The following is a 56,617-nucleotide window of genomic DNA, read 5'->3' as shown; positions in this document are numbered from 1 at the left end:
GCGCACCGCCACCCCTGTGGAGGTCGACGAGCTCTACGCGAGCATCGACGAGCTCTCCCGCGCGCTCGGTCCCGACGGCGCGAACCGCGAGGGCGCGCTGACCGACTTCGTCGAAGTCGGTGCGGAGAACCTCGCCGGCAACGGTGAGGCCCTCGGGCAGAGCATCGAGAACCTGTCGGCCGCCGCGCGCACGCTCGACCAGTCGCGCGACGACCTCTACGGCACGATCGAGAACCTGCAGGTGTTCGTCAGTGCTCTCGCGGCCAACGACGAGCAGGTGCGCCAGTTCAATGCGCAGCTCTCGGACCTGTCGGGATTCCTGGCGGGGGAGCGGCAGAACCTCGGTGAGGCGCTGAACACGCTGTCGGTCACGCTCGGCGACGTCGCGACGTTCGTGCGCGACAACCAGGCAGCCGTGAAGGACAACGTCGACGCACTCGTGCCGATCACGGAGACCCTGGCTAACCGCCGGCAGGAACTCGTGAATTCGCTGACGCTGCTCCCGCTCGCGGTGAGCAACCTCGTCAACTCGTACGACGCCGAAGCAGGTGTGCTCGCATCGCGGCTCGTGCTGCCCGACCTGCAGGACCCTGCGGGAGCGGTGTGCAAGCTCATCGATCTCGGCAATCTCGTGCCCGGCGACGAGCGTTTCGAGCAGCTCGGCCGGCAGATGCAGCCGCTGATCGACCGGTGCCGCGACGTCGCCACGCAGATCACCGAGGACCAGCGGTCCCCGGATCTGATCCTGCCGTTCGGTGTCCTGAGCGGTGAGAACATCCAGCGGCAGGTCACCCCGGGCACGGTGCCCGGCGTGGTCTCGCCTCGGCTCGACCTCCGGGGAGGAGATCGGTGAGCGGCGCGAAGAGGATGGGCCGCACAGGTGTCTTCGGAGCGGCCGCGTGCGTGGTCGCGGTGACGGTCACGGGGTGCGGCGGTCTGTCCGACGTCCCGTTGCCCGGCGGCGCCGACGTGGGGAGCGATCCGATCCGTCTGTCCGTCCAGTTCGACGACGTGCTCGACCTGGTTCCGCAGTCGAGCGTGAAGGTCGACGGTGTACCGGTCGGGCGCGTCGAATCGATCTCGGTCGCATCCGATTTCGGGTGGACCGCCGACGTCGGCATCGTGCTCGACTCGAGTGTCGACCTGCCGGCGAACGCGCTCGCGAGCGTCGAACAGTCGAGTCTGCTCGGTGAGAAGTTCGTGCAACTCACGCCTCCGGAGGACGAGCCCCCGACGGGCCGGCTCGCGGACGGCGACGTGATCCCGCTCGACCGCACCCGGCACGCCACCGAACTCGAACCGGTGCTCGGCGCGCTGTCGCTGCTGCTCAACGGTGGCGGTGTCGGTCAGCTCGCGCCGATCGTCAACGAATTGTCGACGGCCTTCGACGGCCGCGAGGGAACCACGCGCAGCCTGATCGAGCAGGCCGAGACCCTGATCACCGGTCTCGAACAGCAACGCGACGACATCACCCGGGCGCTCGACGGACTCGACGAGCTCACGGTGCGGGTCGCGGAGCAGAACGACAAGATCGCCGCCGTGCTCGACGAACTGCCGGTCGCGACCGAGGTGCTCGAACAGCAGCGGCCGCAGCTGACCCAGCTGCTCGGCCAGCTCGACCGGCTCGGCACCGCAGGTGTCGACGTCCTCGATCAGTCCAAGGAGGATCTGATCGCCGACCTTTTGGCGCTGCGCCCTACCCTCCAGGCACTCGCGGCATCGGGCGACGACCTCGTCGAGGCGCTCGCCTTCGTGCCCACGGTGCCGTTCCCGGACGGTGTCGAGAAGGTCGCGCTGGGCAACTCGGTGAACCTCTTCCTCGTCGTCGACCTGCAGATCGGCAACGCGCTGGCCGCGCTCGGTGTGGGCCAGGGCGACCCGGTCTACCGCGAGCCGAAGTTCGGCAATCCGAAGCCGCTCGTCGACCCGTCCAACCCGTACTACGACGGGAACGGGCCCGCCCCGGGCTGGCCCACCGTGTCGCTGCTGCCGGTGCTTCCCACTCCGCGTCTGCCCGGTGTGACGCTGCCCGAAGGGGTGTCGCTGCCCGACGGCATCGAGATCCCGGGGGTCACCGAGGCCGGCGCGGACACCGACACCGGTGCCGACGGTGACGAGGCCCCACAGCCGGGGCCGCTGCAAGGTTTGCTGAATCAGCTCGGACTCGGGGGTGGGCAGTGAGATCGCGCCTGGTGAAAGTGCAGCTCGCGCTGTTCGTGGTCATCGCGCTGCTCGGCATCGTGTTCGTCGGTGCCCGGTACGTGCGGCTCGACAACCTCATGGGCTTCGGCCAGTACACCGTCGACGCGCGGTTCCCGACCGGCGGCGGCATCTTCCCGAACGCCGAGGTCACCTACCGCGGGGTGCCCGTGGGCCGTGTCGGGGCGCTCAGCCTCACGGACGACGGCATCAACGTCGAGCTGCGTCTCGACAACGGCGGACCGCAGATCCCGGCGTCGGCGCGACCGGTCGTGGCGAACCGGTCGGCGATCGGTGAGCAGTACGTCGATCTGCAGCCGCCGAACGACGAGGGCCCCTATCTCGAACAGGGCTCCGTCATCGAGGGCACCGAGGAGGATCTGCCCACGCCGGTCGAGGACCTGCTGCTGAGCACGAACGACCTCGTGTACTCGGTTCCGCTCGAGCCGCTGCGCACCGTCGTCACCGAGCTCGGCGCGGCCTTCGACGGCCGCGGCGACGACCTGCAGGTGCTCGTCGACGCGCTCGCCGGTCTCAGCGAGAAGGGCGCCGAGTACCTGCCGCAGACCGTCACGCTGATCCGCGACAGCCTTACGGTGCTCGACACGCAGTCCGACCAGTCGTCGGCGATCCAGCAGTTCAGCTCGGATCTGGACCTGGTGACCGCACAGCTCCGCGACAGCGATCCCGATCTGCGGCGCCTGATCGACACCGGCACCGACGCGAGCGACCAGCTCTCGCAGCTGATCGAGGGCTCCGGCCCGGGCCTGACCACCGACCTCGCGAACCTCGCGGCGGTGGCGGAAGTGGCCGCGCCGCAGTCGATCGCCCTGCAGCCGCTGCTGGCCTTCCTTCCCGCCGTCGCGGGCAGTGCGAGTACGGTCGCTCCGGGCGACGGTGCGGTGCGTCTGGGCATCGTGCTCGAGACCAACAATCCGCCTTCGTGCACCATCGGGTACGAGGGGACGCAGGAGATCCTCGCGCAGATGCGCGCGCAGGATCCGAACTTCGACGAGACCCAGCAGGACTTCCCCTTCAACACGAACGCCTCGTGCGAGGTGCCGCAGGGCAGTGTCACCGGCGTGCGCAGCGCGAACCGCATCGTCTTCGCCGATCCGAACACGATCCAGCCCTGGGATTTCAAGCCGAAGAAGGACCCCGACAAGCTCAACCTGAATCCGATCGCGACGCAGCTCGCGCCGTTGCTCGGAGTCACCCCGAAGTGAGCAGTTAGTAGGTTTGTGGAGTGAGTGCACCAATTTCCTCCGACGCTCCGCCCACCCCGCCCCCATCCGCCGACGGCAACTCGCCCGCGGACGGCCGGGGACCGGGCGGGGCACGCAGGGCGGCCCTCGCCGTCGTCTCGGTGCTCGCCGTCGTCGCCCTCGCGGCGGCGGTGTGGTTCGGCTACGGCTGGGGGCGTGCGCTCCTGGTGGACCGTTCGGCCGCCGAGGCGCGCGACGCCGCACTCTCGGGAGCCATGCAGGCGGCCGTCAACCTGAACAGTGTCGACGCGAACGACGTCGACCTGTCGATCGAGAACATGCGGTCGTCGATCACCGGCGACGCCCTGCGCAACGATCTCGCGGCGACCGAGGAGGACATCCGGGCTCGGGTCGCGGAGACCGGCACCAGCATGTCGGCCGAAGTGCTGTTCGGAACGCTCACCGAACTCAACACCGACGACGATCTGGGTAAGGCGCTCGTCGTGCTCGCCGTGCGCACCCAGACCCCCGAGTACTTCGTGACCAACAAGGTCCCGGTGCTCGTGTCGCTGCGCAAGGACGGCGACGTGTGGAAGGCCGAGACCATCGAGCCGCTCGCCTCCGTCGAGATGGAGTCGGGCCCGGTCTCCGGTGCTCCGGCTCCCGATCCCGGCGCGCAGCCCGCGCCCGACGATTCCGGGGCGCCCGCGCCGGGAGATACCGGGGCGCCCGCGCCGGGAGATACCGGGCCGCCCGCGCCCGAGGGCGAGGCGGGCCCGTGATGTTCGGCAAGTCGACGAAGGAGAACGTGTAGTGCCCCCGCAGCGACGGAAGACCGGCCCCAGCGGGCCCCCGCGCCGTCGGCCGAAGGTCGCCGGCACGTCCCGACCGCCCCGGATGACCCCTGCAGAGGACGAACGCCCGACCCCGGCAGAGGACGAACGCCCGTCCCGGACGGAGCGGACGATCACGCCGCCCGAACAGGGGAGTACCGGACCGGCGGAGACCCGTACAGGGGAAAACCCTGCCGAGCAGTCGCGACCTTCCGAGGTGACGCTCGACAAGCAGGAGAACGAGCATGAGAAGCCCGCGCCGACGGCCGCCGACACGGCCGGGTCCCCGGCAGCGAGCCCGGCGGAGACTGCGACCGAGCCCGGGGATCCACCGGAGCCTCCCGCCGGTGAGGCCGGCGGGTCGCGTGCCTCCGGTGGGTGGCGCCCGGTGATTCTCGTCGGTGCGGTGGCGGTGGTGCTCGCGGTGATCGCCGCGGTCGCGGCCTTCCGTCCCGGTGCCGACGTCTCGAACGTCGCGTGGGTCGACACCGCGGAGACCCGGGAGGTCACCGAGGCCGCGAAGGTCGCGATCGAGACCATGCACGGCTACGACTACCGCACCATCGACGAGGACTTCGGGCGGATCCGGGAGTTGCTGACCCCGGAGCGGCTCGAGGAGTTCGACTCGACCGCGGACGTCACCAAGAAGGCCGCGATCGACACCCGCACGGTCACCGAGGTGATGGTCGAGCACATCGGCGCGACGATGCTCGACGACACCCGCGCCGAGGTCGCCGCCTACATCAACGTCAGCGCCACCGGCGACGGGATCGCCCAGGGCAGCGCGGCCGCACCGCTGCTGGTGAGGATGGAGAAGTCGGACGGACGATGGCTGGTCTCGGAGATCCGCGACCGGTGACGACGGCTGCGGATCGCCCCCTCACCGGGGGTGTCCGCGGCCGCGACGCGCGGATCGTTCCGGACGCGCAGTCTTGACGCAGGCGACGCGAGCGGTCACTCTATCGGTACGCCTGTTCGACTGAAGGCTTCCTCGTGAGCCGCTCGAGGTCGTTTGCCAGGTTTCTTTGAGGCACCCCTGTGGACATTTCGCCTACTTAGGTGTAGGTTAGTTCTTTGCGCTGGCTGCCTCCTGTTCACCTTCTGATCGTCGAGTCGGAATCCGCCCTTTCGGGCGAGACCGTTTCGGTGTGTCGGTGGGGTTCTCGTTCGGGTTGCGACCAGCGAAAACGCCCCACATGAAGAAGCAGGTACAGCGGCGGTCGCACCGGTTGGAGCGGCCCGCGTGAGGTGCTGGAAGGACGCATCTTGGCAGTCTCTAGCCAGACCAAGGCAGTAGCCGGAATCCCCGGAGCCCCGACGAGGGTGTCGTTCGCGAAGATTCGCGAACCCCTCGAAGTTCCCGGGCTCCTCGATCTACAGACCGATTCCTTCGAATGGTTGATCGGCTCGGAGCGCTGGCGCGCGAAGGCTGCCGAGCGCGGCGACGGTCACGTCGTCGGTGGCCTGGAGGAGATCCTCGACGAGCTCTCGCCGATCGAGGACTTCTCGGGTTCGATGTCCCTGTCCTTCTCCGATCCTCGTTTCGACGAGGTCAAGGCCTCCGTCGAGGAGTGCAAGGACAAGGACATGACGTACGCGGCTCCGCTGTTCGTCACTGCCGAGTTCATCAACAACAACACCGGCGAGATCAAGAGCCAGACGGTCTTCATGGGTGACTTCCCGATGATGACCGACAAGGGCACCTTCATCATCAACGGCACCGAGCGTGTCGTGGTGTCCCAGCTCGTCCGTTCGCCGGGCGTGTACTTCGACAAGACCGTCGACAAGAGCACCGAGAAGGACCTGCACAGCGTCAAGGTCATCCCGGGCCGCGGTGCCTGGCTCGAGTTCGACGTCGACAAGCGCGACACCGTCGGTGTGCGTATCGACCGCAAGCGCCGTCAGCCGGTCACCGTGCTGCTCAAGGCGCTGGGCTGGTCCACCGAGCAGATCGTCGAGCGTTTCGGATTCTCCGAGATCATGATGTCGACGCTCGAGAAGGACAACACGGCGGGCACCGACGAGGCGCTCCTCGACATCTACCGCAAGCTCCGTCCGGGCGAGCCGCCGACCAAGGAGAGCGCGCAGACCCTGCTGGAGAACCTCTTCTTCAAGGACAAGCGCTACGACCTGGCGCGCGTGGGCCGTTACAAGATCAACAAGAAGCTCGGCCTGAACACGGGTCAGCCGATCGAGGCGTCCACCCTCACCGAGGAAGACATCGTCGCCACGATCGAGTACCTCGTGCGTCTGCACGCGGGCGAGAACAAGATGACCGTCCCCGGCGGCGTCGAGGTTCCCGTCGAGGTCGACGACATCGACCACTTCGGCAACCGTCGTCTGCGCACGGTCGGTGAGCTCATCCAGAACCAGATCCGCGTGGGCCTGTCCCGCATGGAGCGCGTGGTCCGTGAGCGCATGACCACCCAGGACGTCGAGGCGATCACGCCGCAGACCCTGATCAACATCCGTCCGGTCGTGGCTGCGATCAAGGAGTTCTTCGGAACCTCCCAGCTGTCGCAGTTCATGGACCAGAACAACCCGCTGTCGGGCCTGACGCACAAGCGTCGTCTGTCGGCGCTGGGCCCCGGCGGTCTGTCGCGTGAGCGCGCCGGCCTCGAGGTCCGCGACGTCCACCCGTCGCACTACGGCCGCATGTGCCCGATCGAGACCCCGGAAGGCCCGAACATCGGCCTGATCGGCTCGCTGTCGGTGTACGCGCGGGTCAACCCGTTCGGCTTCATCGAGACGCCCTACCGCAAGGTCGTCGACGGTGTCGTCACCGACGAGGTCGAGTACCTCACGGCCGACGAGGAGGACCGCTACCTCATCGCGCAGGCCAACTCGCCGATCGGCTCCGACAACCGCTTCTCGGACGAGCGTGTCCTCGTCCGTAAGAAGGGCGCGGAGATCGAGTACGTCGCCGCCGACCAGGTCGAGTACATGGACGTCTCGCCGCGCCAGATGGTGTCGGTCGCGACCGCGATGATCCCGTTCCTCGAGCACGACGACGCCAACCGTGCCCTCATGGGCGCGAACATGCAGCGTCAGGCCGTGCCGCTGGTGCGCAGCGAGTCGCCGATCGTCGGTACCGGCATGGAGCTGCGTGCCGCCGTCGACGCCGGCGACGTCATCGTCACCGAGAAGAGCGGCGTGATCGAAGAGGTCTCCGCCGACTTCATCACCGTCATGGCCGACGACGGAACCCGCAAGACCTACCGTCTGCGCAAGTTCGACCGTTCGAACCAGGGCACCTGCTCGAACCAGCGTCCGATCGTGGACGAGGGACAGCGCGTCGAGTCCGGCCAGGTCCTCGCCGACGGCCCCTGCACCGAGAACGGTGAGATGGCGCTCGGCAAGAACCTGCTCGTGGCGATCATGCCGTGGGAGGGCCACAACTACGAGGACGCGATCATCCTGTCGCAGCGCCTCGTGGAGGAGGACGTGCTCACCTCGATCCACATCGAGGAGCACGAGATCGACGCCCGCGACACCAAGCTCGGTGCCGAGGAGATCACCCGCGACATCCCGAACGTCTCCGACGAGGTCCTTGCCGACCTCGACGAGCGTGGCATCGTCCGCATCGGTGCCGAGGTCCGCGACGGCGACATCCTCGTCGGCAAGGTCACGCCGAAGGGCGAGACCGAGCTGACCCCCGAGGAGCGCCTGCTCCGCGCGATCTTCGGTGAGAAGGCGCGCGAGGTCCGCGACACCTCGCTGAAGGTGCCCCACGGTGAGAACGGCAAGGTCATCGGTGTTCGCGTGTTCTCGCGCGAGGACGACGACGATCTGCCTCCGGGTGTCAACGAGCTCGTCCGCGTATACGTGGCGCAGAAGCGCAAGATCCAGGACGGCGACAAGCTCGCCGGCCGCCACGGCAACAAGGGCGTCATCGGCAAGATCCTCCCGCAGGAGGACATGCCGTTCCTGCCCGACGGCACCCCGGTCGACATCATCCTGAACACCCACGGTGTTCCGCGTCGTATGAACATCGGCCAGGTCCTCGAGACGCACCTGGGCTGGATCGGCAAGGCCGGCTGGCAGATCCAGGTGGCCGACGACGGCAGCCGTCCCGAGTGGGCACAGAACCTCTCCGAGGAGATGCTCGCCGCCGAGCCCGACACCAACATCGCCACGCCGGTGTTCGACGGTGCCCGCGAGGAGGAGCTGACGGGTCTGCTGTCCTCGACGCTGCCGAACCGCGACGGCGAGGTCATGGTCGGCCCCGACGGCAAGGCGACGCTGTTCGACGGTCGCTCCGGCGAGCCGTTCCCGTACCCGGTGTCGGTCGGCTACATGTACATCATCAAGCTGCACCACCTGGTCGACGACAAGATCCACGCGCGTTCGACCGGTCCGTACTCGATGATCACGCAGCAGCCGCTCGGTGGTAAGGCGCAGTTCGGTGGTCAGCGCTTCGGTGAGATGGAGTGCTGGGCGATGCAGGCCTACGGCGCCGCCTACACCCTCCAGGAGCTGCTCACGATCAAGTCCGACGACGTCGTCGGTCGCGTCAAGGTCTACGAGGCGATCGTCAAGGGCGAGAACATCCCCGAGCCGGGTATCCCCGAGTCGTTCAAGGTGCTCCTCAAGGAACTCCAGTCGCTGTGCCTGAACGTGGAGGTCCTCTCCAGCGACGGCGCGGCCATCGCGATGGCCGACGGCGACGACGAGGACCTCGAGCGGGCGGCCGCCAACCTGGGCATCAACCTTTCCCGCAACGAGTCGGCCACGGTCGACGACCTCGCGAACTAGGAGCCGAGCCGATGCGGTACGCACCCCGACACCACCGGGCGCGTACCGCATCGGGCCCCGGCAGCGATAGCGACAACTAGCAGCAATACAACCCGCACAGGGGAAAGGAAGTTACGTGCTCGACGTCAACTTCTTCGATGAACTCCGGATCGGCCTGGCCACCGCCGAGGACATCCGTAACTGGTCGTACGGCGAGGTCAAGAAGCCCGAGACCATCAACTACCGCACGCTCAAGCCCGAGAAGGACGGCTTGTTCTGCGAGAAGATCTTCGGTCCCACCCGGGACTGGGAGTGCTACTGCGGCAAGTACAAGCGTGTCCGCTTCAAGGGCATCATCTGCGAGCGCTGCGGCGTCGAGGTGACCCGCGCCAAGGTCCGCCGTGAGCGCATGGGCCACATCGAGCTCGCCGCTCCGGTGACGCACATCTGGTACTTCAAGGGTGTGCCGAGCCGCCTCGGCTACCTGCTCGACCTCGCGCCGAAGGATCTCGAGAAGATCATCTACTTCGCCGCGTACGTCATCACGTCGGTCGACGACGAGCTGCGCCACAACGAGCTCTCCACTCTCGAAGCCGAGATGGAGGTCGAGAAGAAGTCGGTCGCCGACCAGCGCGACGCCGACCTCGAGGCCCGCGCGCAGAAGCTCGAAGCCGACCTCGCCGAACTCGAGGCCGAGGGCGCCAAGTCCGACGTCCGCCGCAAGGTCAAGGACGGCGGCGAGCGCGAGATGCGTCAGCTCCGCGACCGTGCGCAGCGCGAGCTCGACCGCCTCGACGAGATCTGGACGACCTTCACGAAGCTGAAGCCGAAGGATCTGATCGTCGACGAGATGATCTACCGCGAGCTCCAGGACCGCTACGGCGAGTACTTCACCGGTGCCATGGGTGCCGAGGCGATCCAGAAGCTCATCGAGAACTTCGACATCGACGCCGAGGCCGAGTCGCTGCGCGAGACCATCCGCAGCGGCAAGGGACAGAAGAAGCTCCGTGCTCTCAAGCGCCTGAAGGTCGTCGCGGCGTTCCAGCAGTCCGGCAACTCGCCCATGGGCATGGTGCTCGACGCCGTGCCGGTGATCCCGCCGGAACTGCGTCCGATGGTGCAGCTCGACGGTGGCCGCTTCGCGACCTCCGACCTCAACGACCTGTACCGCCGCGTCATCAACCGCAACAACCGCCTCAAGCGACTGATCGACCTCGGTGCCCCCGAGATCATCGTCAACAACGAGAAGCGGATGCTGCAGGAGTCGGTCGACGCCCTGTTCGACAACGGCCGTCGTGGCCGGCCGGTCACCGGTCCCGGTAACCGTCCGCTCAAGTCGCTGTCCGATCTGCTCAAGGGCAAGCAGGGCCGCTTCCGTCAGAACCTGCTCGGTAAGCGCGTCGACTACTCGGGCCGTTCGGTCATCGTCGTCGGTCCGCAGCTCAAGCTGCACCAGTGCGGTCTGCCGAAGCTCATGGCGCTCGAGCTGTTCAAGCCGTTCGTCATGAAGCGTCTCGTCGACCTCAACCACGCGCAGAACATCAAGTCCGCCAAGCGCATGGTCGAGCGTCAGCGCCCGCAGGTGTGGGACGTCCTCGAAGAGGTCATCAACGAGCACCCGGTTCTGCTGAACCGTGCTCCCACGCTGCACCGCCTCGGTATCCAGGCGTTCGAGCCGCAGCTCGTCGAGGGCAAGGCCATCCAGCTGCACCCCCTCGTGTGTGAGGCCTTCAACGCCGACTTCGACGGCGACCAGATGGCCGTGCACCTCCCGCTGTCCGCGGAGGCGCAGGCCGAGGCCCGCATCCTGATGCTGTCGTCGAACAACATCCTGTCGCCGGCATCGGGCCGCCCGCTCGCCATGCCGCGTCTGGACATGGTCACGGGTCTGTTCCACCTGACCCGTCTGGTCGAGGACGCCCCCGGCGCCTACAAGGCCGCGACCGCCGACGAGCCCGAGCAGGGCGTCTACTCGTCGCCGGCCGAGGCCCAGATGGCCGTCGACCGCGGCGTGCTGTCGGTCCAGGCTCCGATCAAGGTGCGCCTGACCCAGCTGCGTCCGCCGCGCGACGTCGAGAACGAGCTGTTCCCGGAGGGCTGGAAGTACGGTCAGGCGTGGACCACGCACACGACCCTCGGTCGCGTGCTGTTCAACGAGCTGCTGCCGACGAACTACGCGTTCGTCAACGACATCATGCCGAAGAAGCGCCAGGCCGCGATCATCAACGATCTGGCCGAGCGGTACCCGATGATCGTCGTCGCGCAGACCGTCGACAAGCTCAAGGACGCCGGCTTCTACTGGGCCACGCGTTCGGGTGTCACCATCTCGATGGCGGACGTGCTCGTTCCGCCGGAGAAGAAGGACATCCTCGAGCGGTACGAGACGCAGGCCGACGCCATCCAGCGGCAGTACGACCGAGGCAAGCTCTCGGAGGACGAGCGTCGCGATTCGCTCGTCAAGCTGTGGCAGGAAGCGACCGAAGAGGTCGGTCAGGTCATGGAGGCGCACTACCCGGACGACAACCCGATCCCCACGATCGTCAAGTCCGGTGCTGCGGGCAACATGACCCAGATCCGCTCGCTGGCGGGCATGAAGGGTCTGGTGACGAACCCGAAGGGCGAGTTCATCCCGCGCCCGATCAAGTCCTCCTTCCGTGAGGGCCTGACCGTCGCCGAGTACTTCATCAACACGCACGGCGCGCGTAAGGGTCTGGCCGACACCGCTCTCCGTACCGCCGACTCGGGTTACCTGACCCGTCGTCTGGTCGACGTCTCGCAGGACGTCATCGTCCGCGAGGTCGACTGCGGCACGCCGCGCGGCATCGAGATGACCATCGCCGAGCTCGCACGCGACGCGACCGGTCAGCCGACCGGTGAGCTCGTGCGCGACGCTCACATCGAGACCAGCACCTACGCCCGTACGCTGGCGACGGACGCGGTCGACGCGAACGGCAACGTCGTCGTCGAGCGTGGTTCCGACCTCGGCGACCCGGCGATCGAGGCGCTGCTCGAGGCCGGCATCCAGAAGGTCAAGGTCCGCTCGGTCCTGACCTGCGACACCGGCACCGGCGTCTGCGCGACCTGCTACGGCCGTTCGATGGCGACGGGCAAGCTCGTCGACATCGGCGAGGCCGTCGGTATCGTCGCCGCCCAGTCGATCGGTGAGCCCGGTACGCAGCTGACGATGCGTACCTTCCACCAGGGTGGCGTCGGTGAGGACATCACCGGTGGTCTGCCCCGCGTCCAGGAGCTGTTCGAGGCCCGCGTCCCCAAGGGCAAGGCCCCGATCGCCGATGTCTCCGGCCGCATCCGCCTCGAGGACGACGATCGTTTCTACAAGATCACGATCATCCCCGACGACGGTGGCGAGGAGGTCGTGTACGACAAGCTGTCCAAGCGTCAGCGTCTGCACGTCATCCGCAAGGCCGACGGCACCGAGGGCGTGCTCGCGGACGGCGACCACGTGGAGGTCGGTCAGCAGCTCCTCGAGGGCTCTGCCGATCCGCACGAGGTGCTGCGCGTGATGGGCCCGCGTCAGGTTCAGGTCCACCTGGTCCACGAGGTCCAGGAGGTCTACCGGAGCCAGGGCGTGTCGATCCACGACAAGCACATCGAGGTCATCGTGCGCCAGATGCTGCGTCGCGTGACGATCATCGACTCGGGCTCGACGGAGTTCCTGCCCGGTTCGCTCGTCGAGCGCAGCGAGTTCGAGGCTGCGAACCGTCGTGTGGTCCAGGAGGGTGGCGAGCCGGCTGCCGGCCGTCCGGTCCTCATGGGCATCACGAAGGCGTCGCTGGCCACCGATTCGTGGCTGTCGGCGGCGTCCTTCCAGGAGACCACTCGCGTGCTCACCGACGCGGCGATCAACTGCCGCTCGGACAAGCTGATCGGTCTCAAGGAGAACGTGATCATCGGCAAGCTGATCCCCGCCGGTACCGGTATCAACAAGTACCGGAACATCGAGGTCCAGCCGACCGAGGAGGCCCGCGCGGCCGCGTACGCCATCCCGGCGTACGACGACCAGTACTACTCGCCGGACGGCTTCGGCCAGAACACCGGCGCTGCAGTGCCGCTGGACGACTACGGTTACTCCAACGACTACCGGTAGTTCGCTGCCGTAGTAGACGACGAAGGTCCCGCCCTCTTCTCTTCGGGGGCGGGGCCTTCGTCATGTGTTCTCGACGGTGATCGTCGTCGTTGCTTCGCCGCGAGCATCTCGCAGCGGTTCCGCGCGGGGTAGGTCAGCGCGGGGTGTGGGTCAGCGCGGGATGTGGAAGTCCACGAGTTCGGCCGTGCCCCGCGACAGCTCGGACCACGATCCGCTCACCGTGAGGACTGCGATCGCGGAGGTGGGGAACTTCTCGGCCACCTGATGGGCAGCGTCGGTGCTGTGGTCCGTGATGAGTCCGAGGACGGTCGCGGAGAGGGTGGGCTCGTGCCCGATGACCAGCAAGGTCTGCACGTCGTCGGCGGTTCCCCGGATCTCGGCGACCAGGGATTCCGGATCGGCGTGGTACAGGCTGTCGCGGTACTCGACGGGAGCCTCCACGGCCGCTTCGGCGAGTGTCTTGCGTGTCCGGGTCGCGGTGGAGCACAGAACGGCGTCCACCTCGGGCAGGTTCGCCCGGATCCAGCGACCGGCGAGACCGGCCTCGCGGCGTCCGCGGGGGGAGAGGGGACGCTCGTGATCGTCCACGTCGTCCGGGTACGCGGACTTGCCGTGGCGCAGCAAGATCAGGGTACGGGTCATGGGGTCCACCGTAGAGCGTCCGGATTCCGGCCGATCCACGCGACCGCGCGAGTGTGATCCTCGACCGTGAACCAGACCGTCAGTCCGTCCTCCCGCAGGGTCGTCCGCAACGTGAGGGTCTCGCCGGCGGCGACGGGGCGCAGGTGCTCGATCACCGCTCGGTACGGCGCGTCCGGGACGTCCGGCCGGAGGGACAGAAGCTCTTCGACACCGTGCCAGTAGACGGCGTTGTTGACGTGCCCGAAGGGGTCGAGGTCGGTGGCGCGCAGGGGGAAGACGCGTTCGTCGTCGACCCCGTCGGGTGCGCGACCGGGCAGCCACGCCGTCCACTTCAGGCGTGTGTCGTGCGCGTAGCGGGCCATGTGCTCGAACAGGCCGTCGCTGATGCGGGTGGGAGCGCCGGTGGTGGGGCCGATGTCGATCCAGAACGCCGCGGTCTCGATCAGCGGACCGTCCGGGGCGTCGTCGGGGTCGTCGAGGCGGACCCGCACGTTCGCCCACCGTGTCGACAGGGCGTCGCACCAGCGCCGCAACCGGAGCGTGCGGCCGTACTCGGCGGGGCGGTGCACGTCGACGATCGTGCGCCGGACGATCCAGAGCGGGTCGGTCTCGGACGCGCCGACGGCGGCGAGGTTGTCGGTGCCGATGTCCTGGAGATAGCGGGCGATGCCGTCGAGTCGCAGTCGCTTACCGGTGTCGACGTCGCCGGTACGGACGGTGCGCTCGGTGGAGAAGGGATCCGCCTCCTCGGGCAGTTCCGTCAGCGGTCGCGTCCGAGGCAGGTCGGTGCTCGGCGTCGACGTGGCCATGTGTCCCCCCGGGTCGGATGTCCGATCGTGCGATTCTCGCAGCTTCGGGGGGTGGTCGCAGGTTCTCTTGCGAACCCGCGGTGACAGCCGCTACAGTCGAATTAACTGTTACGGATCGTTACATGAAAATCGCGGACGCTCCGCCCGGCTGCCGAGGACCCTTCCCATGGCCTATGTGATCACCCAGACCTGCTGCAACGACGCGAGCTGCGTCGCGGTCTGCCCCGTGAACTGCATCCACCCCTCGCCGGACGAGCCCGAGTTCGCCACCGCCGAGATGCTGCACATCGATCCGAAGACCTGCATCGACTGCGGCGCCTGCGCCGACGCGTGCCCGGTCGAGGCGATCCTGCCCGACGACAAGCTCGATCCCTCCCAGAAGCGGTTCGCCGAGATCAACGCGGCCTGGTACGAGGACCACCCGGCGCCGGAGGGGTGGCAACCCCTCGTGCCCGCCCCGGCGCCTCCGCGCGATCGCGGAACGCTGCGGGTCGCGATCGTCGGCGCCGGCCCCGCGGCCTGCTACGCCGCCCAGGAACTGCTCGAACGGTCCGACGTCGAGGTCGAGATGTTCGACCGGCTCCCGACTCCCTTCGGTCTCGTGCGCGCCGGTGTCGCCCCCGATCATCCGGGGACCAAGGCGGTCACCGAATCGTTCGAATGGTCGTTCCGACGCGAGGAGTTCGCCCTGCACCTCGCCACCGAGATCGGTCGCGACATCAGTCACGCCGAACTGCTCGAGCATCACCACGCCGTGATCTACGCGACCGGTGCGTCGTCCGACCGCCGACTCGGGATCACGGGCGAGGACCTGCCCGGCAGCCACGCCGCCACCGAGTTCGTCGCCTGGTACAACGGCCACCCCGACTACGCCGACCGCACCTTCGACCTGTCCGGCGAACGCGCCGTCATCGTCGGCAACGGCAACGTCGCCCTCGACGTCGCGCGGATCCTCACCATGGACGTCGACGAACTGGCGCGCACCGACATCGCCGACCACGCCCTGAAGGCGCTGCGGGAGAGCAACATCCGCGAGGTCGTCCTGCTCGGCCGGCGCGGCCCCGCCCAGGCCGCCTACAGCAATCCGGAGTTCCTCGCCCTCGGCGACCTCACCGGGGTGGACGTCGTCGTCGACGACGCCGACCTCGAACTCGATCCGGTGAGCTCTCGGGCCGTGGAGGACGACGCGGCGACCGCGCTGCGGGTCCGTCTCGCCCGTGAGTACGCCGGACGGCCCGTCCGTCCCGGTCACCGTCGCATCGTCTTCCGGTATCTCGCTGCCCCGAGCGAACTGCTCGGCGACGACCACGTGACCGGCGTGCGGGTCGAACGCACCGAACTCGTCGACGACGGTGGCCGCCTCACCGCCCGACCCACCGGCCGGTTCGAGGACCTGCCCGCCACGCTCGTGCTCCGGTCGATCGGTTATCGCGGCGTTCCCGTGCCGGGTGTGCCCTTCGACGACGTCCGTGGCGTCGTTCCCAACACCGGCGGTCGCGTCGACACCGGCGTCTACGTGACCGGCTGGGCCAAGCGCGGGCCGAGCGGTGTCATCGGCACCAACAAGGGGTGCGCGAAGGAGACCGTCGCGGCGCTGCTGGCCGATTTCGACTCCGGTGCGCTCGCCGATCCCCGCGGCGACCGTCGCGCGCTGAACCGGTTGCTCGGACAGCGCAGGCCCGATCGGGTGGACCTGGACGGCTGGAAGACCATCGACGCCGCCGAGCGGCAGGCCGGACGGGCCCAGGGCCGGCCCCGCGTCAAGATCACCGATCGCGGGACCCTCGTCGAACTCGGTCGTCGCCGACGCCGTCTTCCGCTGCTCGCTTCGCTGCGTCGCTGACGCAGTCGCGGGTGACGCAGGTCGCGGCCCACCCGGGCGTTCGTCGATAGGCTCGGGAGAACCGAATCCCTACCCGAACGGACATGTGCATGAGCAGCGACAACCTCGACCGCACGGCGCTCACGCGCCGCACCCTCATCGGCGGCGCCGGTGTGGTGGCGGCCGGCGCGGCCCTCACGGCCTGCGGATCGTCCGGCGACACCGGCGAGGCACGATCGGCGGTGCCCGCACCGACCACGACCGCGCCTCCCGGACCCGACGCGGAGGTCGTAGCCACCGTCGCGGACGTGCCGGTCGGCGGGGGCGTCATGCTCGAATCGAAGAGGCTCGTCGTCACCCAGCCCGCGGAGGGCGACTTCCGCGCGTTCATCGCGATCTGTACCCATCAGGGCTGCAATCTCAGCGGGGTCGAGGGCGACCGCATCATCTGCCCGTGCCACGGCAGCCGGTACGACCTCGACGGCGCCCCGGTCGAAGGACCGGCGAAGCGGCCGCTGAAGACCCGTCCGGTGGCGGCGCGCGGGTCCGATCTCGTCGTGGGCTGATCGGTCCGGGGATAGAGTCCGCTCCGTGGAGACCAGCGGAGGCTGGCGCCCGAAGGCGCTGCGTGACGGTACGGACCCGGACCCTCGTTTCACGCTGGCCAACGAGCGCACCTTCCTCGCCTGGGTGCGGACCGCGCTCGGCGTCATCGCCGCGGCGGTCGCGCTGGAGACCTTCGCGGGCGGCATCGTGTCGGAGGGGCTCCGCACGGTGCTGGCGTGTGCGCTGCTCGGATTCGCCGCCGTGCTCACCGTGTTCGCGCTGATCCGCTGGCACCGCGTCGAGCACGCGATGCGCACCGGACGTGCACTCCCGGTGCCGTGGGTGGCCTACCTGCTCGCCGTCGCCCTCGGGGTCTCCGGGGTCGTGCTCGCCGTCGCGATCGCCTGGTGAGACGAGCGGCATCGTGAGCCCGGACGATCTGCGGCACGGCGACGCCGGTCTGCAGCCCGAACGGACCAGTCTGGCGTGGCTGCGCACCGCGTCGGTGCTCGGGGCGGTGGTGCTCGGATTCATGCGGTTCGTGCCCGGCCCGGGTGCGGTGGTCGCGACGATCGGCCTGGTCTGCCTCGTGCCCGTGCTCGCGGTGCTGCTCGCCTCCCGGATCGGTCACCGCGCGCGTGTGCGCGGATTGGTGGCGGGGCGCGCGCCCTATTTCTGGTGGCGGAACGTCGCGGTCACCGCCACGGTCGTGGTGCTCGCGATCTCGTCGGCCGTACTGATCGTCACGGCCCACTGATTGTCACGGACCACTGATCGTCACCGCTCGCTGATCCTCACTGCCCGCTGATCGACGACACACCGATCAGCGCTATCGCGGCGACCCAAACAGTCGCCGCTGCCGCGAGTGCGATCGGGCGCCATCCGACCCCGCGAAGCACCTCCCGGCGCACCCCCGCGCCCAGGGCGAACATCGCGACCGTCAGCAGTGCCCTCTGCACCGTGCCCGCAGCCTCCACCACGATCGGATCGAGCAGTCCGGTCGAGCGCAGCGCGACACACGCGAGGAAGCCCAGCAGGAAGACCGGCACGATCGGGGGAGTGCGCTCGTCGCGGCGGCCCTCACCGCGCCGCCGGGCGACGACCCCGACGATCGCCACGACCGGAGCCAGCAGTGCCACCCGCGCGAGCTTGACCGTCACGGCCGCGGCGAGCACCCCACCGGCGGTGGCCTCGAGAGCGGTGCCGGTCGCGACGACCTGGGCGACCTCGTGGATCGCCGCACCCGCCCACAGACCGGCGGTCCCGGGGGTCAGCCCGAGCATCCCGGCGGCGAGCGGAACGAGCGGGATCATCGCGGTGCCGAAGACGACCACCAATGCGACGGTGGTGACGAGTTCGCGTTTGCGCGAATCGATCACACCGTCGACCGCCGCCGCGGCCGCGGCTCCACAGATCGAGAAGCCGCACGCGATGAGCAGGCGCTGGGTCCAGCCCACCCCGAGCCACCGGCCGAAGGCGAGTGAGCCGCCGATGCCCGCGACGACGACGGTCGCCGCGACGAGCGCTGTGCCCCACCCGAGGTCGACGAGATCGGAGACCGCGAGCTGCACGCCGAGCAGCGCGACGCCCACTCGGAGCAACCGCTTCGATGCCGTACCCAGACCCGGCTCCAGAACCTCGACCACCGGTGCGGGCAGACCGACGTTCGCCACGACCACACCCAGGACGATCGCGACGAGCAACGGGCTCGCCCCGGGGATCAGGTGCGCGGCTCCCAGTGCGACGACCGCGCCCGCCGCGGCCACCAGGAGACCCGGGACGACGGTGGGCCGGGACACGGGCGCGTGGACGGTGAGCATGCCTCGACTCTTCCGTTGCAGCGGTGTCCGCACCAGCCGTCGATCGGACATGAGCTCATATCGAATGGATATGAGCAGAGGGTCCGGCATATCGTTCGTGCATGACCAGCTGGCCGGATCTCGTTGCTCTGGAACTGCTCGTCGGGGTCGACGACCGGGGCGGGCTCGGCGCCGCGGCCCGCGCGGCCGGTCTCGCCCAGCCCAACGCGACCCGCATGCTGCGCCGGCTCGAACGGCAACTCGGCGCGGTCCTCGTGCGGCGGGGCCGGACGGGTTCGGTGCTCACCCCGGAGGGCACAGTGGTCGCGCACTGGGCTCGGGAGGTCCTGGCCGACGCGGAACGCCTCCTCGACGCCGCCGCCGCACTGCGCGTCGAGCAGCAACCCGAACTGGTGGTCGCGGCGTCGATGACGGTCGCCGAACACCTCATCCCGCGGTGGCTCGGCGCCTTCCGCACCCTCCGCGACGACGTCCAGATCCAGTTGCAGGTCCACAACTCGATGCGGGTGTGCGACGTCGTCGCCGAGGGCGGATGCGACGTCGGGTTCGTCGAAGGACCGACGGTGCCGGAGGGACTGCACAGTGTCGCGGTGGCACGCGATCGCCTCGTCGTGGTCGTCCCGCCGCAGCATCCCTGGGCGCGGCGGCGTCGGCCGCTCACCGTGGCCGAACTCGCGGCGACACCACTGGTCGTCCGCGAGGAGGGCTCCGGCACCCGCCGCACCCTCGACCTCGCGTTGCAGGAGTACGACCGGGCCGCACCGCTGCTCGAACTCGGGAGCGGAGCAGCGGTCCGCACGAGCGTGCTCGGGGGTACGGGCCCGGCGGTGCTGAGCACCCTCGCGGTGGAGGAGTATCTGGACTCCGGTCGCCTGGTCGCGGTCGCGGTCGACGGACTCGACCTGCAGCGCGTGCTCCGTGCGGTCTGGAGGCCGCCGCGGGTGTTGTCCGGCCCGGCGGGGGAGTTGGTCCGACTGATCACCCGTACCCGCTGACCGGGCCTGCACCCGGTACCGGGTCACGCGCGCGAGTGCTGCAACGCGCCGGCCCCCGCGATCACGACGAGTGCGATGCCTACGAGAGCGAGAGGTTCGACGACCTGCCCCAGCACCAGAGCGCCGGCGAGCGCTGCGGCGGCGGGCTCGAGCGCGATGAGGATCGCGAACACCCTCTTCGGCAGGTCGCGCAGGGCACGGATCTCGAGGGTGTACGGGATCGCCGACGACAGCAGCGCCACGGCGAGTCCTGCGAGCGCGAGGTCGGGCCGGAGGAGCTCGGTGCCGGCCGTCGCCGCGCCGAACGGCAGGACGACGACGGCCGCGATCGTCGTCGCTCCCGCCAGTCCGGCCGATCCGGGCAGGGTCGTCGCCACACGTGAGCCGGCGATGATGTACCAGGCCCATCCCGATGCGGCGACCAGCGCGAAGGCGACCCCGAGCGGATCGAGACCGGTGGACAGCCCGGCACCGTCACCCACGCCGAGCAGGACCACTCCGGCCAACGCGAGCACCACCCACAGGGCGTCGCGGAGGCGTCGGGACAGGATCGCGGCCAGTCCGAGTGGGCCGAGGAACTCGATGGTGACGGTTGCGGCGAGGGGCAGCCGCGTCAGCGCCCCGTAGAAGGCCGTGTTCATCAGCGCGAGACTTGCGCCCAGTGTCACCACCGCCCGCCACTGTTCCGGTGTCCACGTCCGCGGCCGGGGCCGGGTGAACGCGCAGAGGATCACGGCCGCGAACAGCAGGCGCAGGGTCACCGTGCCGAGGGCGCCCGCCCGGTCGAACAGGGTCGCGGCGAAGGCCGCCCCGAACTGCATCGACAACACCGCGGTGAGGACCGCGACGACAGGCCCGACGGTGTGCGTGCGGGAGTCGTCGGCCATCCCGTCAGTCTGTCCGACAGGCCCGGACGACGTCTGCCGCAAAAAACAATCACGCGTGCTTGATTTTAGAGCTGTGACGTGTGACGCTTGCCGCATGTCCGATCTGCACACCGTGCTCGACGATCTCCGCGCGGAGGGCGACGATCTCGACGCTCTCGTCGCGAACCTGCCCGACGAGAGCTGGGCGCTGCCCACTCCGGCGGAGGGTTGGACCATCGCCCACCAGATCGGCCACCTGTTGTGGACCGACCGGGCGGCGCTCACCGCCGTCCGCGACCCGGACGCCTTCGTGAAGATGGTCGAAGCGGCGTTCGGCGACCCGCTGGGATTCGTCGACGTCGGTGCCGCGGAACAGGCGGGCCGGCCGCCCGCGGAGTTGCTCGCCGACTGGCGCGACACCCGCCGCGAACTCGCCGACGCGCTCGCCGAGGTCCCGCGCGGTACGAAGATCCTGTGGTTCGGACCGCCGATGTCGCCGGCCTCGATGGCGACCGCGCGGCTGATGGAGACCTGGGCGCACCGGGGAGACGTCGCCGACGCCCTCGGCGTCACCCGCACACCCACCGCGCGCCTGAAGAACATCGCGCACCTGGGGGTGCGGACGCGCGACTTCGCGTACGTCATCCGCGACCGGAAGCCACCGGCCGAACCGTTCCGCGTGGTGCTCACCGCCCCCGACGGTGACAGCTGGGAATGGGGTCCGGAGGACGCGGCGCAGTCGGTCACCGGCCCGGCTCTCGACTTCTGCCTGCTCGTCACCCAGCGCATCCACCGCGACGACACCGCCCTCGTCACCGACGGCCCGGACGTGGAGGAATGGCTCGGCCTCGCCCAGGCTTTCGCCGGTGCCCCCGGCGCCGGACGTGAAGCCGGCTCGTCCGCCTCCTGAAGACACCCGCACCCCAGTCGAGACACCCCCGGTCGACAGCTTCGACCGGAACATCCTCGGCCGAAACACCATCGGAGACATCGTGAGCATGTGGACCACCCCCGAGCGTCTCGCCCTCCGCGAGACCGTCACCGGTTTCGTGAAGCGCGAGATCCTGCCCCACCTCGACGACTGGGAGCGCGCCGGCGAACTGCCCCGCGAACTGCACGTCGAGGCCGCGAAGGTCGGCCTGCTCGGCGCGGGATTCCCCGAGGAGGTCGGCGGTTCCGGTGGCGACGGTGCCGACACGCTCACCGTGTGCGAAGCGTTCCATGAGGCAGGTGCCTCGGGCGGCGCGTTCGCATCACTGTTCACGTGCGGCATCGCACTGCCGCACCTCATCGCGGCCGGCGATCCCGATCAGATCGACAAGTGGGTACGGCCCACTCTCGCAGGCGAACTCGTCGGATCCCTCGCGATCACCGAACCGGGCGGCGGATCGGACGTCGGCCATCTGACCACCACCGCGGTGCGCGACGGCGACCACTACGTCGTCAACGGCGCGAAGACCTACATCACCTCGGGATGCCGCGCCGACTTCGTGGTCACCGCCGTCCGCACCGGAGGTCCCGGCGCCGGAGGAGTCTCGCTGCTCGTGATCGAGAAGGGCACACCGGGTTTCACCGTCTCCCGCAAACTCGACAAGATGGGCTGGCGCGCGTCGGACACCGCCGAGTTGTCCTTCGCCGACGTCCGCGTGCCGGTCACCAACCTCGTCGGCGCGGAGAACACCGGATTCTGGCAGATCGCACAGGGTTTCGTCTCCGAGCGGATCGCCCTCGCCGCCCAGGCCTATTCGGGTGCGCAGCGGTGCCTGGACCTGACCGTCGCGTGGTGCCGCGATCGCGAGACCTTCGGCCGGCCACTGATCACCCGCCAGGCCGTGCAGCGCACGCTGTCCGAGATGGCGCGTCGCATCGACGTCGCGCGCGTCTACACCCGGCACGTCACCGAACGCGCCGTGGCGGGGGAGACCGACCTGATCGCCGAGGTGTGTTTCGCGAAGAACACCGCGGTCGAGGCCGGCGAGTGGGTCGCCAACCAGGCGGTCCAATTGTTCGGCGGACTCGGGTACATGGCCGAATCCGAGGTCGAACGGCAGTACCGCGACATGCGCATCCTCGGTATCGGCGGTGGCACCACCGAGATCCTCACCGAACTCGCCGCCAAGCGGCTGGGTTACGGCGCCTGACACACCTGATCCTTCACGCGACCGTCCACGGCCGCGCGTCCTCTCACCCGAACCCGGAAGGCATCCCCGTGAGCATCATCGAGACCGAAGAACAGAAGGAACTGCGCGCTGCGGTCGCGGCTCTGGCCGAGCGCTACAACTACGTCGACTACGTGCTTCCCAAGTCACGCGCGCACGAGCCGCTCACCGAATTGTGGGCGGAGGCGGCCAAGCTCGGCTTCCTCGGCGTGAACCTCCCGGAGCAATACGGCGGCGGCGGCGCCGGCATCTACGAACTCGCGCTGGTGCAGGAGGAGCTCTCCGCCAAGGGCGCAGGGTTGCTGCTCGTCGTGGTCTCGCCGGCCATCTGCGGCACGATCATCTCCAAGTACGGCACCGACGCGCAGAAGCAGGAATGGCTGCCCGGGCTCGCCGACGGCTCCCGCATCATGGCCTTCGGCATCACCGAGGCCGACGCCGGATCCAACTCGCACAACATCACCACCATCGCCCGCCGCGACGGTGACGACTGGATCCTCTCCGGCAGCAAGGTGTACATCTCCGGTGTCGACCAGGCCGACGCCGTGCTCGTCGTCTCCCGCACCGAGGACGCGAAGACCGGCAAGCTCCGTCCGGCCCTGTTCATCGTGCCGACCGACGCTCCGGGCTTTACGAAGACGCCCATGGAGATGGACATCCTCGAGCCGGACTACCAGTTCTCCCTGTTCTTCGACGACGTCCGGCTTCCCGCCGACGCACTGGTCGGTGAACCGGAGGCCGCGCTGATGCAGCTGTTCGCCGGACTGAACCCCGAACGGATCATGGGCGCGGCGATGGCAGTGGGGATGGGCCGGTACGCCCTCGACGCCGCGGTGCGCTACGCCAACGAGCGCACCGTCTGGAAGCAGCCCATCGGCGCGCATCAGGGCATTGCGCACCCGCTGGCGCAGCGCAAGATCGAGCTCGAACTCGCCAAGCTCATGATGCAGAAGGCCGCCGTCCTCTACGACAGCGGCGACGACTTCGGGGCCGCCGAGGCCGCGAACATGGCCAAGTACGCCGCGGGTGAGGCCGCGATCGCCTCGCTGGACCAGGCGATCCAGACCCACGGCGGGGCCGGCCTCACCCGGGAGTACGGCCTCGCGGCGATGCTCGGCGCCGCGCGCATCGCACGCGTGGCGCCGGTCAGCCGGGAGATGATCCTCAACTTCGTGGCCCAGCACTCGCTGGGCCTGCCGAAGTCGTACTAGGCCGACGCTTCGGTGTTCGACGCTTCGGTGTTCGATGCTTCCGGGTTCGAGGTGTCGGGATTCGACACCTCGGACCCGGAGGTACCGAGGTTCGGCGGGAAGGAATCCGGCGGGAAGATACTGGCCGCCTCCTCCGCCGGGAGCAGCGTCCCCAGCAGATAGGCGAGGGACCACCGCAACGAGTTCACGTCCTGCAGCGGCACGGTCTGCTGGTAGCCCACGAGCGTGTACAGGGCCAGCCTTGCGAACCGCTCGGCCTGTTCCCTCGAACCGAGATACTGGGCCACCGCTTCGGCCACCACCGCGTAACGCAGGTCGTCGACCTTGCTCTGCACCTCGTGGACCCCGGAGTCGCTGTGCGACCAACCACGGATGGCGGATTCGGCGGAGTGGGGGAGACTGCACGCGAATTCGACGAGCAACCGGAGCCGTCGGGTCATCGAACCCTCGAGGCGCGCCGCGGCGGCGAGCTGCAGCGTCTGGCTCTCGAGCCAGTGCTGGAGGAATTCGGTCTTGAACTGCGCCCAGCTCTCGAAATAGTTGTAGAACGAGCCGGTCGTCACCTCGAGGTGACTGCACAACCGTGCCTGCTTGAGCCCGGCATGGTCGTTGGTGGCCAGGATGGCCAGCGCGGCGTCGAAGTAGTCCTCGCGCCTGACGATGGTCGCCACGTGGTGCTCCCCTTTCGCCCCGACCTGTTATACGAGTGTACGGATGATGAGCTTTGCGTACGGTCTCGGGGTCGCACGAATACCCGTTCGGCGGAAGATCAGTCGTGACGGAACGGTCGTGACCGGGTGGTCGTGACGAAACAGCAGGAGCAGGAGGCCCGATGGCGCGAGAACCGAAGCAGGACCGCAGCCGCGCCACGCGGCGGCGACTGCTCGAGGCGACGATCGACTGCCTCGCCGAATCCGGTTGGGCCGCAACCACGGTGAGCGTGGTCGCCGAGCGGGCAGGAGTGTCGCGCGGGGCCACCCAGCATCACTTCCCGACCCGGGAGGATCTCATCACCGCATCGCTCGAGTTCATGTTCGACAGTCGCATCGAACGGGTCCGCACCGAGCCGTTCGACGTGCCCGAGGGCGTCGGCCGCACGGAGGCGGTGGTCGAGCGGATCGTCGACCAGTGCACCGGCAACATGTTCAAGGCCGCCCTGCAGGTGTGGACGGCCGCGGCGGCCGATCCGGCCCTGCGCGAGATGCTCCTGCCGCTCGAGGAGAAGTTCGGGCGTGTCTCGCACGCGGTCGCCGTCGAGCAGCTCGGCGCCGACGACACCGATCCGGTCGTGCACCGGACGGTGCAGGCGACTCTGGATCTCGCGCGCGGCCTCGGCCTGGCCGACGTGCTGACCGACGACTCGGCCCGCCGGCGGGAGATCGTCCGCCACTGGGCCGCGCAGCTCGACGAGGTGCTCCGGGAGTCCTCGAGTCGTCGCACACAGGCGGGCCCGGCTCGGTAGTCTTCCCGCCATGCCTCTCCCGCGCATCGGAAGGACGGCGGCTGCCGTGGCCACGGTCGGCCTCATGGGTCTCGGTGCGGCGGCGTGCGGGAACTCCGACGACGCCGGACAGGCAGAGACCTCGCCCACCGCGTCCGTCACCGACCCCGGCCCGTTGTTCGACGAGTGCGGCGCGATGTCCGACGACGAGGTGGCGGCGGCCTTCGGTCTCGGAAGTTTCACGACGGTGACGCGCAACTCGGTGGGCTGCGAGTGGGAGATCTACGTCGGCGGCCCCAGCGTGAGCTTCTCCTGGTACCGGGGAAGTCCCATCGGCCGCGAACGCGCCGGCTCCGATCTCATCGGCCGGCCCGCCGCCGACGTCGAGATCGGGGGACGGTCCGGCTTCATGGGGTCCTACCAGAACGAGCTGGGGCAGACGACGCTGTGCGAGATCGGCGTGGAGTTCGGCGGCGACTTCGTCCACTGGTCGGTCTCGTACTCGAACCTCACGCCCGTCGCCGACGCCTGCGTCGTCGCTCGCGGCCTGGCCACCACGAGTGTGGAAAGAGTGCAGAAGTGAACGCCCGCCGCTGGGGCGCCGCACTCGCGACCGTCCTCACGACGGGTGCTCTGCTCACCGGATGTACCCGCACCATCGAGGGGCGGGCCGTCCCGGAGGGGATCGGCGGCGGCACGGGCGCCGAGTTCACCCGGCTGCTCACCGAGTGCGATGCGGTCGCCGACGAGAAGATCGCCGAGGCCGTGGGCGCGGACTACGTCTACCGCGGGTTCTTCGGTGCGATCTGCCGCTGGGACGGTGAGGGACCCACGGGAGTAGTGAAGGTCACCTTCAACTGGTTCGAGACCGGTTCCCTCGACCACGAACGCGCCGCCGCCGAGGGACTCGGTTACGAGATCGAGAACACGACCATCGAGGGCCGGCGGGCACTGCAGATGCGCCGACCCGGCGATCTGCTGTCGTGCGGGGTCAGTTCCGGGGCGTCGACGACCGGCATCTTCGGCTGGTGGGTGCAGTACACCTCCGGGGGAGCGGACCCGTGTGAAGCTGCTGCTACGTTGGCCCGGCTCACACTGAACCTCAGCAGTTGACGGTGTGTGCGGATCCTCGGGAGGGTGCGCGCTCCTCACTTTGACCTCATGCGCGCACGCCGGGTATCGTTGTGGGTCGTGTCCGGCATGCCCGGGCCGGTCTGTGTGCCTATGCGAGGTAGTGCCGTGCGCGCGGTCTGTGGATATCTGCAGGAGCGAGCCCCCGGCTGCCTGTGTGGGGGTACGCGACACACCCGACCTCGTGTGCACACGAGGGGCGAGTGCGGGGCAGCAGCTTTCTTGCCCCAACCGATGGATCCCTAATTTCAGAACAGCCGAGGTTGCTCGAAGTGAGCAGCTTCAGACAACGAAGAAAGCCGGTTAATGCCAACCATCAATCAGCTGGTCCGCAAGGGCCGCCGCGACAAGGCCGCCAAGGTCAAGAGCGCGGCGCTCAAGGGCAGCCCCCAGCGTCGCGGTGTGTGCACTCGCGTGTACACCACCACCCCGAAGAAGCCGAACTCGGCTCTCCGTAAGGTCGCCCGTGTGCGCCTGACCTCCCAGGTCGAGGTCACCGCCTACATCCCCGGTGAGGGCCACAACCTCCAGGAGCACTCGATGGTGCTCGTGCGTGGCGGTCGTGTGAAGGACCTCCCGGGTGTGCGCTACAAGATCATCCGCGGCTCGCTCGACACCCAGGGTGTCAAGAACCGCAAGCAGGCCCGCAGCCGCTACGGAGCGAAGAAGGAGAAGGGCTGATGCCACGTAAGGGTCCCGCTCCCAAGCGCCCGCTGATCGCCGATCCGGTCTACGGTTCGCCGCTGGTCACCCAGCTGGTCAACAAGATCCTGCTGGACGGCAAGAAGTCCACCGCCGAGCGCATCGTCTACCAGGCGCTCGAGCAGGCTCGCGAGAAGACCGGTACCGATCCGGTCGTCACCCTCAAGCGCGCGCTCGACAACGTCAAGCCCGCCCTCGAGGTCCGCAGCCGTCGCGTCGGTGGTGCCACCTACCAGGTGCCGGTCGAGGTTCGCCCCGGTCGTTCCACCACGCTCGCGCTGCGCTGGCTGGTGACGTTCTCGCGTCAGCGTCGCGAGAAGACCATGGTCGAGCGGCTCGCCAACGAGCTCCTCGACGCGAGCAACGGCCTCGGCGCCTCCGTGAAGCGCCGCGAGGACACGCACAAGATGGCTGAAGCCAACAAGGCGTTCGCGCACTACCGCTGGTGAGTCGTCGCCGACCGGGAGATGCCGTCATCACGGACCTCCCGGTCGGCTGCTCGCACAACTGTGTCGGTCCCGTAAAGGCCGGCTGACAACACAAGAACATGTGGTCCGCACCCAAGGACCGACACGAGCTACGAGCGGGGTTACCTGTGGCACAGGAAGTGCTGACCGACCTGAACAAGGTCCGCAACATCGGCATCATGGCGCACATCGATGCCGGCAAGACCACCACCACCGAGCGCATCCTCTTCTACACCGGTGTCAACTACAAGATCGGTGAGACGCACGACGGTGCCTCGACCACCGACTGGATGGAGCAGGAGAAGGAGCGTGGTATCACCATCACCTCCGCTGCTGTGACCTGTTTCTGGAACAAGAACCAGATCAACATCATCGACACCCCCGGCCACGTCGACTTCACGGTCGAGGTCGAGCGGTCGCTGCGCGTCCTCGACGGCGCAGTCGCCGTGTTCGACGGCAAGGAGGGCGTCGAGCCCCAGTCCGAGCAGGTCTGGCGCCAGGCTGCCAAGTACGACGTTCCGCGCATCTGCTTCGTCAACAAGATGGACAAGATGGGCGCGGACTTCTACTTCACCGTGCAGACGATCATCGATCGCCTGGGCGCGAAGCCGCTGGTCCTCCAGCTCCCCATCGGTGCCGAGGATGCCTTCGACGGCGTCGTCGACCTCGTCGAGATGAAGGCGCTCACCTGGCGTGGCACCACCGACATCGGCACCGAGGCCACGGTCGAGGAGATCCCGGCCGACCTCGCCGACAAGGCTGCCGAGTACCGCGAGAAGCTGCTCGAGACGGTCGCCGAGTCCGACGAAGAGCTCATGGAGAAGTACTTCGGCGGCGAGGAACTCACCGTCGCCGAGATCAAGGCGGCCATCCGCAAGATGACCGTCAACTCCGAGCTCTACCCGGTGCTGTGCGGCTCCGCCTTCAAGAACAAGGGCATCCAGCCCATGCTCGACGCGGTCATCGACTACCTGCCGAACCCGCTCGACATCGGCGACGTCATCGGCCACCAGGTCGGTAACGAAGAAGAGGAACTGCGTCGTAAGCCTTCGAAGGAGGAGCCCTTCTCGGCTCTCGCCTTCAAGATCGCTGCGCACCCCTTCTTCGGCAAGCTGACCTTCGTCCGCGTGTACTCCGGCCGGATCGACTCGGGCACCCAGGTGCTCAACTCGACCAAGGGCAAGAAGGAGCGCGTCGGCAAGCTGTTCCAGATGCACGCCAACAAGGAGAACCCGGTCGACGAGGCAGTCGCGGGCCACATCTACGCGATGATCGGCCTGAAGGACACCACGACCGGCGACACCCTGTGCGCGCAGGACGCCCCGATCGTCCTCGAGTCGATGACCTTCCCGGACCCGGTCATCCAGGTTTCCATCGAGCCGAAGTCGAAGGCCGACCAGGAGAAGCTGTCGACGGCCATCCAGAAGCTCGCCGAAGAGGACCCGACCTTCTCGGTCGAGCTCGACGACGAGACCGGCCAGACCGTCATCGGCGGTATGGGCGAGCTCCACCTCGACATCCTCGTCGACCGCATGAAGCGCGAGTTCAAGGTCGAGGCCAACGTCGGCAAGCCGCAGGTCGCGTACCGCGAGACGATCACCAAGCCGGTCGAGAAGCTCGAGTTCACGCACAAGAAGCAGACCGGTGGCTCGGGCCAGTTCGCAAAGGTCATCATCGGCCTCTCGCCGTTCGTCGGCGAGGACGGCGCGACCTACGAGTTCGAGAACAAGGTCACCGGCGGTCGCATCCCGCGCGAGTACATCCCGTCGGTCGACGCGGGTGCTCAGGACGCCATGCAGTACGGCGTGCTCGCCGGCTACCCGCTGGTGAACCTGAAGGTCACCCTCATCGACGGTGCGTACCACGACGTCGACTCGTCCGAAATGGCGTTCAAGATCGCCGGCTCGCAGGCACTGAAGGAAGCGGCCCGCAAGGCCGCCCCGGTGATCCTCGAGCCCCTCATGGCGGTCGAGGTCACCACGCCCGAGGACTACATGGGTGAAGTGATCGGCGACCTGAACTCCCGCCGTGGCCAGATCCAGGCCATGGAGGAACGCAGTGGTGCCCGTGTCGTGAAGGCGCTGGTTCCGCTCTCGGAGATGTTCGGTTACATCGGCGATCTGCGGTCGAAGACCCAGGGTCGTGCGAACTTCTCCATGGTGTTCGATTCCTACGCAGAGGTTCCCTCGAACGTCGCGAAGGAAATCATCGCCAAGGCGACCGGCGAGTAGCCTCCGGGTTATCCCTCGGTCACCTGCACGACCAAGTAATACAAACCGCACTGCTGCATACAGCAAGCAACAACAGTCCAGGAGGACATCCAGTGGCGAAGGCGAAGTTCGAGCGGACCAAGCCGCACGTGAACATCGGCACCATCGGTCACGTCGACCACGGCAAGACCACCACCACGGCTGCGATCACCAAGGTGCTTGCCGACAAGTTCCCCGACCTGAACGAGAGCTTCGCTTTCGATCAGATCGACAAGGCACCTGAGGAGAAGGCTCGTGGTATCACGATCAACATCTCCCACGTCGAGTACCAGACCGACAAGCGCCACTACGCGCACGTCGACGCCCCGGGTCACGCGGACTACATCAAGAACATGATCACCGGTGCCGCCCAGATGGACGGCGCGATCCTGGTCGTGGCCGCCACCGACGGCCCGATGCCCCAGACGCGTGAGCACGTGCTGCTCGCCCGCCAGGTCGGCGTTCCCTACATCCTCGTCGCCCTGAACAAGGCCGACATGGTCGACGACGAGGAAATCCTCGAGCTCGTCGAGATGGAGGTGCGCGAGCTCCTCGCTTCGCAGGAGTTCGACGAGAACGCTCCGGTCGTCCCGATCTCCGCTCTCAAGGCTCTCGAGGGTGACGAGAAGTGGGTCCAGTCGATCGTCGACCTCATGCAGGCCGTCGACGACTCCATCCCGGACCCGGTCCGTGAGACCGACAAGCCGTTCCTCATGCCCGTCGAGGACGTCTTCACCATCACGGGTCGTGGCACCGTCGTCACCGGCCGTATCGAGCGTGGCGTGATCAACGTCAACGAAGAGGTCGAGATCGTCGGCATCCGCCCCGAGTCGACCAAGACCACGGTCACCGGCATCGAGATGTTCCGCAAGCTGCTCGACCAGGGCCAGGCCGGCGACAACGTCGGTCTCCTCGTCCGCGGCATCAAGCGCGAGGACGTCGAGCGTGGCCAGGTCGTCGTCAAGCCGGGCACCACGACTCCCCACACGGAGTTCGAGGGCCAGGCCTACATCCTCAACAAGGAGGAGGGCGGCCGCCACACGCCGTTCTTCAACAACTACCGCCCGCAGTTCTACTTCCGTACCACGGACGTGACGGGCGTTGTGACCCTCCCCGAGGGCACCGAGATGGTCATGCCCGGTGACAACACCGAGATGTCCGTCAAGCTGATCCAGCCGGTCGCCATGGACGAGGGCCTCCGCTTCGCGATCCGCGAGGGTGGCCGCACCGTCGGCGCCGGTCGCGTCACGAAGATCATCAAGTAGGCACCGCCTACGGGATCATCAAGTGAGCTAGTCCTCACTGACGCTCGAACGGCGTCCACCCTCCGGGGTGGGCGCCGTTCGGCGTTTCGGGATCACCGGCGATCAGCCGACGATCTCCTTCAGCTGGTTCGCCACGGGGGTCACCGGTTCCTCCCCGTCGGCCGTCGGGATGTCGCTGTTCACGGCGGCGACGACCACGGCCCGGCGTTCGGGCAGATATCCCACGTAGGTGTTGAAACCGGGGAGCTCGCCCGTGTGGCCGAGCCAGCCGTTCTCGATGCCGAGCCCGAGGCCGTAGGCGCGGGTGTCGGTCGCACCGGGGACGTCGAACAGGAACGAATCGAGACGGAGCTGCTGCATCTCGGGGGAGAGGATGCCCTTGCCCGTCCCGAGGGCCGTGCCCCACAGCTCGAGATCGTCGACGGTGGAGATCACCGCGCCGGCCGACCATCCCCACGACGGGTTCCATCCGGTCGCATCGGCCGTCTGCCCGTCCGGCTGTCCCTGTTCGGTGATCCCGTACAGGTGCGGTGACGCGATGGCCGCGTCGGTGGGCATGACGGTGTCGGCCATGCCCAGGGGTTCGAAGACGTTCGCCCGGAAGTACTCGTGCAGGCTCTGCCCGGAGACCTGCTCGACGACCAGCCCGAGCGCGATCGTGTTGGTGTTGGAGTACTCGAACCGCTCCCCGGGAGCGAAGTTCGGTGCGTCACCGCGCACGTAGTCGAGGAGTTCGTCCGGGGTCCACGGTGCCTCCGGATCGTCGAAGAGTTGCTGCTGGAATTCCTCGTCGAAGGTGTAGCTGGAGATACCGCTCACCATCGAGGCCAGCTGACCCAGGGTGGCGACGTCGCCGTTCGGCAGGCCCGGCACATAGCGGCCGATCGGATCCTCCAGCGACAGGCGGTCGTCCTCCGCCAGTTGCAGTAGAGCGGTGATCGTCATCGTCTTCGTGATGCTGCCGATGCGGGTGTGGTCGTCCGGGCCGGGTTCCTCCGATCGATCCGCACCGATCGTTCCGGACGAACCGGTCCACTCGTATTCCGGGGTGACCACGCGCGCAACGACTCCCGGGAATCCGACGTCCTCGCGGACGCGGTCGAGCACGTCCTGGAATTCGTCGGCGGGCGCCGCGCCGGTAGCGGTCGCATCGGTCGCTGTTGCTTCGGACGTTGCGGCGGGCGGTGATTCGCCCGAGGTGTCGTTGCCGCAGGCGGCCACGACGGTGAGGATCACGGCGGACAACACGATCGGTAGTCGACGCACGGCACTCTCCCCGGTCGAGACGACGGTGTGAGAACGACAGTGATCAGTATGTGCCGTTCGGCAGGACGTCGGGTCTGTTTTCGGCCCGAAGCGAATCCAGCGTCGTGTATCAGGCGCTCTCGATCGCGGCGAGGAGCATCCGCGCCGTCACCGCGATCATCCGGGTCCGATCGGATCTCCGGGGCCGCAGGAGGGCGATCCGCGAGCACAGGCTCGCCGTCGCTCCCATCACGATGAACACGAGATCGTCGAGCGCTGCGTCGTCGAGATCGGGTCGCAGCCGCGCCGGGATGATGCGTCCGAGCGGCCGCAGCGGACCTTCGACCTCGGCCCACGCGAGCCCGAACTCGATCTCCTCGGAGGTGTACGACACCCGGAGCACCGCGGCGTGTTTCTCGAAGGCGGCGGTGAGGCTCTCCACCACCGTCACCATGGCCTCCTCCGGCTCCTGGTCCATCGCCCGCCCGATGGCGGTGGACAGCGAGGTGGTGATCGCGTGGACGGCGGTCATGCGGAGTTCGTCGAGCACGGCGTCGACGTCGGGGAAGTACCGGTAGACCGTCCCGATGCTCACGTGGGCGTGCTCGGCGAGTGCCGTGGTGCTGATCCGCGCGGTGGGGCTACGCTCGAGCAACTCGTACGCAGAGGTGAGAAGCAACTTGCGAGTGTCGTGACTCCGCTGCTGCACAGGACGTTTCCGAGGGGTTCTGCCTGCGGTTCTGTTGCCGCGCGGGGAGCTCATGAAAAGTGAATAGTAAGTGAGGATTCCTCGTGTTTCCATGGATGTATGGAGCGACGTATCCCACGTGATCTCGTCAACGCCGACCTTGTGGTGCGCCGATACGCAGATCTCGGCGAGCGCTGGCTCGACGGCATGTGGCAGGCCGACCCGCCGGCCGACGCCGTGGTGAACGACGACTTCGGTCCGAACTCCGCGACCGACGCCGTGCGCGTCGCACTCGCCGACGGTGTCGACGCGGTCCCCGGGGCACCCGACTCCCTGCGAGAGCTGTTCGCCTTCCTCGACGACGAACCCGCCTGGGTCGACCACGACCGCATCGACAACGCCGCCGACGCGCTCGTGCGGCACACGCCGATCCTCGGCATGGTGCTCGGTGCCGCCTCGCTGCTGCGCGGTGCCGGAAACTTCATCGCCGGAAAGCCTCTCGCGCTGACGGGCCGCTACGTGAGTCAGCCGGCCGTGCGGTCGGTCGAGGTCGGGGAGTGGTTACGGCACGTCCTCACGCGCGGCGGAATGCGCCGCGACGGAGGCGGATTCGCGTTCACGGTGCGGGTGCGCCTGATCCACGCCCACGTGCGCAAGGGCATCCTCGCGAGCGGGGTGTGGGACGAGGACGCCTGGGGAGTGCCGATCCCGCAGTCGTACATGGCGCTGACGATGGCCGAGTTCGGGCACATCGCGGTCGAGGCGATGCAGATCCTCGGGGTGCGCTTCACCGATCGCGAACTCGACGACATCTACCACCTGTGGCGATATGTCGGGCACGTGATCGGGATGGGCGAGGAACTGGGCCTGCGCACCGAACGCGACCACATCGCGGTCGAGGACCTGTACCGGCTCACCTCGCCCGGCCCGAGCGACGAGGACCGGGAGTTCGTCACCGCGCTGACCGAGCAGTATCTCGTCCCGGAGCTGGCGAACCTGCTGCCGGGCACCGCACCGATCCGGACGACGGTCGCCCGCACGGTGATGCACTCGCTGCAGCGGGTGTTCATCGGTGACGCCGACGCCGACGCCCTGCACATCCCCGACAGCCCGCTCAAGCACGTCCTCGGACGCGTCGGGCCGCTGCTCGCGCTCGTCAACCGCGTCCAGGAACTCCGCTATCCGGACCTCGAACGCACCACACAGCGGGCGTACAAGGTGCGCGACGTCGCGATGGACCGGATGCGCGTGGACTACCGCGTCGAGCACGACCTCGTGGACGCGGCCCGAAGCTGAGCCGCCCCTGGGCGGGGTGGGCTCAGTGGACGTCCACGGCGGGGTCGAGATGCACCAGGACCTGCGTCGCCACGTGCGCCCCACCGAGCGCCCGCGCGACCCGCTGGGCGGCATCCTCCGCGGCTTCCGTCAGCTCGGTGACGTCGATGGTCGGGTCGGCGTGCACCACCACCGAGAGCGTCGGCAGGTGGCGTTCGACGACCGCGCGTCCGCGCACGACCCGCACGCCCGGCAGGGCGGCGAGTTCGGCTGCCACACCGTCGGCGACGGGACCGAGTTCGACACCGAGGGTGGCGTCGGTGACCTGGTCGTAGAGCTGCACGGTCGACGTGCGCCGGCGCGACAGGTTGACGGCGAGCAACGCGATGCCGAGCACGAGTCCGCCCGCGAAGACCGACCACAGGGCCGGTGTCCACCACGACTGGTCCGGGACGTCGGTCACGCGGGGACGGTCGAGACGCGAGAGTTGCTCTCGGGCTAGGGGAACCTGCCACACCCACGCCAGGGCGAACGCGCCGGCACCGGCGAGGGCGAGGCCCGCCAGGAAGGTGACGAGCCGATTCGCCAGCACGGTACGGAGTTTCACCGCGCCACCTCCACCACGAGTTCGACGGGGTCGGCGAGCGCCGCGAGGTTCGGGGCGACCGCGCCGCGCACGGACGCGGTGATCTCGTCGACCGGTGTCTCGTCCTCGATCGAGATGCGCACCACGGCACGGCGACGGTCGACGACCGTGCGGGCCGTGCGCACGCCGGTGAGCGCGGACGCGTGGGCGCTGCACATGCGTGCGACGTCCGTGCGCCGCATCCACACCGTGGGCACCGGCCCCGCGACCTGCAGCGGCACATGCGTCCGGCGGCGGGGTTTGAGGGCGACGACGATCAGGACGATCCCGAGGACGAGACAGACGCCCGCGACGGGGGCGAGCCAGGTGTGCCAGTGCAGGCGGCCGAACCACTCGAAGGAGTTGCGCAGCCACGGGGCACCGCCGTACGTCCCGTTGACGATGAGCAGTTCCCGCGCGGCGACGAACGACAGGGCGAGCGCCGCGATCGCCACGATCGCGGCGGCGGGTGCGGCCGCGGGCGGCGCCAGCGGCGGCAGGGGAGCGACGGTGGGGATGTCGGGATGCGGAGTGGTCCGCGCCGCGACGATGTCGGATTCCAGGTACTCGACGGGTGGCTGCGCCTCGTCGGTCTCGCCGTCCTCGACGAGCGCGGTCGCGACGATGAGCACGTTGAGTTCGCTGATGCGCATGCCCGTCAGGTCGTGCAGCTGGCGTTCGACCGCGTCGTGGACCCGGCGGGTGAGCATCGCCGCGTCGTACGGCCATTCGGCGGCGATGTAGAGATTCACCGCGACGGCCTTCGCGCCGGTGGTGACGTCGGCCCGGGGCAGGTCGCGGCCGGTGAGACGCAGGATGCCACCTCCGCTGTGCCGCACCACACCGGGAACGCCGAGCGCGGCGGCCGCGGCGATGCGTTCGATCGCACGGTCCTTGACGACGAGGTTGCCGCGTTCGCCCGGGGGAACGACCCCGGTCCCGGTGTCGTCGGATGTCCCGACGTCGGACGCGGTGGGATCAGCCACGGCCCCGACTCCTCAGCAGGGCGCCGAGGTCGAGGTGGCCGTCGCGGTGGGCGCCGATCGCGGCACCGAGCGCGCCGAGCAGCACGGCGAACAGCAGACCGCTGAACCCGCCGATGATGCCGGCGAGGGCCAGGAGCAGCCCCGCGAGGAGTCCGACGACGGTGTTGCTGACGGGTGTGTGGTTCACGATGGGGCTCCTTCTCGTTCACCGGCGTGGACGTCTTCGATGGTCACCTGGACGGGCACGTCCACCAGCGGGGACACCCGGACGCGGACGGCGTCGGCGACGGCCGGGAGATCGGCGGGGATCCGCACGACGATGTGCACCGCGCACAGCTGATCGGTCAGCCGCACACCTTCGACCCGTCGGCCGGGCAGATAGGTGGCGACCTCCCCGAATGCGCCGCGGTGCAGACCCACGACGCCGGGAACGGACAGCGCGGCGTCCGCGACCAGGTCGGCCGCGTTCGCCTGCGCTGCGGATCCGGGGTTCACTGCACGCGGGGTTTGGCGTCGTCGGTGAGGGCCGCGGCCTCTTCGTGGAGCATGACGTCGAAGACCGTGATGTTGACCTCGGTGACCTCGAGTCCCGTCATGCGCTCGACCGCAGCGATGACGTTGTGCCGGATGGCGACGGCGAGTTCGTGCAGCGCGACGCCGTATTCGGCGACGATGCCGATGTCGATCGCGGCCTGACGTTCACCGACCTCGACGGCGACACCCTGTCCGTGGTTGATGCGCGCACCGGGGATGCGGTCGCGCAGTGCGCCCACGACGCGGGCGGTGCCGGCGCCCACCTCGATGACGCCGCTGATCTCGCGGGTCGCGAGCCCCGCGATCTTGGCCACCACCGCGTCCGCGATGATCGTGCGGCCCTGCGGATCGGCGGGTCCGGAGGAGGTTCCGGCGCCGAACTGTATGCGGCTGATACCTGCGCCGCTGTCGCTGGTCATGAGGGGCTCCCAGGTAGGTGTACCGGTCGTGTTCCGTGCTCGATCCTGTGCTGGATCCCATTGTCCTCACGGTGCCTCGAACTCTAACGGCCGACGTAGGTCTGTCGCCCGTCGTCGCCGTTTGGTAAGAACGTGGGACGCAGGGTGGGATGCATCACTACCGCGCGGCACGCGCATGCGTGTCACAGACGAAGCGAAGGATGGGCCGAGGGTGTCGAACGAGCGGGAGACCGAGAGTACGCCGGAGCGCGTCGTCGTCGTGGGCGCCGGCCTGGCGGCGGTGCGTACCGCCGAAGAGCTGCGCCGGGCCGGATACGAGGGCGAACTCGTGCTCGTCGGCGACGAGACGCACCTGCCCTACGACCGCCCGCCGCTGTCGAAGGAGGTCCTGCGCGGCGACCGCGACGACACGACCCTCCGTCCCAGCGAGTTCTTCGGCGAGAACCGCATCGAGCTGATGCTCGGTGCCGCGGCTCGCTCGGTCGACACCGCGTCACGCACCCTCACCCTCACCGACGGCACCGAACTCGGCTACGACGAACTCGTGGTCGCCACAGGGCTGCGGCCCCGCCGCATCCCCGGTCTGCCCGATCTGGCGGGGGTCCACGTCCTGCGGTCGCTCGAGGACAGCCGCGCCCTGCGCGAGGCGATCGTTCCGGGTGCCCGCGCGCTGGTCGTCGGTGCCGGGTTCATCGGGTGCGAGGTCGCGGCGAGCCTGCGGGCGCGTGAGGTGGAGGTCGTGCTGGTCGAACCGCAGCCCACCCCGCTCGCGTCGGTGCTCGGTGCCGAGGTCGGTGCTCTCGTCACGCGGCTGCACACCGCCGAGGGCGTCGACGTGCGTGCCGGAGTCGGTCTGTCGGAGATCCGCGGCGACGGGCGTGTCACCTCCGCCGTCCTCGGCGACGGCAGCGAGATCGACGTCGACCTCGTGGTGCTGGGCATCGGTTCGATCCCGGCCACCGAGTGGCTCGAGGGATCGGGTGTCGAGGTCGAGAACGGTGTCGTGTGCGACGGCACGGGCCGCACCTCCACCCCGCACGTGTGGGCGGTCGGCGACGTCGCGTCCTGGCAGGTACCGGCCGGTGGGCGCAGGCGCATCGAGCACTGGACGAACGCCGGCGAGCAGGCATCCGTCCTGGCGAAGACCATCATGGGCGTCGAGGCCGGGGCCGCCGCGCAGGTGCCCTACTTCTGGAGCGACCAGTACGACATCAAGATCCAGGGCCTCGGTGCGGTCACCGCCGACGACACGGTGCACGTCGTGCGCGACGACGGCCGCAAGTTCCTCGCGTACTACGAGCGCGACGGCAGGCTCGTCGGCGCTGTGGGCGGCGGCCTGCCCGCGCTGGTCATGAAGTCGCGCGCGAAGATCGCCGCGGGCGCCCCGATCGACGAGCTGCTCGCAGCGGCGGTCTAGGGGAGTGGGCTGCGCGCCGGAACGACCGCAATCGGGCCGGCCGCGCGCGACCCGCTAGATTCGTAGGGTGATCGTTGCGCTCATCGACTCGGGTCTCGGGCTGTTGCCGACGTCCGCGTGGCTGCGACGGTTGCGTCCCGATCTCGACCTCATGTTGTCGACGGATCCCGACGGCGCCCCGTGGGGCCCGAAGTCTCCGGACTGGGTGATCGACCGGGTCGTCACCACCGCCCGTCGCGCCGTCGATCGCGGCGCCGAGGTGGTCGTGCTCCCGTGCAACACCGCATCGGTGACCGCCCTCGAACACGTCCGGGCCGATCTCGGTCCGTCGGTGCCCGTGGTGGGCACGGTCCCCGCGGTCAAGCCCGCGGCCGCCGCGTGCGATTCGGTGGCGATCTGGGCCACCGCGGCGACCACCGCGAGCAGGTACCAGGCGAATCTGATCGAACAGTTCGCGAACGGGTCCGAGGTCGTCGGCGTGGCGTGTCACGGACTTGCCGACGCCATCGATGCGGGTGATCGGGTGGCCGTCGCCGCAGCGGTCGCCTCCGCGGCCGAGCGCACCCCTCGGGACGTCCAGGGTGTGGTTCTCGGCTGCACCCACTACCCGCTGGTCGCCGACACCATCACCGAACACCTGCCGGCCGGGGTGCGCCTGTTCGACAGCGCGGAGGCCGTCGCACGGCAGACGCTGCGCCGGATCGATGCGCTCGGGCGACCCGCCTCGGGTTCGGGCCGTGTCGAGGTCTTCCGCAGCGGTGTGCCCGGAGAGTTGCCGCCGGCAGCGACGGTCTTCGCCGCCGGTCGCGCCCTGCTCGCGGCGCCCGGCGACATGCGGGACGAGGACGTCGAGGACGCCACCTCCCTCTGAGTGTCCGAGCCGCCCCGGTGGGCGGCCGGAGGAATACTTCGCTGAGCGAAGTATGTTGGTGAAGGGGTGTTCACCGATCCGCGCGGGGGCGCATCGTTCGTCTCCGCGCGGAACACGCCGTTCGTGTCCGCGTGGAACACGCCGTTCGTTTCCCGCGTGGAACGCGCCGATCACCTTATGGAGGTTCGATGACTGCTCCCGTACAGCCCCGCGGCCGCATCCGCTCGTTCGGTTTCGCCGTGGTCGGCCTGGGAGCGTTCACCCTCACCGCGTCGTCGTCGGCACCGTCACCGCTGTATCCCGTCTACCAGCAGATGTGGGGATTCTCCGCGGCGATGCTCACGGTGGTGTTCGCGGTCTACGTGCTCGCACTGCTCGCGGCGCTCGTGACGGTGGGGTCGCTGTCCGACCACGTCGGGCGCAGACCCGTGATCGTGACGGCCCTGCTGCTGCTCGCGGCGAGCATGGTGGTGTTCATCGCCTCCCCGGGCGTGGGGTGGCTGATTCTCGCGCGGATCCTGCAGGGTCTCGCGGTGGGCGCGGCGACGAGCGCGCTGGCCGCCGCCGTGATCGAGATGCAGCCGAACAGACACATCGGCCCGCTGATCAACACCGCGGCGCCGTCGCTCGGCCTCGCGCTCGGCGCGGCGGGAGCGGGCGTGCTCGTGCAGTTCGCGCCGTTCCCGACGGTCCTGAGCTATGCGGTCGTCGGCGTTCTCGCCGTCGTGCTGGCGATTGCGCTGATCTTCGTGCCCGAGACGTCGCCGTCGGTGGGTTTCCCGTCGCGACGCGACGCCCTGCGGAGCCTGGTGCCGAGCGCGTCGGTGCCCCGTGAGGTCCGGGGCCGCTATCTGCTCATCCTGCCCAGCCTGATGTCGGCGTGGGCGCTCGGCGGGCTGTACATGTCGCTGGGACCGTCGATCGTCGACTCGGTGTTCGGTATCGACAACCGTCTCGCTGCGGGCCTGGCGATCGGCACCCTCTTCACGGCGGGCACCGTCGCGGCGACCACCACGGCCCGCCGCGACCCGCATCGCATCGTGGTCCTCGGGGCCGTGCTGCTCGCGACGGGACTGGCCGCGGTGATCACCGCGCTCCTCACGGGATGGGTCGCGGTGTACTACGCGGGTACCGCCGTCGCCGGTTTCGGCTGGGGCTCGACCTTCGTCGCGGCCATGGGCGTCGTCGGCTCGCTCGGCCGACCCCATGAGCGCGGCCGGATCTTCGCGACGACCTTCGTCGTCTGCTACTTCGCGTTCTCGGTGCCCGCGATGGCCGCCGGGGTGGCGGCCGGATCGTTCGGCCTGATGTCCACCGCCGTCGGCTACGGCGTGGTCGTGGCCGTGCTGGCGCTCGTGGCCGGGGTCGGCGTGCTCGTGCGCAAGCCGAAGCCCGACTCCGCCGGGATGCGGGAAGTGCCCGTCCCCGCACGTTCGTAGGGGCCGGGCACTTCCGCAGAGGGAGCGGGCAGCGGGGCGTGACCCCGCCGGTTCAGAACTCGATCTTGAGGTGGTCGGTCACCGGCCGGGCCTGGCAACCGAGGATGTAGCCAGCCTCGATGTCCTCGGGGTCGAGCACGTCGCAGTTCTCCATCTCGACCTTGCCCTCGAGCACGGTGCACGCGCACGACCCGCATTCGCCCTCCTGGCACGAATACGGCACGTCGATGCCCTTCGCGAGCATGATGTCGACGAGGGTCTGCTTGCGCGGCCACGACAGCTTGTGGACCTCGCCGTCGAGCTCGACCTCGACGGTCGCGGCGTCGGCGGCGTCCTCGTCGCTGACCTCGACCGGCGCCTGGTCGGCGAACGGGTCGCCCGACAGTGAGTTGAAGACCTCGGCGTGCACGCGGGCGCGGGGCATGCCCACGGTGTTCAGGGCCTGGTGGACCGTGTCCATGAACGGTCCGGGGCCGCACATGAACGCCTCGTACGACTCGTAGGGCGCTGCGATCGCCGCGAGCTGGTCGGCCGTGGGCAGACCCTGCACGGACTCGAGCCAGTGCACGACGGTCAGGCGCGTCGGGTACTTCTCCGCGAGCGCCCGCAGCTCCTCGGCGAAGATGACGGACTTCTCGTCGCGGTTGGCGTAGACCAGCACCACCTTGCCGCCGCCCTGGGTGAGCGCGGACTTGAGGATCGAGATCACCGGGGTGATGCCGCTGCCGGCGCCGAACAGCAGGAAGTCGTGGTCGAGCGACTTCGGGGTGAAGACGCCCGCGGGAGGCAGCACCTCGAGGGTCTGTCCGGTCGCGATGTTGTCGCACAGCCAGTTGGATCCGTAGCCGTCGGAGGTGCGCTTGACGGTGACCTTGGGGGCGTCGTCGGTGAACGGCGAGCTCGCGAGCGAGTAGCAGCGGGCCACCGAGCCCGTCCGGTCGCTCGGGATGCGCAGGGTGAGGAACTGGCCGGGCCGGTAGGCGAATTTGTCGCGCAGCTCGTCCGGGACGGCGAACACGATCGACCGCGTGTCGGCGGTCTCCTCGACGACGGCGGACACGGTGAGGATCACCGAGCGTGAGCCGTGGGGCACCTCGACAGTCGTCATGGGTGGGTCTCGTCCTCTCCTGCAAAGATGGCCGCGCACGACCGAATCTAGAACGTGTTCTAATTCAGGTTACCAGCGCGCATGGGATGAGGAAAACGGTACCGGCACTGCTCGGGCGGGTGCGGAGCCCACCCGGTCAGCGGGAGGTCCCCTACCCGAACGGGCGGTGCCCCCGCAGCGACCGGACGGTTTCGGCCGCTGTGTCTTTCACGCCTCGCGACTCTGGTCGATGGTGAATCGCGGATGAGGTCCACATCACACTCCCGATCCGGTACACCCCCTCTGCGAGGAGATACACCATGGCAATCGAGCTCAATCAGATCTGGGACTTCCCGATCAAGGAATTCCATCCCTTCCCCCGCGCGCTGATGGGCGTCGGTGCCCACGACATCCTCGGCGTCGAGGCGAAGAACCTCGGTTTCAAGCGCGCCCTGCTGATGACCACCGGCCTGCGCGGATCGGGGATCATCGAGGAGCTCATCGGCAAGATCGAGTACCAGGGCGTCGAGGTCGTCCTCTACGACAAGGTCGAGTCCAACCCCAAGGACTACAACGTCATGGAGGCCGCGGCGCTCTACCAGAAGGAGAAGTGCGACTCGATCATCTCCGTCGGCGGCGGATCGAGCCACGACGCCGCCAAGGGCGCGCGCGTCGTGATCGCCCACGACGGCCGCAACATCAACGAGTTCGAAGGCTTCGCGAAGTCCACCAACAAGGAGAACCCGCCGCACATCGCCGTCTCCACGACCGCCGGCACCGGCTCCGAGACGTCCTGGGCGTACGTCATCACCGACACCTCCGACATGGACCACCCGCACAAGTGGGTCGGCTTCGACGAGGCCACGATCGTCACCCTCGCGATCGACGACCCGCTGCTCTACTACAGCTGCCCCCAGCACTTCACCGCCTACTGCGGCTTCGACGTCCTCGCCCACGGCTCCGAGCCGTACGTCTCCCGGCTGGACTTCGCGCCGTCGCTGGGCAACGCGCTCTACTCGATCGAGCTGGTCGCGAAGAACCTGCGCGAGGCCGTCTTCGAGCCGCGCAACCTCAAGGCCCGCGAAGGCATGATGAACGCCCAGTACATCGCCGCGCAGGCCTTCAACTCCGGCGGCCTGGGCATCGTGCACTCCATCTCGCACGCAGTCTCCGCCTTCTTCGACAGCCACCACGGCCTCAACAACGCGATCGCGCTGCCCCGCGTGTGGGAGTACAACCTGCCCTCCCGTTACGAGCAGTACGCCCGCATCGCCACCGCGATGGGCGTGGACACCCGCAACATGACCACCGTCCAGGCCGCCGACGCGGCGGTCGAAGCGGCGATCCGTCTCGCGAAGGACGTCGGCATCCCCGACAACTTCGGTCAGGTGCGCACCGACTCGTACGAGAAGAACCAGATGAACACCAAGAAGTACGCGGGTCGCGGAGACACGATCCGCGGCGACGAGAAGACCGTCCGGGCGATCTCCGAGCACATCCAGGACGACTGGTGCACCCCGGGCAATCCCCGCGAGGTCACGGTCGACTCGATGATCCCGGTCGTCGACCACTGCATCAACCGGTCCTACTGAGAACCCGCGCTCCCGGGGCGTCCCCTGCGCCCCGGGAGCGCCCTGCTCCGCTGCGACCACGCCAGACAAGGAGACCCCGGATGACCCCGTTCGCCTCGGGCGCCGAGTTGAAGGATGCGCTGCGCCGGCACGACTACATCGCCGACGACGAGTTCGCGACCGTCGTGCACCTCGCCACCGCACTCGAGCGGCCCCTGCTGCTCGAAGGCCCCGCCGGGGTCGGCAAGACCGAACTGGCCAAGGCGCTCGCCGCGGTCGGCGGCCGGAAACTGGTGCGGCTGCAGTGTTATGAAGGGCTCGACGACAGCCGCGCCCTGTACGAGTGGGACTACGCCAAACAGTTGCTGCACGTGCAGATGCTGCGCGACCGCATCGGCGAACTGCTCGCCGGTCACGCCGACCTCGCGGACGCGTCGAAGTTCCTCGCGCAGCAGGACTTCGGCCTGTACTCGGAGACCTTCCTGTCGGTCCGTCCGCTGCTCGAGGCCGTGCTCTCGGAGGAGCCGGTGGTCCTGCTCGTCGACGAGGTGGATCGCACCGAGGAGTCCATGGAGGCACTGTTGCTCGAGGTGCTCGCCGAACGGCAGGTGACGATCCCCGAGGTCGGCACGTTCACGGCACGGTCCACACCGTGGGTGATCCTGACCTCCAACGACACTCGCGAGTTGTCGCCCGCCCTCAAGCGTCGCTGCCTGCACTACCACGTCGGATACCCGACACCCGAACGTGAACGCGAGATCGTCACCGCCCGGGTGCCGGATGTGCGCCCGGGAACGGCCCACCAGATCGTCGATCTGTCCCGGACCCTGCGCGATCTGCCGCTGCGCAAGAGCCCCTCGATCTCGGAGGTCATCGACGCCGCGCGCGCAGCGACGGTGATGGGACACGACGCCGACGACCCGGATTCGCTGGGCGGCATGCGCGACGTGCTGTTGGCGACCCTGCTCAAGTACACCGGCGACGTCGACCTCGCGAAGACGCGGCTCGGCGGTGCGGCACCGGCAACCGCGACGTCCGAACCGGATATGTCCGAAGCGATTGCGGCCGAACCTGTTCCGTCGCACGAACGTGTGACGGTCGCATCACGCCCGGCGAACACCACGACCTCCGTCTTCCGGGGACGCGGTGGTGGCGGTCGCGATGCCGCGGGCAGCGGACTGCGGGGGTGACCCCGCGATGTACGCATCCCGAGTGGGGCGGGTGTCCACACCCCGGGCGACACGGGTGACCGCGCTCGACGAGCGTCGCCCCCGCTACGTGCTCGACGTGGTGGCGGCGGTGTTCGGCATGCTCCTGCGACGCCACGGTGTCGCGGCGTCACCGGCCGAGAGCATCGAGGTGCGCCGGGTGCTCGACCGGGTCCCCGTCCGCGAGCGGGATTCACTGCGCTCGTGCTTGCGGGCGGTGTGCGCCAAGTACCCGCACGAGAGGGCCGGCTTCGAGCGCGCCTTCGACGAGTTGTTCGGTGCGGTCGACGCCGCCGTCGCCGCGAGCGGCGGCGGTCCCGCCCGCGCGCAGTTCGCGGAGTCACTGCCGGCAGCGCTCGAGATCGGCGACGACCCGAGTGTCGCGCGCTACGCCGAGTACAACGAACGCGCAGCCGAGGTCGGCGACCACTTCGACACCCCGGAGGCCCGCAAGGGATTCAACCCGCACAAGGACGACGACGATGTGTCGATGACATCGTCCGACGCCGATCTGTCGGTGGACACGGGTGCGGACTCGGGCCGTCGCGGCGTCACCTACACCGTCGACGTCGAGAATGCCGCGACCACGACGGTGGGTGATCTGTCCGGTGAACCCGGGGCCGCGGTCGTCGGATCGTTGTCGTGGGACGACCCGGCGTCGATCCTCGCGTGGCTCGACGCCTACGACCCGCACCGCACGTACGGGGAAGAGGTCCTCGACGAACCTCTCTCCGCCTCGCAACTCGCGCGACTCGTGGACGCGGTCGAGGCATTCGTGGCATCGCTCGCCGCCGCGGTGCCGGGGACCGAAGGCGTCGAGGCACCCGAATCGCACGACACCGCCGGTATCGACCGTGCCGAGATCGAGCTCGCATGCCACGAGGTGCTGCGCCGCATGCGCGGACCGGTCCGGCCCCATCCGCGTGAGCGGACCCGCGGACGGCTCGACATGCGCAGGACCGCCCGAGCGGGGATGCGGACCGACGGCGTGCCCTTCCGGCTCGTCGTCCGCGCGCCCCGCCCCGACCGGGTGCGGCTGCTCGTCCTCGCCGACGTCTCGTTGTCGGTCCGTCCGATCACCGCGTTCACGCTCCGGCTCGCCCAGGCGATGCACGGGCGGGCGCACCGATGCCGGGTGGTCGCCTTCGTCGATCGTCCGGTGGACGTGACGACGCAGTTGCTCGCTGCCGGCGGTGACGGTGCTCTGGCCGCCGTACTCGCCCATCCCGCAGTCGATCTCGAAGCGAGCAGCGACTACGGCCGGATGTTCGACGAACTGCTCACCGAGCACTCCGGATCGATCGACGGCCGGACGTCGGTGCTGGTGGTGGGGGACGGGCGCTGCAACGGTCTTCCCCCGCGCACCGATCGGCTCGAGGAACTCCGTCGCCGCGTGCACCGCCTCGCGTGGATCACGCCCGAGCCCGAGCGGTACTGGACGCAGGCAACCTGCGCGATGCCCGACTACGCCGAGGTGTGCGACGAGGTGGTCGTCGCCCGCGACGGCGCGCAACTGCTCGCGCGCGCCGCCGAACTCGGCCACGCCCTGCGGTGAGCGGCGCTCACCGTGTCGCGGACCCGGCCAGCAGCTCCTCGAGTCGTTCGAAGCCCTCGGTCAGGCCGGTCTCCATACCCGATTCCGCCATGCCGTCGCGGGCCTCCTGGCTCGGGTACACGGAATGGCCGACCAGCTTGCAGCGGCCGTTCCCGAGGTCGACGAAGGTGAGCGTCTCGAGGCTCACCACATCCGGGAATCCGAGATATTCGAAGGTCTGGACGATGAGCTCGTTCTCGCGCACGGTGTGGAAGACACCCGCGAAGCGGTAGCTGCCGCCGTCGTCGGAGTGTTCGTAGCGGTACGAACCACCGGTGCGGAGGTCGTACTCCTCGATCTTCATCTCCATGCCGCGCGGGCCGAGCCACTGCGCGACGAGATCGGGGTCCTTGTGGGCACGGAAGACGTCCTCGAGGGGGAAATCGAACTCCCGCTCGTAGTCGATGAAGGGGACGCCCTCGGGGATCGAGAGGGTGACTGCGTTGCTGGTCATGATGGTCCTCCGGAGACCGGGGTGCGCTGTGCACACTGTGAGGATCGGGGTGGGCTACACACCCCGTGGACGATCGGGGGCCGCTTCCCGGGCCAGCACGGCGTCGAGATCGCGGAACTGCTGCTCCTTCACCAACCGGTAGCGGTCGATCCAGGAGGTCAGCATCTCCAGCCGTGCAGGGTTCAGATGGACGGGCCGGCGCTGGGCGTCGCGCGTGCGCGTGACGAGACCGGCGTGTTCGAGCACCCGAATGTGTTTCGAGATCGCCTGCGTGGTGATCTCGAAGGGTTCCGCGAGTTCGGTGACCGTGGCCGGGCCCCGGCTGAGCCGGGCGACGATGCAGCGGCGGACCGGATCGGCCAGTGCGGTGAACGCCAGGTCGAGTGCGGTGTCGTCCGTCTCGTCGTCGTACACGATCGCCTCCGCTTTGTGAACCTTCCGGTTTATCAACCATCCGGTTGAATAAAGGATGCTCCCCGGGGGACGGCCGCGTCAAGGGGTCCGGCGCACGGACGCGAGCCGATCGCGGTCGAATTCCCTACGGCCACTCACGCGCCCGGTTACGGTCGGGGAATGGTCCTGCCCTCGAGAGTCCGGTCCGGTGTCCGCGCGGCCTTCGCCGCGACCGTCTCGATCACCCTCCTCGGCGCGTGTACGTCCGCGTCCGGTGATACGGAATCCGACGGTGCCGCCGATGTGCAGGAGACCGCGGCGGCCGCGACCTGCACCGCCGAACCGAACGGCACCCCGATCACCGACACGCAGCCGACGGAGACCGGGGATCGCGACATCTCCACGAACCCCGAGATCGCGACCGGTTACCGCGCCGGCATGACAGCGGTGACCACCTCCTCCTTCGCCGTGTCGACGGCCAATCCCGTCTCCACCGAAGCAGCGTGTGAGGTCCTGCGCGACGGCGGGACCGCAGCCGACGCACTTGTCGCGGCCCAGATGGTTCTCGGCCTCGTCGAGCCCCAGTCCTCGGGTATCGGCGGTGGAGCGTTCCTGGTCTACTACGACGCCGCGTCCGGTGAGGTGACGGCATACGACGGCCGCGAGACGGCACCGATGTCCGCGACCGAGAACTACCTGCGCTGGATCAGCGACACCGATCGCACCGAACCCCGCCCCGACACGCGTGCGAGCGGCCGGTCGATCGGCGTGCCCGGCGTCGTGCGGATGCTCGAAACCGTCCACGCGGAACACGGGAACGCCGCCTGGGGCGAGTTGTTCCGCCCCGCCATCGATCTCGCCGACCAGGGCATCGTGATCAGCGACCGCCTGGCGCAGTCGATCGCCGATTCCGCCGAACAGCTCGCCGTCGACGACGAGGCGCGCGCCTACTTCCTGCAGGCCGACGGCTCACCCAAGGCCGCGGGTGAGACCCTCACGAATCCCGCCATGGCCAAGACGCTCTCGGCGATCGCCACCGACGGCGCGAATGCCTTCTACACCGGTGACATCGCGGCCGGCATCGTCGAGTCCACCGGCACCGATTTCGGCGGCCGTACACCCGGAACGATGAGCCTCGAGGATCTCGCCGTCTACCAGGCGAAGGAACGGCAACCACTGTGCACCCCCTACCGCGAGTACGAGATCTGCGGCATGCCCAATCCGTCCTCCGGTGGCATGGCGGTCGCGGCGACGCTCGGCATCCTCGAGAACTTCGACCTCGCGTCACTGCCGCCGGGTGATGTCGACGCCGACGGCGGCGTCCCCGACGCGGACGCGGTGCACCTGATCTCCGAGGCCGAACGACTCGCCTACGCCGATCGCGACAAGTACGTCGCCGACGCCGATTTCGTCCCCCTGCCGGGCGGCTCACTGGAGACCCTGGTGGACCCGAACTACCTGTCCGAACGCGCAGGGTTGATCGATCTCGGCAAGAGCATGGGCGAGGCGCAGCCCGGCGACTTCGGTCCGGTCCCGCTCGGTATGCCGCCGCAGAGCCCCGAGCACGGCACCAGCCACATCTCGGTCGCGGACAGCTACGGCAACGTCGCGTCCATGACGACCACGATCGAGTCGGCCTTCGGCTCGTTCCACATGACCGACGGCTTCCTGCTCAACAACCAGCTCACGGATTTCTCGGCAGAGCCGGTCGACGAGGAGGGACTGCCCGTCGCCAACCGCGTCGAACCCGGCAAGCGGCCGCGCAGCTCGATGGCCCCGACGCTCGTCTTCGAACGCACACCCGACGGTGGTCGCGGCGACATCAGGATGGTGGTCGGGTCGCCGGGCGGTTCGGTGATCATCCAGTTCGTCGTCAAGACGCTCGTGAACACCCTCGACTGGGGCCTCGACCCGCAGCAGGCCGTCTCGGCCGTGTCGTTCGGCGCCGCGAACACCCCCGTCACCGGGGTCGGCGGCGAACATCCGGCGATCGACGGTGCCGACGACGGAGCGAACGATCCGCTCGTGCAGCAGCTCCGCGACATGGGCCACGAGGTGTCCGTCGCCCCGCAGTCCAGTGGATTGAGCGCGCTGCTGCGTCAGGGGCAGGGATGGGTCGGTGGCGCCGACCCCCGCCGCGAGGGCGCCGTGATGGGCGATACCGGCGGGCAGTGACGTATCGGCGCAGAACTGTCGACGTATCGGTGCAGGACTGTCGATGTATCGGTGCACGCCGTAGGGGGAGATCCGCCGCGCGCCGACCCGCTTCGGTGACCTACCCTGTCGGATAGGTGCCGACCTCGCCATCGGTCCGGTGCGTCCCGTGCCCGCTCCGCCCGACAACCCGTGCACCGTAAGCTGGATCACACAGGTGCGCGGATCGTGCGGATCGTCAGGAGTGAACAGTGGCCGTCGTCATGCCGGGACACCAGAACACGACCCATCCCCGTGCTTCCGCGACCCCTCGGGACGACCACCACGCTTCGGGGCCGGCCCTGGTCAAGTTCCACGCCCCCGAGATCGTCTTCGGGGAAGGCTCGCTCGTCGAAGCGGCCCACGCCGCCGTCCGGCTCGGCGGTGTCCGCCCCATGCTCGTCACCGATCCGGGGCTTATCGAGGCCGGTTGGGTCGACGAACTCCTCGGATACCTGCGTGACCAGGGTGTCGAAGCCACGGTGTGGGCCGGGCTCACCCCCAATCCGAAGGACCACGAGGTCGCCGCCGGTCACGAGCTGTACCGATCGCGGGGCTGCGACGTCCTCGTCGCCCTGGGCGGTGGCTCGGTGATCGACGCCGCGAAGGGCGTCGCGATCCTCGCCGCGAACGGCGGCAACATCCTCGACTACGAGGGCGTCGACCGCGCGCCGCTTCCCATTCCGCCGATGGTCATGGTGCCGTCGACGTCCGGGACAGGAGCCGACGTCTCCCAGTTCTGCGTGGTCACCGACACCGCTCGTGGCAGCAAGATCACCATCATCGGGCGGTCGCTCGTCCCCGACCTCACGGTGATCGATCCGCGACTGCTCACCACCATGCCCGCCGACCTCAACGCCGCCACCGGACTCGACGCTCTCACCCACGGCATCGAGGCGTTCGTCTCCCGTGCCCACAACCCCCTCACCGACCATCACGCACTGCGGGCGGTCGGCATGGTCACCGGCACACTCGTACGCACGATCGACGACCCGACCTACATGCCCGCTCGCGCCACCATGGCCCAGGCGAGCCTCGAGGCCGGACTCGCGTTCACCAACGCGATTCTCGGCGCCGCCCACGCGATGAGCCATCAGGTCGGCGGGCTGCTGGATCTGCCGCACGGGGTCATCAACGGCGTGCTGTTGCCGCACGTCATCCGGTTCAACGGCGCCGATAATCCCGAGCCGTTCGTCCAGGTCGCGGCGACCCTCGGTCTGGAGGAGGCGCGCGGTGCCGCGCCCGAGGCCGTCGAGGCCGTCGCGGCGCGCATCGACGCTCTCGCCCGGCAGGTGGGTGTGCCGCGCGGACTGCGCCAACTCGGTGTGCGGGAGGAAGACCTGCCGCGACTCGCGGAGGGGTCCCTGCGCGACGCGTGCATGTCGACGAATCCGCGCACCGCGACCCGCGAGCAGATGATCGAGTTGTTCCGGACGGCGATGTGAGTGCTCCCGACCTGTCGGCACTGACCGGACTCCGCTCCGGGAAGTCGACCTTCTATCCGCAATATCGCGGCGCCGCCGAGCGACTCGAACGCGTCGTCCACGCACTCGAGCTGATCTCCCGGGCGCTGGTGCGCACGGTCGAAGGGCCGGAGACGCTCATCTGCGCCGTTGCCGAGGCCGCCCGCGCGCACCTGAGTGCGACGTGGGTGGCCTTCGCTCTCGCCGACGGTGTCCTGCCCGATGCCGGACCGCGCAGGCTCGTGCTCGGCCCCGACGCGACCCCCTTCCTCGTCGACAACGTCGAGGGGCCGCCCCTGCCCGACGAGGTCGTGGCCCTGCTCGACGCGGTGCGCACCGGTGCCGTCGAGCGACGCGAGCTGGTCGAGAACCACCACGCGTTCGTGCCCATCGTCCTCGACGGGGGAGTCGCCGGTGCCATCGCCGCGTGGACACCGGAGCACCGAGCCCTCGACACGACCGACCGCGCCGTTCTGTCGATCCTCGCAAGCCAGACCGCGGTGGCGCTGCAGAACTCCGCTCTTTACCAGCGCGGGCAGCTCCTGCTCGAACGCGCCGAACAGGCCTACCGCGAAGCGAACCGCGCCGCCGCCGACCTGCAGGCACGCAACGAGGAACTCGAAGCGACCCTGAAGAAACTCGCCGTCACGCAGCGGCAGCTGGGCGTCGCCCACCGCAACCAGGCGCTCGACGAGGAACGCCACCGCATTGCACGCGAACTCCACGACAGCGTCACACAGGCCGTGCTCTCGGCGGGCATGCAGATCGAGGTGTGCCGCAGCGACATCCCCGACACCGAACGCAGCGAACGACTCGATCTTGCCAAGGAACTCACCCGCGGCGCCGTCGAGCAGTTGCGGTCGGCGATCTACGCGCTGAACCGGCCGTCCGATTCCGAACGGATGTCGTTGCCGGAGATGCTCGAACAGCTCAGCGTGGCTCACATGCCGGGCGAACTCGAGGTCAGGACGAGGATGGGCGGCACGCCGGTCGAGCTGAGCGGCGAGGCCGAGCACGCCCTGCTCAGGATCGCCGGCGAAGCGCTGTTCAACGCGGCGGTGCACGCCAACGCGAGTCGCGTGGTGCTGCGGCTCAGTTACGGACGCGACGCGGTCCTGCTGTCGGTGGCCGACGACGGTGACGGCGACCCGGCGCGTCTACGGGTGATGTTGCGACTCGCCGCCAACGACCTCGACGGGAGCCATCGCGGTCTCGCGAACATGCAGGCCCGCGCCCGCGAACTCGGCGGCACGCTCGAGGTGCGTCGTTCGCGACTCGGCGGTGTGCGGATAGCGGCCCGGATTCCGTTGCAGGACAATGCTGTAGCTCAACAGGTGGGAGAACCGTCATGACCGTCACGCCGCCGCAGGCGACCCCGCGGGCGCGGCCCGGCACGGTGCGCATCGCACTCGTCGACGACCACGCGATCCTCCGCCAGGGACTCCGCTCGATCCTCGACCGCGAGCCGGATCTCGAAGTGGTGGGGGAGGCTTCGACGGACGCGGAGGCGCTCGCACTCGTCGACCGCATGCGCCCCGACATCGTGCTGCTCGACCTCAAGCTCTCGGCCGGATCGGACTTCGAGGGACTGGGATTGTGCGGTCGGTTGTCCTCGGCGCATCCGGGTATCGGCCTGCTCGTCCTCACCACCTTCCTCGACGAACAGCTCGTCGTGCGGGCCGTGCACGCCGGCGCGCGCGGCTACGTCGTCAAGGACGTCGACACCACCGAGTTGGTGCGCGCCATCCGGGCGGTTTCCCGCGGCGAGAGCGCCTTCGACTCGCGCAGTGCCGCGGCGGTCGTGCGTTCGCTCAACGGGCAGGGTGCGCCGGCCGAACAGTTGACCGGCCGCGAACTCGAGGTGCTGAAGCTTCTCGCCGCCGGCATGTCGAACGTGAAGATCGGTGAGCAGCTGTTCATCTCGGCCACCACCGTGAAGTTCCACGTCAGCAACATCATGCGCAAACTCGGGGTGAGCCGCCGCGCCGAGGCGGTCTACGCCGCCAGCAAGCAGGGCCTGATCTGACATCCGGTCCTTCCGCCACTCAGCTCTGCGCGGAGAGCCTGCTGCTGTAGGCCGCACCCCAGTCGTCGAGCCACGCGACGGCCGGCTCGAGGGTTCGGCCGAGTTCGGTCAGTTCGTACTCCACCCGTGGCGGTACCTCGGCGAAGACCGTGCGCGACACGATCCCGTCGGCCTCCAGTTCGCGGAGCTGCCGGGTGAGCACCCGCGCGCTGACGGGACCGACACGCCGGCCCAGCTCGCCGAACCGACATGGCCCGTCGATCAGGTTCTTGACGATCGTGAGCTTCCACGCGCCCCCGAGGACCGCCACGGCGATCTCCACCGGGCACACCTGCATCGCCGTCTCCACGGCCTTCCGTGTCATCGGAACCCCCGTGTCATCGAACTTTCCTCGGTCATCAGGAATCCCTGGTCATCGCCGATCGTTACCTCCCGGTCCGTATGTGATCGCAAAGTGCGTACTTCCCATATCGTTCCCGTCCCCAGACTATGGAGACATGGCCGAGAAGAACAGTGCAGAAAAGGACAGTGTCGAGAAGGGCAGCGTTGAGAAGGGCAGCGTTCTGTGGGTGCACGCCCACCCGGACGACGCCTCACTGGGGCACGCCCTCGTCCGCTCGGGGGCGGCACGACTACGCGAGTCGGGCACGCACGTCGCGATCTCGGATCTCTACGCGATGAACTGGAATCCGGTGCTCTCCGACGCCGACTTCGGTACGGCGCCGGGGAGCACGTTGTCGGAGCGGCAGAAGAACGCCACAGCCACCGGGCTCCTCGCCGACGACATCCGTCGCGAACAGGACGCGCTGCGCGCCGCCGACCACTTCGTGGTGTCTTTCCCACTGTGGTGGTACGGCATGCCGGCGATCCTGAAGGGATGGTTCGACCGCGTGTTCACCAACGGCTTCGCGTTCGGTGTCCGCGACGAGCGTGGCCGCGTCCGCAAGTACGGCGACGGGGGACTGGCCGGCAGAACGATGCTCGCCGTCGTCACGGCGGGCGATCGGGCCGCAGCGCTCGGACCGCGCGGAATCAGCGGGTCGATCGATCACGTGCTGTGGCCGCTCCTGCACGGTACGGGCTTCTACACCGGAATGCGGGTACTGCGACCGCATCTCGTCGCGAGTGCCGACCGGCTCGACGAGGAGACCTTCCTGCGCGAGGAGCGTCGTCTCCACGATCGTCTCGACGGCTTGTCGTCGGAATCCGCAATTCCGTACAGGCCGCTGCGCGGAGGAGAGTACGACCGCGAGCACGTGCTCGTCGACCACGTCCGCCCGGGCGAGTACGGCCCCGACGTCCACACCGCCTCAGCGCCCGCTCGGAGCAGACGAGTGCAACGGTACGAGTACCGACAGTGCGCCGGTGTACACGATCAGGCGCAGTAGCGGTCCGCCTCCGAGAAGTTGTCGGGTGATCTCCCGGACCCGTCGGCCCTCGTCCTCACCCGGCGGTGCGGCGAGCACGATCGCGGGACCGGACCCGGGCCGGGTCGCGGTGACGAGCAGGCACTCCTCCGAGGCGGTGAGTACCGGAATGTCGTTCTCGCCGTCGGTCTTTCCGATCGTCACGGCGTCGTAGTCGGAGTCGTCCGCGTCGTCGTGGTAGACGAGCAGTCGCACGTCCGGCCGCTCGGGGAGCGGCCGGCAGTCCGTCACCACTCCGGACGAGGACATCTGCCGGTCCGCGGCGCGGCGGGGAAGGACGACGCGGCGGGTCGTCCGGCCGAAGTGGCTCTCGGCGATGTGGTTCATCACGCCACCTCCTTCCGTCCACACCGGGTATTCGTCGCCGGACGGGAAACGGATGGGCGGGCAGGCGGATGGCCCGGGTGGATCACCCGATGACGAGCCACCCACCGTGGTGTTCGAACACCTCGAAGGGACGCCCCGTACTGCGGCCCAGTTCCTCGAGTGCGGGCAGGTCGAAGGTGCGCACGTGTCCGTGGCAGGCCGTCGCCTCGTCCTCGAACGGCACCGCGACCACCACCCGCTGCCGGGCGATCCGCAGCGCCTCGGCGAGGATCGTGGCACCGAGGGCGTCGTCGACGTGCTCGAGCAGGTGGATCGCGGTGACTGTGTCGGCGCTGCCGTCGGGCACCGGGACGTTCGCCGCGTCGCACACGAGCGTGTCGACGTGCAGCCCGAGCCGCGGTGCGACCGCATCGAGCAGGCGCATCGTGCCGGGCAGGATGTCGGTGGCGGTGACGGTGGTGCCGGCGGCGGCGAGCCGCAGCGGCAGGAAGCCGAAACACGACCCCAGGTCGAGCACGCTCCCACGCACGAGTTCGGCGGCCCGATTATGGATGGGCGCGAAATCGGCTGTACCGTCGAGCAGTTCGCCGAGCGAGTTGCGGTAGTAGGTGACCCACGAGTCGAGGGCGCCGGGCACCGTGGAGCGGACAAGTCCCACCATCGTCAGCTCGAACTCGTCCTGACCGAACTCGATGTCCTGGATCGAGGCGGTGACCTCGGCGACGAGTCGCTCGCTGATCTGCTCGGCCGTGAGGGAATGCGTGACGTGGAGTCGGTCGTCCTCGCGCCGGACGTTCAGCGGCCCGGCGGGTACGCGTTCGACCGTCACGTGATCGTGTGTCCACCGGCCCGGGCTGCAGGGAGCGAGCGAATCGAGCAGGGTCATTGTTTCGCAACCTTTTTCGGAGGTGTGGAAGGGGGCGGTGTGGAAGGGGAGTGCGGGTCACTGTAGTCGAGACCGGCCGTCAGTGTCCCCATCCCGGTGGCCAGTAAGTCGTGCAGATCCGATCGGGGTTCGTCGAGCCACGCCTCGTAGGCGGAGATCGCGACACCGAGCAGCAGATAGCCGACGGTGCGGGGGATGTGGTCGTCGGGATCGGCCCCGATGCGACGGGCGACGAACTCGGCGACGACACGTCTCCAGCCCTGGTACATCACCGACGAATAGCCCTGCAGCGCGGGCGTGTGCAGGATGAGACCCATCCGCGCGCGGTGTCGTTCGGCCTCACTGTCGGGGAAGGTGTTGAAGTCGTGCAGGGCGGTGGTCAGCGCTTCCGAGAGCGGAACGTCCTCGGGGATCGTTTCGAGGCTCGCGCGCATGCCGGCGAGGTGTTCGTCGAAGTTTCCCCAGGCCACCTCGTTCTTCGACGGGAAGTAGCGGAAGAAGGTGCGTCGCGCGATGTCGGCCGCCTCGGCGATGTCGTCGATGCTCGTCTCGTCGAAGCCCGCCTCCATGAACAGCTCGATGCCGATTGCGGCGAGTTCCTCCTTCGTGGTGGACGGGCGGCGACCTATCCGAGCGGACGGTTTCCCGCGACTACGCGTCATTCTTCCTCCCGAAGGCGTGACATTCTGCACTCGATGCCATTACAGTGGTGAACCGTCTCACAGTGCAAGTCCCGCTGTGACGACCGGCTCCGATCCAGGAGAAGAAACCGAGGAGGAAACATGTCCGATCGTGACAACGCCGTGATCGAATCCGATCTGATAGAGGAGTCCCTCGTCGAAGAGGTCTCCATCGACGGCATGTGCGGCGTGTACTGACATGACCGCGCCCGGAGCCACCGACGTGTCCCCCCTGGCAATGGACACCGAGACAGCAACGGACACCGAGATGTTCGATCCGGGTGCCGGCTGGCGGCTCCACCCGCAGGTAGCGCTTCGCCCCGAGCCGTTCGGGGCGTTGCTCTACCACTTCGGCACCCGCAAGTTGTCGTTCCTGAAGAACACCGTCATCGTCGACGTCGTCCGATCCCTCGGCGACCACGGGTCGGTGCGAGACGCGTTGCGAGCGCACGGGATCGACGAGAACGCCGAGCGGCCCTACGTGCGTGCCCTGGGCACCCTGGCCGATTCGCACATGATCGTTCCTGTCTGACGTCTGTAAGGACCAGCCCATGACCTCGCTGCTCGAACCGCCCACAACCTCCGCCCCACCGAAGGTCGGTCGC

Annotated in this window: 56 protein-coding genes (2 of these 56 running past the window's edge); 37 read left to right on the top strand and 19 right to left on the bottom strand. The window is 68.7% G+C overall.

Features of this window, described 5'->3' with window-relative positions; all coding sequences use genetic code 11:
• The 7 genes from RBB84_RS13780 to RBB84_RS13750 form a co-directional block, all read left to right on the top strand.
• Window positions 1–853: the 3' portion of an MCE family protein gene (locus RBB84_RS13780; RefSeq protein WP_019291234.1), read on the top strand. The gene continues 398 nt to the left of window position 1, outside the view; 853 of the gene's 1,251 nt are visible here — the last part of the coding sequence; its start codon lies beyond the left edge, outside the window; it ends in the stop codon at window positions 851–853.
• A 14-nt stretch (window positions 854–867) separates the two neighbouring features.
• Window positions 868–2,181: an MCE family protein gene (locus tag RBB84_RS13775; protein ID WP_019291235.1), complete on the top strand. Its 1,314-nt coding sequence runs from the start codon at window positions 868–870 to the stop codon at window positions 2,179–2,181.
• The gene (locus RBB84_RS13770) at window positions 2,178–3,425 is read left to right on the top strand and encodes an MlaD family protein (protein ID WP_019291236.1); all 1,248 of its coding nucleotides are present in this window, start codon (window positions 2,178–2,180) and stop codon (window positions 3,423–3,425) included. The genes RBB84_RS13775 and RBB84_RS13770 overlap by 4 nt, the downstream gene beginning before the upstream one ends.
• Before the next feature lie 20 nt (window positions 3,426–3,445).
• Window positions 3,446–4,186, top strand: coding sequence for a hypothetical protein (locus RBB84_RS13765; RefSeq protein WP_231911929.1), 741 nt, complete (start codon window positions 3,446–3,448; stop codon window positions 4,184–4,186).
• A 268-nt stretch (window positions 4,187–4,454) separates the two neighbouring features.
• On the top strand, window positions 4,455–5,096 hold the full coding sequence (locus RBB84_RS13760; RefSeq protein ID WP_016694775.1) for a hypothetical protein: 642 nt from the start codon (window positions 4,455–4,457) through the stop codon (window positions 5,094–5,096).
• Window positions 5,097–5,485: 389 nt separating this feature from the next.
• A complete protein-coding gene (locus RBB84_RS13755; RefSeq protein ID WP_026061693.1) occupies window positions 5,486–8,992 on the top strand; it encodes a DNA-directed RNA polymerase subunit beta in 3,507 nt (1,168 codons plus the stop codon).
• 115 nt (window positions 8,993–9,107) lie between these two features.
• The gene (locus RBB84_RS13750; RefSeq protein ID WP_016694773.1) at window positions 9,108–13,079 is read left to right on the top strand and encodes a DNA-directed RNA polymerase subunit beta'; all 3,972 of its coding nucleotides are present in this window, start codon (window positions 9,108–9,110) and stop codon (window positions 13,077–13,079) included.
• 150 nt (window positions 13,080–13,229) lie between these two features.
• Here RBB84_RS13750 and RBB84_RS13745 read toward each other — a convergent pair whose 3' ends face one another.
• Both RBB84_RS13745 and RBB84_RS13740 read right to left on the bottom strand, forming a co-directional pair.
• Window positions 13,230–13,721 (bottom strand): histidine phosphatase family protein, encoded by a 492-nt coding sequence (locus RBB84_RS13745; protein WP_016694772.1) that lies wholly within the window; start codon window positions 13,719–13,721, stop codon window positions 13,230–13,232.
• Window positions 13,718–14,530 (bottom strand): acyl-ACP thioesterase domain-containing protein, encoded by an 813-nt coding sequence (locus RBB84_RS13740; protein ID WP_019291240.1) that lies wholly within the window; start codon window positions 14,528–14,530, stop codon window positions 13,718–13,720. The genes RBB84_RS13745 and RBB84_RS13740 overlap by 4 nt, the downstream gene beginning before the upstream one ends.
• 166 nt (window positions 14,531–14,696) lie before the next feature.
• Here RBB84_RS13740 and RBB84_RS13735 point away from each other — a divergent pair, with 166 nt between their 5' ends.
• The 4 genes from RBB84_RS13735 to RBB84_RS13720 all read left to right on the top strand — a co-directional run bounded on the left by RBB84_RS13735 (window position 14,697) and on the right by RBB84_RS13720 (window position 17,655).
• A complete protein-coding gene (locus RBB84_RS13735; protein WP_019291241.1) occupies window positions 14,697–16,373 on the top strand; it encodes an FAD-dependent oxidoreductase in 1,677 nt (558 codons plus the stop codon).
• A gap of 89 nt (window positions 16,374–16,462) precedes the next feature.
• The gene (locus RBB84_RS13730; RefSeq protein WP_019291242.1) at window positions 16,463–16,918 is read left to right on the top strand and encodes a Rieske (2Fe-2S) protein; all 456 of its coding nucleotides are present in this window, start codon (window positions 16,463–16,465) and stop codon (window positions 16,916–16,918) included.
• A gap of 25 nt (window positions 16,919–16,943) precedes the next feature.
• Entirely contained in the window at window positions 16,944–17,309 is a 366-nt protein-coding gene (locus RBB84_RS13725; RefSeq protein WP_016690879.1) for a DUF202 domain-containing protein, read from the top strand.
• Between the two features lie 13 nt (window positions 17,310–17,322).
• The gene (locus tag RBB84_RS13720; RefSeq protein ID WP_016690880.1) at window positions 17,323–17,655 is read left to right on the top strand and encodes a DUF202 domain-containing protein; all 333 of its coding nucleotides are present in this window, start codon (window positions 17,323–17,325) and stop codon (window positions 17,653–17,655) included.
• A gap of 37 nt (window positions 17,656–17,692) precedes the next feature.
• Here RBB84_RS13720 and RBB84_RS13715 read toward each other — a convergent pair whose 3' ends face one another.
• On the bottom strand, window positions 17,693–18,718 hold the full coding sequence (locus RBB84_RS13715; protein WP_052039947.1) for a putative sulfate exporter family transporter: 1,026 nt from the start codon (window positions 18,716–18,718) through the stop codon (window positions 17,693–17,695).
• A 101-nt stretch (window positions 18,719–18,819) separates the two neighbouring features.
• Here RBB84_RS13715 and RBB84_RS13710 point away from each other — a divergent pair, with 101 nt between their 5' ends.
• Window positions 18,820–19,713: a LysR family transcriptional regulator gene (locus RBB84_RS13710; RefSeq protein WP_016690882.1), complete on the top strand. Its 894-nt coding sequence runs from the start codon at window positions 18,820–18,822 to the stop codon at window positions 19,711–19,713.
• A gap of 23 nt (window positions 19,714–19,736) precedes the next feature.
• Here RBB84_RS13710 and RBB84_RS13705 read toward each other — a convergent pair whose 3' ends face one another.
• On the bottom strand, window positions 19,737–20,600 hold the full coding sequence (locus RBB84_RS13705) for an EamA family transporter (RefSeq protein ID WP_016690883.1): 864 nt from the start codon (window positions 20,598–20,600) through the stop codon (window positions 19,737–19,739).
• 94 nt (window positions 20,601–20,694) lie between these two features.
• Between RBB84_RS13705 and RBB84_RS13700 the strand changes: the two genes are divergently transcribed.
• The 3 genes from RBB84_RS13700 to RBB84_RS13690 all read left to right on the top strand — a co-directional run bounded on the left by RBB84_RS13700 (window position 20,695) and on the right by RBB84_RS13690 (window position 23,949).
• Entirely contained in the window at window positions 20,695–21,489 is a 795-nt protein-coding gene (locus RBB84_RS13700; RefSeq protein WP_033096102.1) for a TIGR03084 family metal-binding protein, read from the top strand.
• 82 nt (window positions 21,490–21,571) lie between these two features.
• A complete protein-coding gene (locus RBB84_RS13695) occupies window positions 21,572–22,720 on the top strand; it encodes an acyl-CoA dehydrogenase family protein (RefSeq protein ID WP_026060885.1) in 1,149 nt (382 codons plus the stop codon).
• Window positions 22,721–22,788: 68 nt separating this feature from the next.
• Window positions 22,789–23,949, top strand: coding sequence for an acyl-CoA dehydrogenase family protein (locus RBB84_RS13690; protein WP_016690886.1), 1,161 nt, complete (start codon window positions 22,789–22,791; stop codon window positions 23,947–23,949).
• On the opposite strand, the gene RBB84_RS13685 is transcribed toward RBB84_RS13690, so the two are convergent.
• Complete coding sequence (locus tag RBB84_RS13685) at window positions 23,946–24,620, bottom strand: TetR/AcrR family transcriptional regulator (RefSeq protein ID WP_016690887.1); 675 nt, start codon at window positions 24,618–24,620, stop codon at window positions 23,946–23,948. The genes RBB84_RS13690 and RBB84_RS13685 overlap by 4 nt on opposite strands.
• Window positions 24,621–24,781: 161 nt before the next feature.
• On the opposite strand from RBB84_RS13685, the gene RBB84_RS13680 reads away from it, so the two are divergent.
• From RBB84_RS13680 to tuf, 7 genes are all read left to right on the top strand, one after another.
• A complete protein-coding gene (locus tag RBB84_RS13680) occupies window positions 24,782–25,411 on the top strand; it encodes a TetR/AcrR family transcriptional regulator (RefSeq protein ID WP_016690888.1) in 630 nt (209 codons plus the stop codon).
• Between the two features lie 46 nt (window positions 25,412–25,457).
• On the top strand, window positions 25,458–25,973 hold the full coding sequence (locus RBB84_RS13675) for a DUF3558 domain-containing protein (RefSeq protein ID WP_033096101.1): 516 nt from the start codon (window positions 25,458–25,460) through the stop codon (window positions 25,971–25,973).
• Window positions 25,970–26,503 carry a DUF3558 domain-containing protein gene (locus RBB84_RS13670; protein WP_033096100.1) on the top strand — a complete coding sequence of 178 codons (534 nt, stop codon included), beginning with the start codon at window positions 25,970–25,972 and terminating at the stop codon, window positions 26,501–26,503. Before RBB84_RS13675 ends, RBB84_RS13670 begins: the two co-directional genes overlap by 4 nt.
• 324 nt (window positions 26,504–26,827) lie before the next feature.
• Entirely contained in the window at window positions 26,828–27,202 is a 375-nt protein-coding gene (gene rpsL / locus RBB84_RS13665; protein WP_006552258.1) for a 30S ribosomal protein S12, read from the top strand.
• Window positions 27,202–27,672 carry a 30S ribosomal protein S7 gene (gene rpsG / locus RBB84_RS13660; protein WP_006552257.1) on the top strand — a complete coding sequence of 157 codons (471 nt, stop codon included), beginning with the start codon at window positions 27,202–27,204 and terminating at the stop codon, window positions 27,670–27,672. The genes rpsL and rpsG overlap by 1 nt, the downstream gene beginning before the upstream one ends.
• Before the next feature lie 146 nt (window positions 27,673–27,818).
• Window positions 27,819–29,921, top strand: a complete 2,103-nt coding sequence (fusA, locus tag RBB84_RS13655; protein ID WP_024101663.1) for an elongation factor G — start codon at window positions 27,819–27,821, stop codon at window positions 29,919–29,921.
• 92 nt (window positions 29,922–30,013) lie between these two features.
• Window positions 30,014–31,204 (top strand): elongation factor Tu, encoded by a 1,191-nt coding sequence (tuf, locus tag RBB84_RS13650; RefSeq protein ID WP_016690893.1) that lies wholly within the window; start codon window positions 30,014–30,016, stop codon window positions 31,202–31,204.
• Window positions 31,205–31,306: 102 nt separating this feature from the next.
• Here tuf and RBB84_RS13645 read toward each other — a convergent pair whose 3' ends face one another.
• Window positions 31,307–32,452 carry a serine hydrolase domain-containing protein gene (locus RBB84_RS13645; RefSeq protein ID WP_231911930.1) on the bottom strand — a complete coding sequence of 382 codons (1,146 nt, stop codon included), beginning with the start codon at window positions 32,450–32,452 and terminating at the stop codon, window positions 31,307–31,309.
• A gap of 127 nt (window positions 32,453–32,579) precedes the next feature.
• Window positions 32,580–33,158: a TetR/AcrR family transcriptional regulator gene (locus tag RBB84_RS13640; protein WP_033096098.1), complete on the bottom strand. Its 579-nt coding sequence runs from the start codon at window positions 33,156–33,158 to the stop codon at window positions 32,580–32,582.
• 99 nt (window positions 33,159–33,257) lie between these two features.
• Here RBB84_RS13640 and RBB84_RS13635 point away from each other — a divergent pair, with 99 nt between their 5' ends.
• Window positions 33,258–34,433 (top strand): oxygenase MpaB family protein, encoded by a 1,176-nt coding sequence (locus RBB84_RS13635; protein ID WP_033096097.1) that lies wholly within the window; start codon window positions 33,258–33,260, stop codon window positions 34,431–34,433.
• Between the two features lie 22 nt (window positions 34,434–34,455).
• Here RBB84_RS13635 and RBB84_RS13630 read toward each other — a convergent pair whose 3' ends face one another.
• Genes RBB84_RS13630 through RBB84_RS13610 form a run of 5 tightly spaced genes read right to left on the bottom strand, consistent with a single transcriptional unit; the run spans window position 34,456 to window position 36,976 of the window.
• The gene (locus RBB84_RS13630) at window positions 34,456–35,019 is read right to left on the bottom strand and encodes a hypothetical protein (protein WP_033096096.1); all 564 of its coding nucleotides are present in this window, start codon (window positions 35,017–35,019) and stop codon (window positions 34,456–34,458) included.
• Window positions 35,016–36,023: a DUF6286 domain-containing Asp23/Gls24 family envelope stress response protein gene (locus RBB84_RS13625; RefSeq protein WP_033096095.1), complete on the bottom strand. Its 1,008-nt coding sequence runs from the start codon at window positions 36,021–36,023 to the stop codon at window positions 35,016–35,018. Before RBB84_RS13625 ends, RBB84_RS13630 begins: the two co-directional genes overlap by 4 nt.
• Entirely contained in the window at window positions 36,016–36,210 is a 195-nt protein-coding gene (locus tag RBB84_RS13620; protein WP_006552248.1) for a hypothetical protein, read from the bottom strand. Before RBB84_RS13620 ends, RBB84_RS13625 begins: the two co-directional genes overlap by 8 nt.
• On the bottom strand, window positions 36,207–36,518 hold the full coding sequence (locus RBB84_RS13615) for a hypothetical protein (protein WP_006552247.1): 312 nt from the start codon (window positions 36,516–36,518) through the stop codon (window positions 36,207–36,209). The genes RBB84_RS13620 and RBB84_RS13615 overlap by 4 nt, the downstream gene beginning before the upstream one ends.
• A complete protein-coding gene (locus RBB84_RS13610) occupies window positions 36,515–36,976 on the bottom strand; it encodes an Asp23/Gls24 family envelope stress response protein (protein ID WP_026060889.1) in 462 nt (153 codons plus the stop codon). The genes RBB84_RS13615 and RBB84_RS13610 overlap by 4 nt, the downstream gene beginning before the upstream one ends.
• Before the next feature lie 211 nt (window positions 36,977–37,187).
• Between RBB84_RS13610 and RBB84_RS13605 the strand changes: the two genes are divergently transcribed.
• The 3 genes from RBB84_RS13605 to RBB84_RS13595 all read left to right on the top strand — a co-directional run bounded on the left by RBB84_RS13605 (window position 37,188) and on the right by RBB84_RS13595 (window position 40,703).
• Window positions 37,188–38,393, top strand: a complete 1,206-nt coding sequence (locus RBB84_RS13605; protein ID WP_033096094.1) for an FAD-dependent oxidoreductase — start codon at window positions 37,188–37,190, stop codon at window positions 38,391–38,393.
• A 67-nt stretch (window positions 38,394–38,460) separates the two neighbouring features.
• Complete coding sequence (locus tag RBB84_RS13600) at window positions 38,461–39,264, top strand: aspartate/glutamate racemase family protein (protein ID WP_033096093.1); 804 nt, start codon at window positions 38,461–38,463, stop codon at window positions 39,262–39,264.
• A gap of 188 nt (window positions 39,265–39,452) precedes the next feature.
• On the top strand, window positions 39,453–40,703 hold the full coding sequence (locus RBB84_RS13595) for an MFS transporter (protein ID WP_016690903.1): 1,251 nt from the start codon (window positions 39,453–39,455) through the stop codon (window positions 40,701–40,703).
• 52 nt (window positions 40,704–40,755) lie between these two features.
• Here the strand turns inward: RBB84_RS13595 and RBB84_RS13590 are convergent, their stop codons facing one another.
• A complete protein-coding gene (locus RBB84_RS13590) occupies window positions 40,756–41,811 on the bottom strand; it encodes a ferredoxin--NADP reductase (protein ID WP_016690904.1) in 1,056 nt (351 codons plus the stop codon).
• A gap of 299 nt (window positions 41,812–42,110) precedes the next feature.
• Between RBB84_RS13590 and mdo the strand changes: the two genes are divergently transcribed.
• The 3 genes from mdo (at window position 42,111) to RBB84_RS13575 (ending at window position 46,124) form a co-directional block, all read left to right on the top strand.
• The gene (mdo, locus tag RBB84_RS13585; RefSeq protein WP_016690905.1) at window positions 42,111–43,382 is read left to right on the top strand and encodes an NDMA-dependent methanol dehydrogenase; all 1,272 of its coding nucleotides are present in this window, start codon (window positions 42,111–42,113) and stop codon (window positions 43,380–43,382) included.
• An 80-nt stretch (window positions 43,383–43,462) separates the two neighbouring features.
• Window positions 43,463–44,551, top strand: coding sequence for a MoxR family ATPase (locus RBB84_RS13580; RefSeq protein ID WP_016690906.1), 1,089 nt, complete (start codon window positions 43,463–43,465; stop codon window positions 44,549–44,551).
• A gap of 118 nt (window positions 44,552–44,669) precedes the next feature.
• Window positions 44,670–46,124: a VWA domain-containing protein gene (locus RBB84_RS13575; RefSeq protein WP_231911933.1), complete on the top strand. Its 1,455-nt coding sequence runs from the start codon at window positions 44,670–44,672 to the stop codon at window positions 46,122–46,124.
• Between the two features lie 7 nt (window positions 46,125–46,131).
• Here RBB84_RS13575 and RBB84_RS13570 read toward each other — a convergent pair whose 3' ends face one another.
• Window positions 46,132–46,617, bottom strand: coding sequence for an SRPBCC family protein (locus RBB84_RS13570; protein ID WP_016690908.1), 486 nt, complete (start codon window positions 46,615–46,617; stop codon window positions 46,132–46,134).
• A 54-nt stretch (window positions 46,618–46,671) separates the two neighbouring features.
• Window positions 46,672–47,031, bottom strand: a complete 360-nt coding sequence (locus RBB84_RS13565; RefSeq protein ID WP_016690909.1) for a metalloregulator ArsR/SmtB family transcription factor — start codon at window positions 47,029–47,031, stop codon at window positions 46,672–46,674.
• A 159-nt stretch (window positions 47,032–47,190) separates the two neighbouring features.
• Here RBB84_RS13565 and ggt point away from each other — a divergent pair, with 159 nt between their 5' ends.
• From ggt to RBB84_RS13545, 4 genes are all read left to right on the top strand, one after another.
• Window positions 47,191–49,185, top strand: a complete 1,995-nt coding sequence (ggt, locus tag RBB84_RS13560) for a gamma-glutamyltransferase (protein WP_033096092.1) — start codon at window positions 47,191–47,193, stop codon at window positions 49,183–49,185.
• 230 nt (window positions 49,186–49,415) lie between these two features.
• Window positions 49,416–50,648, top strand: a complete 1,233-nt coding sequence (locus tag RBB84_RS13555) for an iron-containing alcohol dehydrogenase (RefSeq protein WP_016690911.1) — start codon at window positions 49,416–49,418, stop codon at window positions 50,646–50,648.
• A complete protein-coding gene (locus RBB84_RS13550) occupies window positions 50,645–52,018 on the top strand; it encodes a GAF domain-containing sensor histidine kinase (protein WP_016690912.1) in 1,374 nt (457 codons plus the stop codon). The genes RBB84_RS13555 and RBB84_RS13550 overlap by 4 nt, the downstream gene beginning before the upstream one ends.
• On the top strand, window positions 52,015–52,692 hold the full coding sequence (locus RBB84_RS13545) for a response regulator transcription factor (RefSeq protein ID WP_016690913.1): 678 nt from the start codon (window positions 52,015–52,017) through the stop codon (window positions 52,690–52,692). Before RBB84_RS13550 ends, RBB84_RS13545 begins: the two co-directional genes overlap by 4 nt.
• A gap of 19 nt (window positions 52,693–52,711) precedes the next feature.
• On the opposite strand, the gene RBB84_RS13540 is transcribed toward RBB84_RS13545, so the two are convergent.
• Entirely contained in the window at window positions 52,712–53,056 is a 345-nt protein-coding gene (locus tag RBB84_RS13540) for a helix-turn-helix domain-containing protein (RefSeq protein WP_016690914.1), read from the bottom strand.
• A gap of 133 nt (window positions 53,057–53,189) precedes the next feature.
• Between RBB84_RS13540 and RBB84_RS13535 the strand changes: the two genes are divergently transcribed.
• Window positions 53,190–54,080, top strand: a complete 891-nt coding sequence (locus tag RBB84_RS13535; protein ID WP_016690915.1) for an NAD(P)H-dependent oxidoreductase — start codon at window positions 53,190–53,192, stop codon at window positions 54,078–54,080.
• Here RBB84_RS13535 and RBB84_RS13530 read toward each other — a convergent pair.
• The 3 genes from RBB84_RS13530 to mftR form a co-directional block, all read right to left on the bottom strand.
• Window positions 54,003–54,446 (bottom strand): hypothetical protein, encoded by a 444-nt coding sequence (locus tag RBB84_RS13530; RefSeq protein ID WP_016690916.1) that lies wholly within the window; start codon window positions 54,444–54,446, stop codon window positions 54,003–54,005. The genes RBB84_RS13535 and RBB84_RS13530 overlap by 78 nt on opposite strands.
• Before the next feature lie 82 nt (window positions 54,447–54,528).
• Complete coding sequence (gene mftM, locus RBB84_RS13525) at window positions 54,529–55,332, bottom strand: mycofactocin oligosaccharide methyltransferase MftM (protein WP_006553548.1); 804 nt, start codon at window positions 55,330–55,332, stop codon at window positions 54,529–54,531.
• Window positions 55,329–55,994, bottom strand: coding sequence for a mycofactocin system transcriptional regulator (gene mftR / locus RBB84_RS13520; protein ID WP_033096091.1), 666 nt, complete (start codon window positions 55,992–55,994; stop codon window positions 55,329–55,331). Before mftR ends, mftM begins: the two co-directional genes overlap by 4 nt.
• Before the next feature lie 120 nt (window positions 55,995–56,114).
• Between mftR and mftA the strand changes: the two genes are divergently transcribed.
• The 3 genes in view from mftA to mftC are tightly spaced (at most 40 nt apart) and all read left to right on the top strand, a layout consistent with a single transcriptional unit that may run on beyond the window.
• Window positions 56,115–56,210, top strand: coding sequence for a mycofactocin precursor MftA (gene mftA, locus RBB84_RS13515; protein WP_006553546.1), 96 nt, complete (start codon window positions 56,115–56,117; stop codon window positions 56,208–56,210).
• Window positions 56,211–56,250: 40 nt separating this feature from the next.
• Window positions 56,251–56,544, top strand: a complete 294-nt coding sequence (mftB, locus tag RBB84_RS13510; RefSeq protein ID WP_006553545.1) for a mycofactocin biosynthesis chaperone MftB — start codon at window positions 56,251–56,253, stop codon at window positions 56,542–56,544.
• 19 nt (window positions 56,545–56,563) lie between these two features.
• Window positions 56,564–56,617, top strand: the 5' portion of a protein-coding gene (gene mftC, locus RBB84_RS13505; RefSeq protein ID WP_019291268.1) for a mycofactocin radical SAM maturase. 1,188 nt of this gene lie beyond the right edge of the window; 54 of the gene's 1,242 nt are visible here — the first part of the coding sequence; its start codon is at window positions 56,564–56,566; the stop codon falls past the right edge of the window.

Origin of the sequence: Rhodococcus sp. D-6, from assembly GCF_040256695.1 — a bacterium.
GTDB lineage: Bacteria > Actinomycetota > Actinomycetes > Mycobacteriales > Mycobacteriaceae > Rhodococcus > Rhodococcus pyridinivorans.
Note: the sequence above shows the minus strand (reverse complement) of the source record. Positions and strands in the feature narration are given on the sequence as shown.

What these genes read in the sequence shown, in the direction of transcription:
- RBB84_RS13745 (WP_016694772.1), bottom strand. Translation starts at nt 13,721, where the DNA reads ATGACCCGTACCCTGATCTTGCTGCGCCACGGCAAGTCCGCGTACCCG.
- RBB84_RS13710 (WP_016690882.1), top strand. Translation starts at nt 18,820, where the DNA reads ATGACCAGCTGGCCGGATCTCGTTGCTCTGGAACTGCTCGTCGGGGTC.
- mdo (WP_016690905.1), top strand. Translation starts at nt 42,111, where the DNA reads ATGGCAATCGAGCTCAATCAGATCTGGGACTTCCCGATCAAGGAATTC.
- rpsG (WP_006552257.1), top strand. Translation starts at nt 27,202, where the DNA reads ATGCCACGTAAGGGTCCCGCTCCCAAGCGCCCGCTGATCGCCGATCCG.
- RBB84_RS13740 (WP_019291240.1), bottom strand. Translation starts at nt 14,530, where the DNA reads ATGGCCACGTCGACGCCGAGCACCGACCTGCCTCGGACGCGACCGCTG.
- RBB84_RS13545 (WP_016690913.1), top strand. Translation starts at nt 52,015, where the DNA reads ATGACCGTCACGCCGCCGCAGGCGACCCCGCGGGCGCGGCCCGGCACG.
- mftA (WP_006553546.1), top strand. Translation starts at nt 56,115, where the DNA reads ATGTCCGATCGTGACAACGCCGTGATCGAATCCGATCTGATAGAGGAG.
- RBB84_RS13635 (WP_033096097.1), top strand. Translation starts at nt 33,258, where the DNA reads ATGGAGCGACGTATCCCACGTGATCTCGTCAACGCCGACCTTGTGGTG.
- RBB84_RS13575 (WP_231911933.1), top strand. Translation starts at nt 44,670, where the DNA reads ATGCTCCTGCGACGCCACGGTGTCGCGGCGTCACCGGCCGAGAGCATC.
- RBB84_RS13530 (WP_016690916.1), bottom strand. Translation starts at nt 54,446, where the DNA reads ATGAACCACATCGCCGAGAGCCACTTCGGCCGGACGACCCGCCGCGTC.
- RBB84_RS13705 (WP_016690883.1), bottom strand. Translation starts at nt 20,600, where the DNA reads ATGGCCGACGACTCCCGCACGCACACCGTCGGGCCTGTCGTCGCGGTC.
- mftB (WP_006553545.1), top strand. Translation starts at nt 56,251, where the DNA reads ATGGACACCGAGACAGCAACGGACACCGAGATGTTCGATCCGGGTGCC.
- RBB84_RS13735 (WP_019291241.1), top strand. Translation starts at nt 14,697, where the DNA reads ATGGCCTATGTGATCACCCAGACCTGCTGCAACGACGCGAGCTGCGTC.
- RBB84_RS13540 (WP_016690914.1), bottom strand. Translation starts at nt 53,056, where the DNA reads ATGACACGGAAGGCCGTGGAGACGGCGATGCAGGTGTGCCCGGTGGAG.
- RBB84_RS13715 (WP_052039947.1), bottom strand. Translation starts at nt 18,718, where the DNA reads ATGCTCACCGTCCACGCGCCCGTGTCCCGGCCCACCGTCGTCCCGGGT.
- RBB84_RS13700 (WP_033096102.1), top strand. Translation starts at nt 20,695, where the DNA reads ATGTCCGATCTGCACACCGTGCTCGACGATCTCCGCGCGGAGGGCGAC.
- RBB84_RS13775 (WP_019291235.1), top strand. Translation starts at nt 868, where the DNA reads ATGGGCCGCACAGGTGTCTTCGGAGCGGCCGCGTGCGTGGTCGCGGTG.
- RBB84_RS13595 (WP_016690903.1), top strand. Translation starts at nt 39,453, where the DNA reads ATGACTGCTCCCGTACAGCCCCGCGGCCGCATCCGCTCGTTCGGTTTC.
- ggt (WP_033096092.1), top strand. Translation starts at nt 47,191, where the DNA reads ATGGTCCTGCCCTCGAGAGTCCGGTCCGGTGTCCGCGCGGCCTTCGCC.
- mftR (WP_033096091.1), bottom strand. Translation starts at nt 55,994, where the DNA reads ATGACGCGTAGTCGCGGGAAACCGTCCGCTCGGATAGGTCGCCGCCCG.
- RBB84_RS13680 (WP_016690888.1), top strand. Translation starts at nt 24,782, where the DNA reads ATGGCGCGAGAACCGAAGCAGGACCGCAGCCGCGCCACGCGGCGGCGA.
- RBB84_RS13580 (WP_016690906.1), top strand. Translation starts at nt 43,463, where the DNA reads ATGACCCCGTTCGCCTCGGGCGCCGAGTTGAAGGATGCGCTGCGCCGG.
- rpsL (WP_006552258.1), top strand. Translation starts at nt 26,828, where the DNA reads ATGCCAACCATCAATCAGCTGGTCCGCAAGGGCCGCCGCGACAAGGCC.
- RBB84_RS13590 (WP_016690904.1), bottom strand. Translation starts at nt 41,811, where the DNA reads ATGACGACTGTCGAGGTGCCCCACGGCTCACGCTCGGTGATCCTCACC.
- RBB84_RS13610 (WP_026060889.1), bottom strand. Translation starts at nt 36,976, where the DNA reads ATGACCAGCGACAGCGGCGCAGGTATCAGCCGCATACAGTTCGGCGCC.
- mftM (WP_006553548.1), bottom strand. Translation starts at nt 55,332, where the DNA reads ATGACCCTGCTCGATTCGCTCGCTCCCTGCAGCCCGGGCCGGTGGACA.
- RBB84_RS13730 (WP_019291242.1), top strand. Translation starts at nt 16,463, where the DNA reads ATGAGCAGCGACAACCTCGACCGCACGGCGCTCACGCGCCGCACCCTC.
- RBB84_RS13535 (WP_016690915.1), top strand. Translation starts at nt 53,190, where the DNA reads ATGGCCGAGAAGAACAGTGCAGAAAAGGACAGTGTCGAGAAGGGCAGC.
- RBB84_RS13570 (WP_016690908.1), bottom strand. Translation starts at nt 46,617, where the DNA reads ATGACCAGCAACGCAGTCACCCTCTCGATCCCCGAGGGCGTCCCCTTC.